We start from the raw sequence: 57,671 nt of genomic DNA, 5'->3' as shown, positions 1-57,671 counted from the left end.
CGACGACGCCGTTGCCCGCATCCGCGAGCAGGTGGGTGACGATGAGGTGATCCTCGGCCTCTCAGGTGGTGTCGACTCCTCCGTGGTCGCCATGCTGGTGCACCGCGCCATCGGCGATCGCCTCACCTGTGTGTTCGTCGACAACGGTCTGCTGCGTCTGAACGAAGGTGAGCAGGTGATGGAGATGTTCGGTGATCACTTCGGTCTCAACATCATCAAGGTTGCCGCTGAAGAGCGCTTCCTCTCTGCCCTGGCTGGTGAAGCCGAGCCGGAAGCCAAGCGTAAGATCATCGGTCGCGTGTTCGTGGAAGTGTTCGACGACGAAGCCAAGAAGCTGAAAAATGCCCGCTGGTTGGCACAAGGCACCATCTACCCGGATGTGATCGAATCTGCCGCCAGCGCCACTGGCAAGGCTCACGTCATCAAGTCTCACCACAACGTCGGCGGCCTGCCGGCAGAGATGAAGATGGGTCTGGTCGAGCCGTTGCGCGAGCTGTTCAAAGATGAAGTACGCCGCGTTGGTCTGGAGCTGGGCCTGCCCTACGACATGCTCTACCGTCATCCGTTCCCGGGCCCGGGTCTGGGTGTTCGCGTGCTGGGTGAAGTGAAGAAAGAGTACTGCGATATCCTGCGCCGTGCCGATGCCGTCTTCATCGAAGAGCTGCGCAAAGCCGACCTGTACAATCAGGTCAGCCAGGCGTTCGCCGTGTTCCTGCCAGTGCGCTCCGTTGGCGTGATGGGCGATGGCCGCAAATATGACTGGGTGATTGCCCTGCGCGCCGTTGAGACCATCGACTTTATGACCGCTCACTGGGCCCATCTGCCCTATGACTTCCTCGGTCATGTGTCAAACCGCATCATCAACGAGATCAGCGGTATCTCTCGCGTGGTGTACGACATCTCCGGCAAGCCGCCCGCAACCATCGAATGGGAATAAGCCTCTTACTCTGATGCAGGTCAGTTAAGAACATGTGAGCCCCCCAAGCGGGATCAGGGCTCAACAGTGAGGGAGGCATTATGCCTCCCTCTTTTTATTGATAACCCGTTTACTTTTTATGGGCGCAAGCAGGATGCTACCGCCATAATGAGCCGCCACAAGCGTGATCCCTCGCTGGCTGTTCACGTCATACTCACACTTTTTCCAACATCGGAGTTCTCATGCGTCGATTCAATTTCATGCTCAATGGCAGCCGGTTGATGATGTTCCCCTTCTACGTCTGCATTCTGGTATGCGTGGCCCTGCTGATGGTGAAGTTTGCCATGCAACTCTATCTGCTCTGCATCAACATCATCGAGATCCACTATATGGACCTCATCACCGGCGTGCTGACTCTGGTGGACTTCGTGCTGGTGGCCCAGATGCTGATCCTGGTGGCGGTCTGCGGCTATGTGCAATTTATCCAGACCCAGGAGCAGCGCGAGGCCATCGGCGACAACTGGCTCAGCAAGATCAACTTTGCCTCCCTCAAGCTCATCGTCATCAACTCGCTGGTCACCATCGCAGGGGTCGAGGTGCTCAAGGCATTTCTCGAGGATGGCATCACCAATGAGGTGGAGATGAAGTGGTCCGTGGTGGTGTTTCTCGCCTTCTCGCTGGCCGCCCTCATCTATGCGGTGACCGAGCGGATGGCGGATCATAAATAGTCGGGCCTGATCACTGTGCTTGTTCAGCCTTGATTCACCAGCAATACAATTGATAACACTTTTCATTACTCTTACTGCGTTATAAACTTGCTCCCCCCGGGCTGCCCTGCCCGGGTGCTGGAGCCTTTATGACAAGCCTTTCCCTCTCACCCCGACAATTCTGGCAGTGGCTGGCCTACCACCATCAGGCCGCCGAGGGCACCCTCTATCTGATGTTCTTCTCCGGTCTGCTGCTGTGGGAGCCGCTGACCCCGATCTGGTCGCTGGCGCGCTGGAATCTGTTTCTGCACGTGATGCTCTCGCTCACCCAGTTTCCGCTGCTGTTTGGCGCTTTCTGGCTCTCTCATCGCAACCTGTTAAGCCGCAGCAACAAGCCCTTTTTGCGCACCACGGGGCGGATTATCGAAGCCCTGCTGCTGGTCTGTCTGGCCAGCGGCCTGCTGCTGGTGCTGCACGGCACTCCGGGCGACGCCATGGGCAGCCTCGCCAGCTGGGCCCACTGGCTGAGCGCGTTGGCGTTAACTCCTCTGGTGCTGCGCCACGCCTGGCGCTGGACCATCTTGAAATGGCGCTCCTGATCCCATGTTGAAGTCATCTCTTTGTGCACTTTTGTCACCCCTGCTGGCTCTCGTCCTGCTGCTGACCAGCCCCTTCGCGTTTGCCCAGCAGATGGGCGCTGGGATGCTCGCCTATGAAGCGGGGAACGCCCCGCGCCTCGTTACCGCCAACCTGAGCGCAGGCTCGGTCACCCTGCTTGAGCGCGATAGCGGCAAGCGGCTCAAAGAGGTGCAGCTGGGGGGCGATCTGCGCCAGCTTGCCCGCGCCGATGACGGCACCCTGCTGGTCACCGATTACAGCGGCGATCGCCTGCTGCTGCTGGATGATGATCTCGATCTGGCAAAGGCAATCGCCACCGGCCATAGACCCTACGGGGTCATCTTCGATGCCAAGCGGCAGTGGTTCTGGGTCACGCTGTTCGAATCAGCTCGCCTGCAGGCCTACGACACCGCGGGCAACCTCCAGCTGGATGCAGAAACCGCCGAGACTCCGCGCGGGCTGGCATTGACCAACGATGATCGCCTGCTACTCACCCACGCCATGACCGGCCAGCTCGCCATCTATGATCTCGCCAAGCTTGGCCACGGCACCAAGGGCGCTTCGCTTCCCAAGCCCAAGCTCATTACCCTGGCCGAGACCCACAGCGACACGCCGAGCGACTCGCAGGGATTGCCGCGCCTGCTCGATGGCATCGCCCTCTCCCCAGATGGCAGCGAGGCCTGGCTGCCCCATGTGCTGTGGAGCTTCGATCACCCCTTCCAGTTTCAGAGCACCGTCTTTCCGGCCGTCTCCATCATCGATCTCGATGAGGAGAAAGAGCGGGTCGATGAAAGAAAGCAGCTCTTTTTGCAGATCAATCTGCCAAGCGTCGGCAACCGCAGCCAGATCGTCTCCAACCCGTTCGCCGCCCGCTTCGCCGCCGACGGCAAGCGGGTCTATCTGACCCTGGCGGGCTCGGAAGATCTGCTGGTGTTTGACCTCTCCCGCAGCGGCAAATCCAATAACAACCGCCACCGCCGCAAAAAGTTTCAGGGGGGCGCCAAGGCGACCCAGCTGTTGCGCCACCTGCCGGGCCAGAATCCGCGGGATCTGCTGATCGACGGCGACCACATTCTGGTGCACAACGCCATGGGACAGGATCTTACCCGTCTCAATAGCGGCGGCAGCGGCCCTTTCGCTCGCGTGACGGTGGATACGCCCCACTTCGCCAAGCTGGTAGAGACGGATCCGCGCCCCGAACCACTTCAGCGCGGCGAGCGGCTGTTCAACCTTGGTAACACAGCGTCCAACTCACGCTTCCCCATGGCGGGGGACAACTGGATGAGCTGCAACTCCTGCCATCTGGACGGGTTCAACTTCACCAACCGCTATCTGATGGCGGCCCATCGCCAGAAGAGCGGCGACAACGCCATCAACGGCCATGCCAACCTCACCAACATGGTGGCGGGGGATTTTGTCGGCGAATACCTGCGCATGACCCAGCAGACCCAGGGCGGCATGGGCCATGACACCCGCGATGGCGCCGAGGCGGTTGACCCCGCCAAGCCGCAACCGGAAGTGAAAGCGATGATGGAAGATCTGCACGCCTTCGTCACCGCCGATGGCAACCTCCCCTATCTCACCAACTGGCTGCGGCTCGATGCCCCGCGCACGGATCCCGCCAAGGCGCCGACCACCCACCCGAAAGAGTGGCTCAACTCTGCCTCCTGCCAGAACTGCCACCAACAGGCGTTCAAGGACTGGAGCGAGAGCAACCACCGGCTGATGGGCAACTCCCACCCCTACTACAAGGTGGTGCAGGCGCTGGCCCGCGAAACCGAAGGGGAAGCGTTCGGCCAGTGGTGTCAGGGCTGCCACATGCCCCAGCAGGTGATGACCGGCCAACTCGATCTGCCCAAGGGCTCCCACATGTTCGAGCAGGGCGGCGCCTCGCTGATTGCCGCCCACAAGGCGGGCGAACCTGTGGTTGAGGAAGGGACCGGCTGCGTGCTCTGCCATCGCATCACCAAAGTGGAAGACGCGGGCGGCAACAGCGCCTTTACGGTCAATTTGAAAGGCCGCGAGAGCTATGTGTTCGAGGATGCACCGGGCGGCAGCCTCCAGCATTGGCTGGCCGAGCGGCAGATCAACGCCCGTCCGGCGGCTCACAAAGCCTCCTATCAGAAGGATTTCTACCGCGACGCGGCCCTGTGCAAGTCATGCCACAACGAGTTTGCCCCGGGCACCGGCGCCAATATCGTCAACACCTGGGACGAGTGGGAAAAATCCAGCTTTGCGAACGCGGAGGATCCCGCCAAACGGCGCACCTGCATCGATTGCCACATGAACCCGGAGCCGGGCAATGGCGGCGCGCCGGTGGCGGGCCAGTCCACCGAAAACGGCACCATGAAAGCGCTGCTCTATCGCCACAACTTTACCGGCGCCCAGCATCAGCTGGTGGGGCTGCGCAATCCCGACCTTGAGCAGGAGAGTCTGGCGCTGCTGCGCTCCAGCGCCACCCTTTCGGCCCGTATCGAGCAAGCAGCCGATAGCCAACAGCTGGTAGTGCGGGTCGCCAATACCGGCGCGGGCCATGCCCTGCCCACCGGGGTAGCCGATTTCCGTGAACTCTGGCTGGAGCTGACCGTCACCGACGCCACCGGCAAGGTGGTGCTTGCAAGCGGCCAGCCGGTGGATGGCACCGTCCCTGAAGATGCGCGGCTGTTTCGCAAAGTATTCGGCGATGCCAAGGGCAAGCCGGTGGGGCTCAAGTTCTGGCGTTACGCCAAGCTCTTGGAAGATACCCGCATTCCAGCCGATGGTTGGCGCGATGAAGCCTGGCCACTGCCAGCGGATGCCCAAGGGCCCTTCAAGGCCGATATCAAACTCAATTTCCGCACCTACCCCAAGTGGGTCAATGATGCGGTGCGCGCCGCCGAGCCCAGCTTGCCGGAGTCACCCATAGTGCAGCTAAATCGGTTGCAACTTACCCTGCAGCCTCTTCCCGTCACGCCCGCTACGGAGCCTCAATCCTGATGTTTGCAAGTTTTCTCATTACCCTGCGCGAGGGGCTGGAAGCCTTCCTGCTGGTTGGCATCTGCCTCTCCTACCTCGCCAAGCTGGGGGCGAGCCGCTACAACAAATTCATCTATCTGGGGGTAGGGCTTGGCCTTATCGCCTCCCTTGTCGTCGCCTTCCTGTTCCAGGTGGTGGTGAGCCAGTTCGAGAGCGAGCGTTACAACCACCTGTTGATGGCGGGGATCCTGATCTTCGCCACTCTGGTGCTCACCTATATGGCGATCTGGATGCAAAAGCAGGCCAAATCCCAGGTAGGGGCCATGACGGCGCGCATCGATGCGGCCATCGATGGCGGCAACCTGTTTGGTCTGGTGCTGCTCGCCTTCCTTGCTGTGATGCGCGAAGGGTTTGAAACCGTGCTCTTCTTCTCCGCCCTGCTCTACTCGGGGCAAGGGGTGGATCTGCAATCCGGCCTGATGGGTGCGCTGGCGGGGCTGCTGGTCTCCATCGCACTGGTGTGGGGGCTGCTGCGCTCCACCCGCAAGGTGGCGCTGGCCCCCTTCTTCCGCTGGACCGGCCTGCTCATCATCATCATAGCCGCTGGCCTGTTGTCGTCAGCCGTCAACATGTTGCAAGCGGCAGACAGCATCACCTTCTGGACCACGCCGGTGTTCGATATCAGCCACATTCTCGACGATCAGGGGGTATTTGGTACCTTCCTGCGCGCTCTGTTTGGCTACAATGCCTCACCCGCTGGCTTGCAGCTGCTGACCTGGGCCCTCTATCTGGCTATTTTCGTTACCCTCTGGCAGCGCAGCTATCGCCCGCAGGTGAGCACCACATCCAGCAAGGGCTGAGCCCGCACGCCTGTGGCATCAAGGCCATGGGGTAACAACACCATTCGGGAGCCGCGAATTGATGCGGTTCCCTTATCTATCAAGCAGTTTCGGAAAACGTCATGAGCGATAACAACAAGAAGCACATTGCGGTGCTGGGTGCTGGCCCCGCCGGTTTGATGGCCGCCTGGCGCCTGCGCCGCGCCGGTTTTGCGGTCACCCTGTTCGAGCAGGAGCCGGTGGTCGGCGGCATGTGCGCCACCCAGACCTTCAAGGGGCGCGATGGCGAGTATCGCTTCGACTACGGCGGCCACCGCTTTATCACCAAGAACCCCGAGCTGCTCGCCTTTATCGACGAGCTGATGGGTGACGACCTGCTCCACGCCGAGCGCAAGAGCGTGATCCGCTTTGGCGGGCGCACCTATGACTACCCCTTGAACCTCACCAATTTGATCAAGACAGCCCCGCTGCCGCTGATGGCCGGTGCGGTGAAAGACTTGCTGCTGTTGCCCTTTAGCAAGAAGCCGGACGATTTTGCCAAGGCGAGCTTTGCCGAGTGGATCCAGAGTCACTTTGGCCGCACCCTCTATCGCCAATTCTTCGAGGGCTACACCGGCAAACTGTGGGGCATCAACCCGGACAAGCTCTCCGCCGACTGGGCCGGTCAGCGCATCAGCCTGATCGATCTGAAAGACGTGGCGCGCCGCCTGCTGCCAAGACGCAACGGCAACCTCTCGGTGCGCACCTATGCCCGCAAGTACCGTTATCCAAAGTATGGCTTTGGCCAGATCTTCACCACTCTGGGCGAGCGGCTGGTGGCCGAGGGGGCCCTGCTGAAAACCGGCGCCACGATCACCCGCCTTGAGCAGGCTAATGGCCGTATCGAACGGGTGTATTGGTCGCAAGAGAATGTTGAACAGAGCGCCGTCTTCGATCAGGTGATCTCCACCCTGCCGCTGCCACTCACCTGCCAGCATCTGGGCTTGCCGTGCGATCTGCATTACCGGTCGCTGCGCTTCGTCAATATGCCGCTTAAACAGGAGAACCTGTCGGACAACACCTGGCAGTACCTCTCCGACCCCCATATTCTGGCGACCCGCCTGCAGGAGCCGCGCCGCCGCAGCCCCTTTATGGCGCCCCAGGGCCAGACCTCGGTGATGCTGGAGATCCCCTGCAATCCGGGGGATGCCACCTGGCAGGCGCCGCTGGCAGACTTGCGCGGTCGGGTCACCGCTGATCTGGCAAGCCTCGGCGTCGATACCCAGAAGCTTGGCGATGAGACCTTCGAGGCGCGCAGCGAGTACGCCTATCCGCTAATGGATCTTGGCTATCAGGCGCGCCGCAACGAAGCCATCAAGGCGCTGATGCCGATCAATAACCTCATCATGACCGGCCGTCAGGGGACATTCCGCTATATCTTCACCGACACCGCCATGGAGATGGGGATGATGGCTGCCGACATGGTGATCGACGGTGTGGACAGACGTCATGCCATCTTTAACCATCGCAATGAAAATACCGTCATTGAAACCCAGAGCGTGGCCTGAGTGCCGCGCCATTGGCATAACCTCTTGGCATAAGAAAGGAGAACAGGATGACCATCCGCCCGGGTTTACTCGCCCTCACCCTGATGCTGACCCTGAGCGGGCAGGCGCAGGCTTACTCCTACGCCGCCGCCGGCAAGGAGCCGCTGATCGACGCCCGCGAAGCGCTGCTTGGCGCCGCCACTGATGGCAAGGATGCCAGCGCCACCTTAAGCGAGATTGCCGACGAACTGACCTATCTGGAACAGCACCATAAGGTGGAACTGCAAGCGCCGCTGGCCGCCGCCATCAAGGGGAAAGATGCCGCTGCCACCGCCGCCCTGCTCAACCGCGCCTACAAGGCGGAGATCGAGCGCCGCCTCGAAGGGGCCAGCCAGAATCTTGGCGACTACCAGAGCGCCAAGGTGCTGGTGGTCAAGAGCAAGCGCTTCCTCGATCTGATCCTCCCCTCCTTCAGCGAAGGGGATCGCAAGGCGGCCGAACAGGCGCTGGCCAAGGTGCTGGATGCCATCGGCAACCCGGGGGTATTCGGGGTGGGCGCCAAGCCCGCCGATGCCGCCGCATTTGCCGAAGCGGAAAAAGCGCTGATGGCCGTGCTGGCGCCGCTTTGATGGCTACCTGCCAAGCATTGCGCCATCTCGCTGTGACAAACGGTGGGTTTCGCTTCGCGCTACCCACCCTACGCACAGCCTGCCGATAGATGCACCCGGACACCGGTTTGCCCCCTTCTCCCCTTGCGGGAGAAGGGTTGGGGATGAGGGGGAAGGTAACGTATCGGCGTTGGGCTTCCCCCTGCTCAACCACCATTTGGCTACTCATTCTGCTGCAACTGGCCTGGCTCGGCTTGCTGCTGGCCTTCCCGGTGGCGCTCGATTCCGACGATGCCCTCAATTTCGCCCACGGGGTAACGCGCTTTAGCGTGCTGGAGTTCTCCCCCCACTTTCCGGGCTACCCCGCCTTTATCTGGCTAGCGCGGCTGATCAATCTGGCGGTGGACGATCCAGCCCGCGCGGTGCAGTGGGCAAGCCTGCTCGGTAGCAGTTTGCTGGCGCCGCTCGCCGCCTTGCTGGCGGTCAGGTTATGGCAACGGCCAAGCCTGCTCGCCCCCGTCTGGCTACTGGTGTTGGCCCTGCCGCTTACCCCGACCTTGGCGCTCTCCGGACTTTCGGACGGGCCCGCTCTCGCTGCCTGGCTTGGGGCTCTCTTGGCTTTGCAGCAGCGCAGAATTGCGCTGGCGGGTCTGTTACTGGGCTTGCTGCTGGCGCTGCGCCCCTCCTACTTCGTGCTGGCGCTGCTGCCCTTTTGGCTCGGGATGACGCAGCAGGGAACACGCGTAAGGTTTGTGCTCCCCATCGCCTTGGTAGGACTGATAAGCCTGCTGTTTGTCTGGCAGGCCGATGGCTGGGCCTATTTTAGCGAGGGGCGGCGCTTTACCGATGGCCACTTTACCCTGTGGGGCAACACGGCGGCAGCCCACGGCGACCGGCTGTTAAGCTGGGCGCGCACCTTCCATGATCAGCTCACTCCGATCTGGCCTCTGCTGATGGTGGCCTTGTTGGTGCTGCCACTCTGGCCAAGATCAAAAGACCACCCTGCTGCCCTCTCCGTACTCTGGAGACTCTACTGGCTCGCCCTGTTGTTTTGGACCCTGTTTGGCCAGAATCCCGACAATCCCCGCCATCTGGCCCCCATCACCCTGCTCGGTATTGTGCTGCTGGCAGGTTGGCTGCCACGCCGTGGCGAGTGGCTGGTCGCGGTGGCCGGATTGCTGCTGCTCGGCGTGACCTTTACCCTGCCCCGTCCACCCGCCATGGTGCAGGCAGCAAGGCTCGCAGAGAAAAGCTGCCCGGCGCTGGTGACCCAGTGGGGAGTGAGACTGCTGCGGGAAACCACGGCACTGCCGGTGACCGATGGCTGGTACAAGGGGGATGCGGCGCTGGCGCTCTCTCAGGGAGCCTGCCGCCTCAGTCGCAGCTCCATCGCCGCGAACGAAATGCCCACCGCGGTGCGCCAGTACTGGTTTGCCCCGCGCTTTGCCGCCGAGCCCGGCCTCTGGCTTGCCATCCCCTCACCGGTGACCGTGGAATCACCAATGACAAACAACATAAAAAGAGCGCAAAACTCACCCAAATGACTCAAAAAGAGGGTTGCGACTCGGTTACACTCACTGCGCATCCATAACAACTGGGTCTCCTTATGCGTATGACCAGAGAGTGGCTATGGGTTCCATTGGCACTGATGACAGCGACCGCCCTGCTATTGCTGCCGTTTTGGCTACGTGGGGGCAGTCAGGGTCACGATCTGTTTCACCATCTGCTATCTGGCCACTTTTTTGCGGTGCAACTGTGGCAAGGGGAGATCTATCCCCGCTGGCTGATGGAGATGAACGGCGCCTTCGGCAGCCCGGCATTCTTCTTCTATCCCCCACTCCCCTACTATGTGAGTGCCCTGTTCGCTGGCCCCGAGCCCCTCGCCCATCACGCCATGATCCCCCTGCTCTGGAGCAACACTCTGGCGCTCGGTTTATCCGGGCTGTTTGCTTATCTCTGGCTGCGCCCCTTTGCCACGTCAGGTCGCGCGCTCGCCGCCAGCCTGCTCTACATGGCACTGCCCTATCATCTGGCGATCGACATCTATGCACGCTTTGCACTGGCCGAGAGCTGGGCCTTTGTCTGGGCACCGCTGGCGCTGCTGGCTCAGGATCGCCTCTGCCGCCGAGCCCCCTTTGCCCTGTTACTGCTCGCACTGGCTGTCGCCTTGCTGACCCTCTCCCATCTGCCGAGCACCCTGCTCATTTTGGGGTTGCTCACCGTGCGCAGCCTGCTGTTGGCCTGGCGCAGCAAGATAACCCTGCACCTCTGGCCCACCCTGCTGGGCCAGCTCTGGGGGCTGGCGATGGCCAGCCTATTGCTGTTGCCAGCCTTGCTGGATCAGGGGGGGATCTCCATGGATCAGATGCGCATTGGCATGTTCGAGTTTCACCGCAACTTTCTTGACCGTCTGCCCGAAACGAGTAGTGACTGGCGTTTTCGCGGCCATCTGGCCTGGCTGACCCTGCTCACCCTCGTCCTGCTACTGGTGGCATGGGCCGCGGCACGGGAGCCACGCCATCCGGAACTGCTGATCTGGGGCACCCTGGGCACCCTCAGCTTTTTAATGATGCTCCCCTTGAGCGAGCCACTCTGGCACCTGCTGCCTCCGCTACAGCTGGTGCAGTTTCCCTGGCGACTCAATCTGCTGCTGGTGATTGCCACCGTGGCGGTGGTGGCGCTGGGCGTCCCCGCCTATCGCCCCTGGCAATGGCTCTGGTGGACGGTGCTGGCCCTCACCCTGCTCTCGCAGGCGGTCTATGTGCATGAATCTCCGCTCACCCAGGCGCCGCAAAAGAGCGCGCTGGACGGGGAGTTTGACAGCAAACGCAGCGCCCGCGAATACCGGCCAAAGCAGGTGCCAAAAGGCATGTTTGCCCCGACCCTGCTGGCCTGGAAAGATGAATTTCAACCCGCGGTCACCACAGAGCAGCAAGGGATCTCGTGGCAGATCCTCAACTGGCAGCCACGGCAGATCGTCCTGACCGTCGATGCGCCAGCCCCTGCCAAACTGATCCTGCACCAATTTGACTACCCGGGCTGGCAAGCCAGGCTGGATGACACCTTGCCACTGACCATCAGCAGCACCCGCAATGGGCTGATACAGGTGTGGGTGCCTGCTGGTCGCCATCAGGTTACCTTCACCCTGACCGCCCGCTGGCCGGAGCGGCTCGGTTACGGCCTATCACTCATCGCCTGGTTGATCTGGAGCCTGCTGCTGGCCAGTCAGATCCGCACCCTGCGGCGCCAGCGCCAAGGCTAACACCTGCCCTCTCCGGTGAGGGGGCAGTAACGCCATGCTCGGCGACGCTAAAGCTGATAGAATTCCCGCTCTTCTTCTGCCGCCATAGTTCACGACCGGATAACTTATGCCCCACAGACATCCCCTCCCTCTCTCACCCCGCTTTCTATTTATTCTGCTTGGCGCGTTGGCAGGCCTGACTCCGCTGGCGGTGGACATGTACCTGCCCGCCATTCCGGCCATTGCCCGGGACTTGGCCACCAGCATTGATGGGGCCCAGCTCACCATCAGCGCCTTTTTAGGCGGCTTTGCCATCGGCCAACTCTTCTACGGCCCGCTGGCTGACAGCTATGGCCGCAAGCCGGTGATCCTGATCGGGCTCACCATGTTTGCCATCGCATCGGTGGGTTGCGCCATGGCAGACTCACTGCCGGAACTGCTGGCTTATCGGATGTTGCAGGCGGCTGGCGGCGCAGCGGGCTCTGTGGTGGTGAATGCGCTGCTGCGCGACCTTTTCGAGAAGGATGCGTTTTCCCGCGCCATGTCATTCGTCATTCTGGTGATGACGCTGGCACCGCTGGTGGCCCCTGTGATTGGTGGCTATATCAGTGCCCATACCAGCTGGCGGGTGATCTTCTGGCTGCTGGTGGGGATCAGCCTGCTGGTGTCCTTGGTGATGCAGTGGAAAATTCAGGAGACCCTCAAGCCCGAACACCGCCAACCCCTTAATCTGGGCCAGATCCTCAAGAACTACTGGGGGGTGCTCTCCCATCGCGGCGCCATGGGCTATGTACTGTGCGGTGCCCTCTCCAGCTCCGGCATGTTCGCCTTTCTCAGCGCCTCACCCTACGTTTATATCGAATACTTCAAGGTGCCGACCGAGCACTACGGCTGGCTGTTTGGCCTCAATATCCTGCTGATGATGGTGGTCACCTTCGTCAATAGCCGACTGGTGAAAGGGGTGGGTTCTGAGCGGATGCTGCAATACGGCCTGCTGGTGCTGCCCTGTGCGGGCGCCCTGCTGATCTACAACGCCTGGAGCCAGACCGGCGGCCTGTGGGGCATAGTGATTCCGGTGGTGCTCTTTATCGGCCATATCAGTCTGGTGGGCGCCAATGCCATGACCGGCCTGATGGGGCAGTTCCCCCAGTCAGCGGGCACAGCTTCCGCGCTGGCGGGCACCTTGCGCTTTGGCATCGGCGCCCTGGTCGGCATTCTGGTTAACCTCAATCCGCCCCAATCGCCACTGCCCATGGCCATCGCCATCGCCTGCTGTGGCGTGGGATCGGCCCTGAGCTACTGGGTATTGAAAACGCCCAGTGAGTAACGCGGCTGGCCCGGAACATCACCGGGCCAACCTCCCTATCGCTTAGCCCCCCTGATTGATCCACACATGGGCACCGATACTGTTCAGGTGACCCAGCGTGATGGCAGGCATCCATGTCAGCTTCCCCACAAAGGTATAGATGCCGTGCGCTTGCCCCACACCATCAAAGGAGGGTTGCCGAGCTGTCGAACTCCTGCCCTCGTTTGGGGGTGAAAGCATCGTTAATGTGATTGGTATCATCCCCCCTTCTTGCCCTGTGGAGTGATCCTGCGGGTTGGCTACGGCTCCCCGCTGCGACTCACACGGCATGCCCTTGTCTAACAGACAGCATGGCCACGCAATTCCGAATTCAATCCCGAATTCAATTTCGAATTTTGTATATAACTAAGAATAATTTGTTGTTTCCGTCTTTCTAAACCGCACAGTAGCATCCCCCTCATCCAAATGGCGCAATCACCCGGGCTCACTATGCCACGCTGTCGCGCCACCCCGTTTGCCGCTTATCAGGCCTGCCAACAAGTGGCGGCAGGGCAAGAGATAACGAAAGAGTGAGGAGGTGCACATGGAACATTCACCACTGCCGATCATCGATCTGGCTGCCCTCAACGGGGCACCCGACCTGCGTCGCCCTATGCAGGCCAGGCTGGCCGCGGCCGCCCGCGATGTGGGCTTTTTCTATCTGGTCGGCCACGGCTTGAGCAAGGTTGAGATGCTAGAAACCCTGGCGCTGGCAGAGCGCTTCTTTGCTCTGCCGGAGCAGGAGAAGTTGGCGGTGCAGATGGTCAACAGCCCCCACTTTCGCGGCTACAACCGGGTCGGTGCCGAGCTGACCCGCCAGCGGCCGGATCTGCGAGAGCAGTTCGATATCATGAATGAGGCGCAGGCCCTGCCTGCGGCCCTGATCCGTGAACCCTGGCAGCGGCTGATCGGCCCCAACCAGTGGCCGACTACCCTTCCCGAGATGAAAGGCCATCTGCTGGCGTGGCAGGAGCGGCTGAGCGATATCACCCTCACCCTGCTGGCTGCCTTCGCCGAGGTGCTGAAGCAACCGGCCAACGTGTTTGACGACAGCATTCGCGGCGCCCCCTATCAGCATATGAAGCTGATTCACTACCCGGGGCAAGAGGCGGGTGGCAGCAGTCAAGGGGTCGGCGCCCACAAGGATCCCGGCTACCTGACGCTGGTGATGCAGGACAATCACTCGGGGCTTGAGGTCGAGACGGCCGACGGCTGGATCTCCGCGCCGCCCCTGCCGGGAGCGCTGGTGGTCAATATCGGCGAGCTGCTGGAGCTGGCCTCCAACGGCTATCTCAAGGCGACCCTGCATCGGGTGGTGAGCCCGCCGCCCGGCGTCTCGCGCCTCTCCTGTGCCTTCTTTATTGCGGCGCGGCTCGATGCCACCGTACCCCTGCTCACCCTCTCCCCCGCGCTGGCAGAGCAGGCGCAAGGGCCGGAGAGTGACCCGACCAACCCGCTCTTTAATCAGGTGGGGGAGAACGTGCTGAAAGGGCGGCTGCGCTCCCATCCGGATGTGGCGGCGCGTCACTATGCTGCACCCTATGCCAGCAACTACGCCGTGCCATCGCAGCCGAGGGAGCTGTCGAAGGAGCAGCGGGAGCCCGCCTGAACCAGCGGAATGCTGGACATCGCCCGAACGAATATGTCACCGGAAGGGACGCCAGTTGCGCCCCTTCATATCGATTTTAAACGCGGAACATCAGGGCCAGCAGCTGGCCAGAACGGAGTAATACGATGAAATTCAAGACCATGAGCGTACACAGTGGCCAGCGGATCGATCCCCAGACCGGCGCCCTCACCACCCCGCTCTACCAGAGCAGCACCTTCAGCTACTTCAACGCCCAGGCGGGCAAGGATCGCTTTGCCGGTCAGGCCCCCGGTTTTATCTACAGCCGCTTTGGCAACCCCACCACCGCCGAGCTGGAGCAGAAACTGGCTGCGCTGGAGGGTGCCGATGAAGCGCTGGTGGTAGCGAGCGGCATGGCGGCGGTGAGCGCCATCATGTATGCACTGGCCGACAGCGGTGATGAAGTGGCCTATATCGGCCCGCTCTATGGCGGCACCGATGCCTTCCTCAAGCAGACTTTCAGCCGAGCTGGTATCAAGGTCACCGCCTACGAGAGCGATCAGGATCTGCTGGCCAATATCCGCCCCTCCACCAAGGTGGTACTGTTCGAAACCCTGACCAACCCGACCCTCAAGGTGGTGGATCCGCGGATCGTGGTCGAGGCGGCCCGCAAGGTGGGCGCCATTACGGTGTGTGACAACACCTTCCTTACCCCCTACCTGCTGCGCCCACTGGAGCTGGGTATCGACGTGGTGATGCACAGCGGCACCAAGTATCTGGGGGGCCACGGCGACATCATCGCCGGGGTGGTGGCGGGCTCTCACGCGCTGATGAAATCTATCCGCACCGTGGCCCTCAAGCATATCGGCTCCCCCATAGGCCCGCAGGAGGCCTACCTGCTGCAACGGGGGGTCAAGACCCTGCCGCTGCGGATGGATGCTCACCTGCACAATGCACAAAAGGTGGCCGAGTTTCTGGCGGCCCATCCGGCGGTGAAAAAGGTGATCTACCCAGGCCTTGCCAACCACCCGGGTCACGATGCCCTCGGCGCCTTCGCCAGCGGCTTTGGTGGCATGGTGAGCATCGAGCTGGAAGGCGGCTTTGCCCGCTGCGCCACCCTGCTCGACAACCTGCAGCTGTTCGTGCAGGCGGTGAGCTTGGGCGATCTGGAGAGTCTGGCCTGCCATCCGGCCAGTACCACCCACGCGGCCATGGACGAGGTGAGCCGTCTCGCCGCCGGGGTCAATGACGATCTGATCCGCTTCAGCATCGGGGTGGAAGATGCCGACGATCTGATCGCCGATCTGGCCGCCGCGCTAGCGCTGATCTAGCCAAGGGGCACTTGTCACACGCCCGCAAAACAGGGGTGAGTGACAATCCCCAACAACAACCGCGGCCCATCATGGGCCGCGGTTGTTTGATGCTGTTATCGGCAGTAAAGGGAGCCTTACTCCTCCCAGACCACCGAGTGGGAGGATGACCAGTCATCCCCCAGTCGAGCATATTTATGCTCCAGCAGGTGACGCTTGATCTTCATGGTCGGGGTCAACACGCCGTTCTCGATATTCCAGGGGGTCTTCACCACCAGAATGCCGCGAATTTTGGCATGGGATTCCAGCTGATCATTGACCCGCACCCGCGCCGCCTCCAACTTGGCATTAACCTCTTCCCGATTGCCCTTCATGGCACTCTCGGCCAGCTGTACCAGTGCGATGGGCTGGGGCATGCCATAACCAATCACGCAAAGTTGCTCTATGATGGGCTCTTGCCCCAGCAGCCCTTCGATGGGCACCGGTGCGACATATTTGCCCTTGGCGGTCTTGAACACGTCCTTCATCCGACCAGTGATGGTGAGGTAACCCTCCCGGTCCAGCTTGCCCATATCGCCGGTGTGCAGCCACCCCTCGGCATCGATGGCCTCAGCGCTGTGCTCGGGATCCTTGTAGTAACCCAGCATCATCCCTTCACAGCGACAGAGGATCTCCCCCTCGTCGGAGATCTTGATGTTCACCCCGAGCCCCGCCTTGCCGACGGTGCCGATCTTGTCGGCGCGGAACGGGTAGTTGATGGTGGAGTAAGCGTGGTTCTCGGTCATGCCCCAGGCTTCGGTCACCTTGAGGCCAATGCTCAGATACCACTGCAGCAGCGCAGGGGAGACCGGCGCGGAGCCACAGCCGAGCACCCGGGCCTGATCCAGCCCCAGCCCCTTTTGCAGCTTGCGTTTGATAAGGCCAGAGATGAACGGGATCTTGAGCAGCAACTCCAGTTTCTGCTGAGGCAGCTTCTCGTGGATCTTGATGCGAAACATCGCCCACAACCGCGGCACCGAGATAAACACGGTGGGACGGCAGCGTTTGACATCCTCGATAAAGGTATCGAGGGATTCGGGGAAGGCGACTTCGGCGCAGCCATACAAGCTGCCACCGTAGACATAGACCCGCTCGGTAATATGGGCCAGCGGCAGGTAGGAGAAGCCGCGATCGCTGGCGCACAATCCCACCGTTTCCACCAGCTTCTCACAAGACCAGGCGTAGCGCTCGACGCTCAGCATGGCCCCTTTCGGCTTGCCGGTACTGCCGGAGGTGTAGACCAGACTCAGCAGAGAGTCAGGGGCCTGCACCGGGCTGTCAGAAATTGGTTCGTGGGCTTCCAGCAGGTCATCCCACTGATGGCTGGCTGGCATGGTGTCGTAGGGGAAGGCAATACGCAGCAGATCGGCAGGGACGCCTACCTCCTGACTCTTCCAGTCATCCAGCTTGCCAATGAAAATAGCTTTGGCCTCGCTGTGGCGCAGCACGTACTCGATAGTGTCGACGTTGGCGGTCGGATAGATGGGCACGCTCACATACTGCCCCATCTGCATCGCCAGATCGGCGATAAACCACTGGGCGCAGTTCTTGGAGAGCAGCGCCACCTTGTCACCAGCCACCAGACCGAGGTGACGCAAGGCTGTCACCATTCGCCGCGCTTCATCGGCCACTTCACCCCAAGTGAAGTCGACATATTCGCGGTTGATGGTTTGACGCAGGTAGGTTCGATCAGGACACTGCCGCTCCCAGTGATAGAGCATCTCGAGCGGCAGTTTATTGGCAATACGTGAAGAGGAGGCCATAGTTTAATCCCTGAAACAAAAGGCGAAACTTATTATTAACGTTTCACTAACTTCAGGGAAGGATAAACTCAAACTTCTGTTTGAAATGTGTATCCGATCAAGCTTCTGCGTCTTGTTGCAAACGAATCCACATCGCCTGCACCAATTTCTCATCCTCTTCGGATAGCTCCCCTTGCAAGATCGCCTCGTTGAGGCTGCGCAATACATAACTTTTGATATCTCGTACCAGCGTCTTGCCTTCCAGTTCAGCCCGGGCAACTGCCAACGAGATATGACCTCGCAAGTAACCACCGGCAAACAGCTCATCTTCGGTTGCGGTGGCAACCATGCTGTCGATCAGTCCCAACAACTTGTGCTCAAAATCGTGAATTGTCATGTAACGCAGCCTCATTTCCAGAGTGGCTGGCAAAAAAATTGCCGGGAAAATAATTCGGGGTGTGGAACCGCAATTCGGGTGACTGCGGCTCTCTGGCGCCAGGCCAGCAGCGTCCTTGGCGTCCTATTCCGGGTTGGCCACCGGGTAGATGACCTGATCCTTGTATCCCGTGGTTATTTGCAGATAACCACGCAACGCCCGGTTCAATTGCGGATCATCGGTGTCCACCAGCAGCGGCCTGCCCGCGAGGGCAGCCAGCTTGGCTTTGGTTGCCAGCACCTGGATATTGTCCAGCCCGACACACCGAATCACCTCAGGACTCAATTGCTGATTTCCGCGCCCGAACAGATGCCCCTGTCCGCCGATCAGGGTAATGATCAGTCGGCAGCGACGGCCACGGATCCGGGTCAGGATCTCGACGGCGCTGAGATCCTGCCCGATAAGTCGGCCATTTTCCACCAGATCCACACCGAGCAAGCTATTTTCCAGACCCAGCTCAGCCATGCAGGCCGCCACCGTGCTGCCGGAGCCCATCAGATAGAGGGTATCTGGCTCCATCTGCTCCACCACACCGGCGGCCAAGTCGGCCAGCACCAGCTCTTCAGACTCCCTGCCCCCCTGTTTGACCGCCTGCACATAACGCAGATCGCCGGGCACCTTCAGCTGGCCGTAGTGGCGGGCACGCACCTTGCCGGCACGAAACGCCTCCTCGTCGATGTCACGCACCTCGGCATCGATCAGGCTGAGCAATTCCCCTGCGATCATCCGTGCCACCACCCGCCCGCTGGCAGCAGGGGTCACCCCGTAGACCCCGGAGTGGATCTTGCAGCCAGCCGGAATGCCGAGCACATGGCAGGACTCCCCCACCGCGGCGCAGATATCCCGCGCCGTACCATCACCACCGGCAAACAGCAGCAGATCGACCCCGGCTTCGCGCATCAGCTCGGCGGCATGGCGGGTATCGTCGGCAGAGGTCATCTCTGTGGTCGGACGATAGATGACCCGACAGGGCAAGTCGAGGGAACGGGCCACCGTCTCCCCCATCTCTCCTGCCACCGTCAGCAGTTCGAACGGGGTGGCCAACTCACACAGCGGCAATAACGCTTGCCGCGCCCGATCCTGCGCACGAGGGATAGCGCCACGGGCCAGCGCCTCGGCAACCATGCCATCACTGCCCTTGAGGCCCACTGCGCCGCCGATCCCGGCGACCGGATTAATGATGAACCCTAATCGAAACATGCCTGCCTCCCTTGCGATAGCGCCCATTTTTATCTTTTCCCCACGCGGGGACAAGCACTGGTTCCTCCTGCTAAAATGCCCCGTTTCATTTTCTTCAACCAAGGTTCAATCATGCTGGAATGGGTTCTTGATCCCTCTGCCTGGGTCGCTCTCGCCACCCTTACCCTGCTCGAGATCGTGCTGGGTATCGACAACATCATCTTTATTTCCATCCTGGTAGGTCGCCTGCCGGAGGCCCAGCGCCAAAAAGCGCGGGTTCTGGGTCTGGGGCTCGCAATGGGTACCCGGATCCTGCTGCTGCTCTCGCTCGCCTGGGTGATGCGCCTCACCGCTCCGCTCTTCACCGTGCTGGGTGAAGCCATCTCCGGCCGCGACCTGATCCTGCTGCTGGGTGGCCTGTTCCTCATCGGCAAGAGCGCCCACGAAATCCACGTCACCCTGGAAGGGGCAGCCGAGCCGGAGAGTGTCAGCAAAGCGGCCTCAGGCTTTATCAGCACCCTGATCCAGATCGCCATTCTGGATATCGTATTCAGCCTCGACTCGGTGATCACCGCGGTCGGCATGGCCGATCACGTGCCAGTAATGGTGCTGGCCATCATGATCGCCGTCTTCATCATGATGTTTGCCGCCAAGTCCATCGGCGATTTTGTGGATACCCACCCCACCATCAAGATGCTGGCCCTCTCATTCCTGACGCTGGTGGGCTTTGCCCTGATGGCTGAGGGGATGGATCTGCATATTCCGAAGGGCTACATCTACTTCGCCATGGCCTTCTCACTGCTGGTCGAGATGATCAACATCCGTCTGCGCAGCCATCACGACAATAACGGTCAACCGCGTTCACAATAATTCCAAGCCGGATGAATGTGCGATAGCGATTATCACGATCCAAAAGAGCGCCTATTCAGGCGCTCTTTTGTCATGGTTGACTGCATAGAATTGTGTTTATTGATCGCTGATCACGATAGCGACCCGACGATTGGTGGCGCGGCCGTCTCTGGTGTGGTTATCGGCGATCGGCATGGTCGCCCCGCGGCCATGGATCTCCAGATTGGCGGGCTTCATGCCCACAGAGATCAGCACGTCCGCCACAGACTGGGCCCGCGTCAGCGAGAGCTGCTGGTTGTAGCTGCTCTCGCCGGTGTTGTCGGTGTGGCCATCCACCCGCGCCTTGTCCAGCCCTACGCCCAGCAGGGTGTTGCCCAACTTTTCGACCACCTGACGAGTCTGAGGGGTCAGCTCACCCACGTTGTTGGCAAACAGCACCCGATTAGCAAGATCCAGTGTCCAGCCCTCATCGCTCAGATAAAAACCCTGCTCCTTGAGCACGGCGATCTGCTCCGGGGTCAACCCCTTGGGCGCGCTCTGGCAACCAGCCAGCAGCGACAACATCAACCCCAGCAGGGTGACTTTCAACAGGTGGGTGATCTTCATGGTTTGCTCCTTGTTTATGTTGTTATTCTTGCCAGTCAGGCGATGGTTTGCTGTTCGCTGCGGCGCGCCCGTTTCGCCAGATACATGGCGGCATCGGCCTGATCACACAGCACGCTGGCACTCATGCCAACCTGATAGACGGCAAAGCCGATACTCACCCCGGCCACCAGCTGACGACCGTCACGCAGCGCCACCGGTTCGCTCATCGCCTGCTGGATGCGGCCAATCACCTCTTCCACCTCATGCTGCCGCTGGAGCGGGCCAACCAGCACCGCAAACTCGTCGCCACCGAGGCGAAACACCAGATCATCCGGACGCAGCTGATGTTGCACCCGTCTTGAGAGGGCGATCAGCACATCGTCGCCACCATTGTGGCCGAAGGTATCGTTGATCTGCTTGAAGCGATCGCAGTCGAGATAGAGCAGCGCAAATCCCCCCTGCTCGCCCGCAGATATCGCCTGCCCGAGCCGCGCTTCAAACAGGGCGCGATTGGGCAGTCCGGTCAGGGCATCGTGGGTCGCCTGATGGAGCAGGCTGGCATTTTCGCGGGCCTGATGGGCCTGCCAATCCTGCAGCTCATCCAGCAGGGCATTGAAGTCATCCCCCAGCTCGTTGAGTTCGACGATATCGGCCGGCGGCACACGCATCCCCAGGGTGCGTTGACGGCGCACCGAGTGGGCCACCAGCGCCAGTTGGCGCAGGGGTGACGTGATGGTGACCTGCATCCGCCCGGCCACATGGAGTGCCAACATGGCACTCAGGGCAAGACAGAGCGCCATCACCAGCACCACCGAGAGCAAGAACAGCAACAGATACTCGCCATGACCGCGCAGCTCGATGGTGGCGATCTGCTCACCCCCTCGCAACATGGGGATCTTCACCGGCCCCGGCATCAGCAGTTGGGCCAGATAGTCCTCCAGTGTCACCAGCGGGTTGCTTCTGGGACGCACCCAGTTGGCAAACTGCTGACCATTGTTCAGAAAGATGGTGGCCTCAGCCACTTCTTCATGGGCAACAATGCCGATCAGCGCCTCGCTCGCCGCCTCCTCATCGTGGAACACTACCGCCGCTTCGGCGCTGTAGCTGATGGCGCGAGCCACCAGTTCCAGATTGTGGTCGGCGTACAACCGCACCACCAGCAAGGTGACAAGAGTCAAAAACAGTCCCGCTACGCTGACGGCGGTGATGGCCGCCACCAGATGGGTTCGCCCCAGGCTCTGACGCAGGGTCAGACGGCGGGAAGCCACGATCGGCGGTCGACTCATGGGGCCTCCTGGCCGGCATGGGCCAACTTGAGCACAGCGGGGTGCACCTTCACACCACTTAACGCCAACGCATCAAGATTAACTTTAAAACGTATCCGCTCTTGGTCTTGAGAGGTCTGCAGGCAGAACACCGAACTGCTGGTGCAGTCGTGGTTGTATTCGCTGATGCTGAGCACGGGGTGTCCCTGCAGGCGGGCAAACAGCGCAATCCGGGTCGGCTCGTCGAGTACCCCCAGATAGAGCACATCGCAGTTACTGCTGATAGCCGGATCGTTCGCCTCGTAGCGATTGACCTGTACCCGGCGGCCATTAGCTTGACGGTTGATGGTAAAAAGGTGGCCGGCATATTCGGTCGGCGCCGCCACGCACATGCGCAGCACCGCAGGCTCGGCGGGCCAGCGGGTGTAGCTCAGTAGATCGAGCACTAATTCCCTGACCGCCGTTGCCCGGCTCTCCGCTGCGGTTTCCGACTGCACTGTTGCCGGCCGTACTGTTTCCGCCAACCCGCCACGGGGCAGCAGCAGCCCGAGTGCTACCAGCACGGGCACCAGACAAGCAATGATACGGGGGAAATAGCGTAACAACATGATCAGAAACTGGCCGCCTTAACAACACCGCTGCAACTGCACTGCGGTTCGGATATATAGACGCTGATAGTAAGTTGGCGAGTGATGGCCTGACAAGGCTCCCTCTGTTGTCATTGCTCACCGCCGTATAAATAAACGAAAGAGCCCGTCTGGCGACGGGCTCTTTGGTGGCGTGCATCAAGGCGCAGATCACTTCTTGCTGATACCGTATTCTCGCAGTTTATTGGCGATAGCGGTGTGCGACACACCCAGGCGCTTGGCCAGCTGACGGGTTGACGGAAAGGAGGGGTAGAGTCTTGCCAGCAACTGGCTTTCGAAGCGCTTGACCGCATCGTCCAGGTCCCCTTCGAACCACTCGTCAATCAGCGGCACTGTGTCGGCGGTGACCGGCAGGTCAATCTGCTCCGGCCCCAGCTCATCCCCTTCCAGCAACGTCATGGCACGATAGAGGCAGTTGCGCAGCTGGCGCACGTTGCCCGGCCAGCGGTAGGCGGTCAGGTAGTCGGCCATGTTGCGGGTAAAGCGCGGGCGAGGCCGCTGTAATTCGCTGGCAAAGCGGGAGACAAACTGCTGGGCAAGCACCATGATGTCCGCCTTGCGCTCGCGCAGGGGGGGCAACGCCAGACTCAGCACGTTGAGGCGGTAGTAGAGATCTTCGCGGAAGGTCCCCTCGTGCACCAGATCCAGCAACTGCTTCTGGGTGGTACAGATGAAACGCACGTTGACCTTCACCTCCTGCTCGTCACCGACCCGGCGGAATACCCCATCCTGCAGCACCCGCAGAAACTTGGTCTGCAGATGAGGGGACATGTCGCCGATCTCGTCCAGCATCAGGGTGCCGCCACTGGCCAGCTCCAGCACACCGCGCTTGCCCTCGGTGTTATTGCCAAAAGCGCCGGGGGCATAACCAAACAGCTCGCTCTCGGCCACGTTATCCGGCATGGCGGCGCAGTTAAGCGCCATAAAGGGGTGGCTGGAACGCAGGCTGGCAGCATGGCAGGCGCGGGCCAGCAGCTCCTTGCCGGTGCCGGTCTCGCCGACGATGAGCAAAGGTGCATCCTGCATCGCCAGTTTGCGGGCCTGACCTAGCACCTCTTTCATTTTGGGACTCTCGGCCTGCAGATGCTCGAAGCCCTCCACTTCCACCGCATGAAGCGCGCTGAAGTGCATGCCAACCCGGCGGGCCGACTTGAGTACCACCACGGCACCAGCCAGAGCCTGTTTGCCGCGCGCTTCCGCCACGAACAGCGGCATCAGATCTGCCAGATACTCTTCGCCATTGAAGCTGAGCTTGCAGGTCTGCGGCTTGATCTCGCTCGCTTCCAGCCAGCGGGTGAAAGAGAAGCCCTTGACCAGCGAACCGAGCGCCACACCGCGCACCTCCTCCACCGGCAAGCCGAGGGTGGTGAGGGCCGACTGGTTGGCCTGGGTCACCTTGCCCTTGCTGTCGAGGGAGAAGACCAGATCCGGCAGCGCCTTGAGCAACGCCTCAATCTCGTGGTGCTCACGCTCGGAAGGCATGTAGGGGATAGTCTTGACGTCGTAGACACCGGGAATGCGGCGGATCTCCGGCATCAGGTGCTGAAAATCGCTGAACTCCAGCTCGGGAAAGTTGAGATAGATGATGCCTGAGGTATCGATTTCGATGCCGCGCAGATCGATATTGTGCTCCACCAGACGGTCGAGCAGTTCCCGGGTCAGGCCCAGGCGGTCTTCACAGCTGACTTCAAGACGCATTCGGGACACACTTCCTAGCTAACTCTATGAATGAGCTGATAATACAGTCTCGATCCCCCCAGTGCGAGCGCCAGCCCATAAAAATGCGGGCCTACGCTGCTTTCGCAGGCAGGCCCGGGTCAACCGATGACGCTGGTGTGTGGTGAGATTATCGGAGCAACTGATCGGTTCGCGCCGCCATGATGAAGTCGTTGCGGTGTAATCCTCCAATCTTGTGCGTCCACCAGCTGACTGTCACCTTTCCCCACTCGGTCAGAGATGCAGGAAGGGGGATACTCCGCCTCAACCTGCTCTCAACTTATCTGGACAATTGGTCGGTACGGGCAGCCATGATGAAGTCGTTGCGGTGCAAGCCGCCGATCTTGTGGGTCCACCAGCTGACGGTCACCTTTCCCCACTCGGTCAGGATGGCGGGATGATGAAACTCCGCCTCCGCCAGCTCCCCCAGGCGGTTGGTGAAGGCGAGCGCCTCCTTGAAGTTGCGAAAGAGAAATTCCCGCCGCAGTTGCAGCGCCCCCTCCTCCACCAGCGGCTGCCAGTCGGGGATAAGCTGCATCAGCTCGCGCAGCTCCTCATCGCTCACCTTGGGGGCATCGGCGCGGCACGCTTCACACTGCTGGCTGGCCAGTTCGGACATGGGTTACTCCTGCTTGAATTAATGAAAAATTAATGAAAATGAAATAGGGTTGTTTGCTTTTGGTCAGCTCGCCTGCTTGCCAGCGACAACCTCAAAGCGCGGCGGATAGAGGCCAAGCCGACTGGCCTCGGCCAGAGCAGCCATGATCTCCTCCCCGGTCAGCTGGTAGAGATGATCGAGACTCGGCAGCACAAAATAGGTGGGCTGCATGATGTCGATACGATAGGGGGTGCGCAGCACGGTCAACAGCTCGAAAGGTTGCAGCAGCGGCTTGCCGGAGAGGGCATAGGCGGTCTCACCGATGGAGGAGAGAATGCCGCCGCCATAGATGCGCAGCCCATCCGCCGTGGCCAAGAGGCCAAACTCCACGGTAAACCAGTAGAGCCGCGCCAGAAAGACCCGCTGCTCCTTGCTCGCCTGCTGGCCAAGCTGGCCGTAGAGGTGGGTGAAGTGGGCAAAGGCCGGATTGGTCAGCATGGCGCAGTGACCGAAGATCTCGTGAAAGATATCGGGCTCTTGCAGGTAGTCGAGCTCGTCCCGGCGCCGGATAAAGGTGGCCACCGGAAACTGGCGATTGGCCAGCAGGGCGAAGAAGCGATCGAACGAGATGAGCGCAGGCACCGCCGCCACCGACCAGCCGGTCGCAGGCTGCAAGACGGCGTTGATCTCGGCCAGCTGGGGGATGCGATCACGGGGCAATCCCAGCCTGTCGAGACCGGCCAGATACTCATCACACCCCTTGCCATCGAGGGCGGCGAACTGACGTTCGATCAGGATCTGCCAGGTGCCGTGCTCTTCGTTGCTGTAGTGGATCACCCCGTCAGCATCCGGCTGGTGGGCGGTGTAAAAGGTTGCCATAGCGGTTCCATCCTCTGGCGCCACATCAAGGCGCCTTGCCGTTTCATCACGGCTTCACTGTAACGAAATGGCAACAAAAAAAGCAGCCGACCCATGAGTCGGCTGCCGGAAACAGTTGTAAATAAATTGTGACGACCAGCTAAGTAACTCCCACTACAGCTTGACCATGATATGGCGCGGCACCGTGTAATCCTCCAGCGCATAGAGGGAGAGATCCTTGCCGTAACCCGACATTTTCATACCGCCGTGGGGCATCTCGGAGGTGAGCATGAAGTGGGTGTTGATCCAGGTGCAGCCATATTGCAGGTGGCTGGCCACCTTGCTGGCGAGGCTCAAATCCCGGGTCCAGACCGACGAGGCGAGACCATAGTCAGAGTCGTTGGCCCACTGCACCACCTGCTCGGCATCGTTGAAACGGGTCACCGACACCACTGGGCCGAACACCTCGCGCCGCACGATCTCATCCTCCTGACGGGCCCCGACAATCAGGGTCGGCTCGAAGAAGAAGCCGTTGCCGGGACGGATCTTGCCCCCCGCTGTCACCTCCACATGACCGCTGCTCTGGGCCCGCTCGACAAAGCTGGCGACCCGGTTGCGCTGTCTGTCCGAGATAAGCGGCCCCATCTCGACCCCCTCCTCGTACTGGCTGCCCACCTTGATGGAGGCCACCGCATCGGTCATGGCCGCGACGAACTTGTCGTAGATCTTGCCCTGGGCATAGATACGGCAGGCGGCAGTGCAATCTTGCCCGGCGTTGTAGAAACCGAAGGTGCGAATACCCGCCACCACCGCCTCCAGATCCGCATCGTCGAAGATGATGACCGGCGCCTTGCCCCCCAGTTCAAGGTGGGTGCGCTTCATGGTGCGGGCAGCGCTCTGCAGGATCTTCTGGCCGGTGGCGATGTCACCGGTGAGCGACACCATCCGCACCAGCGGGTGATCCACCAGCGGCGCCCCCACGCTTTCACCGCGTCCGCAGATGACGTTGATGACGCCGCGGGGGAAGATCTCGCTGGCCAGTTCAGCAAGGCGCAGGGCGGTGAGCGGGGTCTGCTCGGAGGGTTTGAGCACCACCGTATTGCCCGCCGCCAGCACCGGTGCCATCTTCCAGGCCGCCATCATCAGCGGGTAGTTCCAGGGGGCGATACTGCCCACCACCCCGATGGGATCGCGGCGGATCATGCTGGTGTGCCCCTCGATATACTCCCCCGCCAACGGCCCTTGCAGACAACGGGCAGCCCCGGCAAAGAAGCGGAAGCAGTCCACCACCGCAGGCAGCTCGTCGTTGAGTACCGCCAGATAGGGTTTGCCGCAGTTGAGGGATTCGAGCGCCGCGAACTCTTCGGCGTGGCGCTCGATGAGATCAGCAAGACGCAGCAGCAGGTTGCTGCGCTGGGCCGGGGTGGTGCGACTCCACTGGGCGAAGGCGCGCTGGGCACCGTTCACCGCCCGGTTCACCTGTTCGAACGAGGCTTCCGGCACGGCGGCGATCTGCTCGCCGTTGGCCGGGTTGAGAATGGGTTCGGCCTGCCCCTCGCCGGTCACAAACTGGCCATCAATCAAGAGTTGGGTAGAAAGTTTCATGGTTGCATCCTTGCGCACGCGTTGAGTCATCATTTGCCACTGCCAGCGACATCATGGGTGTCGCGAGTAAGGTAGTAGGCAAGCAAAATGGGGATAGTGGTGAAGGCCACTATGATGAGGGCCACCACGTTGGTAACCGGCCGGTCACGGGGGCGGATCAGCTCCTGATACATCCAGATGGGCAGGGTGGTCTGCTGGCCCGCAGTGAAAGTGGTGACGATCACCTCGTCAAAGCTCAGGGCAAAGGCCAGCATGCCCCCCGCCAGCAGCGCCGTGGCCAGATTGGGCAAGATCACATAGCGCAGGGTCTGGAAGCCGTCGGCCCCGAGATCCATCGACGCTTCGATCAGCGACTGGTTGGTGCGGCGAAAACGGGCCAGCGCATTGTTGTAGACCACCACCACACAGAAGGTGGCGTGGCCGATGACGATGGTCCAGAAGCTGAACGGGATCTCCATCAAGCCGTAGGCGGAGCGCAGCGCGATACCGGTGACGATGCCGGGCAGCGCGATGGGCAGCACCAGCAGCAGTGACACCACCTCCTGACCGAAGAAGCGGCTGCGAGCAATGGCCCCTGCCGCCAGAGTACCGAGGATCATAGCCGCCAGCGTCGCCAGTCCCGCTACCTCCAGCGACAGCTGGATGGCGCGCCACACATCGGGGCGATTGAGGGTCACCTCGAACCACTTGAGGGTGAGCCCGGGGGGCGGAAACTGGTAACTCTTGCTCTCGCTGGTGAAGGCGTAGAGGAAGATAAACAGAATGGGAAAGTGCAGGAACAAGAGCCCGCCAATGGCGGCGTACTTGAGCAGGCCCGAAGGGCGCTCTCCCTGACTGATCACGGAGCTAGCTGACATGACGGCCTCCTTGCTGCCGGTTCAAAGCGATAGGGTCAAAGCGCATCAAAAGCCCCCAGTCGTTTCGCAATCGCCAGATAGATGGCGATGATGAGGATTGGCACCAGCGAGAAGGCGGCGGCAAAGGGCAGATTGCCCGCCGTTCCCTGCTGCATGTAGACCACCTGACCGATATACATGGTCGAGTTGCCAATGATGCCGGGAATAATGTAATCACCTAGGGTCAGCGAAAAGGTGAAGATGGAGCCCGCCACCACACCAGGCAACGCCAGCGGCAGGATCAGGTTGCGAAAGGTCTGGGCAGGTGTCGCCCCCAGATCGCTGCTCGCCTCCAGCAGGCATCGCGGAATACGCTCCACCGCCGCCTGAATGGGCAGGATCATGAAGGGCAGCCAGACATAGACGAACACGATAAAGGTGCCGAGCCGCGAGAAGGAGAGCGACGGGCCACCTATCACCGGCAAGGAGAGGATGGCATCGAGCAGCCACTCCAGCCCCATGCTGTCGGCCAGCCAGCTCACCACCCCCTCCTTGGCCAAAATCAGCTTCCAGGCATAGACCCGCACCAGATAGCTGGACCAGAGCGGCAGCATGATCCCCACATAGAACAGCGCCCGGGTCTTGCCACTGGTGTAGCGCGCCATGTAGTAGGCAACCGGAAAACCGAGCAGGGCACAGGCCAGGGTCACCAGCAGCGACATGCCGACGGTGCGGCCGATCACATCCAGATTCTCCGGCCGCAACAGGGCAACGAAGTTTTGCAGCCCCAGTTCGTGGCGCACCTGACCGCTGAACTCGTCCAGCCCGAACAGGGAGTTGGAGAGCAGCATCAGCAAGGAGCCGACATAGATGATGCCGAGCCACAGCAGCGGCGGCCCCAGCAGGATCGCCAGCAGCAAGCCGGGTCTGCCATAGAGCAGGGTGGAGAGACGGCGCAGCGGCCTGAAACGGGCAGGGTCGGGCTGATGGTTCATGGCAAGACTCGCACTGTGAGGGGCACTCATGGCTGCGCCCCTTGATGGGCGGCGCTCAGGCGATGGATGGCCTGCTCCGGCCAGCTGAGGCTGACCTGGGTACCACGGCTCAGGCGAGCCTGCCCCTCATTGGGGTGGTTGACGATGATCTCGATCTGCTCCCCGAGGCTGACCCGATAACGGACAAAGGGACCCAGATACTCCACCTCGCGGATCTCCCCCGACCAGCCCGGCGTACCCGCTTCACTGAGCCGGATCCGCTCCGGACGTACCATCATCTGGCTGCCGTCTCCGCACAGCCGTCTGGCCTGCTCCCCTTCGAACAGATTGACGGTGCCGACGAAGCGGGCTACAAACGGCGTCGCCGGAGCATCGTAGATGGTATCGGGGGCGGCGATCTGCTCGATCTTGCCCTGACTGAAGATGCAGATCCGGTCGCTCATGGAGAGCGCCTCCTGCTGATCGTGGGTGACGAAGATAAAGGTGATGCCAAGCTGGCGTTGCAACGCCTTGAGCTCAAGCTGCATCTGCTCGCGCAGCTTGAGATCGAGGGCCCCCAGCGGCTCATCCAGCAGCAGGATGCGCGGCTGATTGATGAGGGCCCGGGCGATGGCGATACGCTGGCGCTGGCCGCCGGAGAGCTGGCTTGGGCGGCGCTTGCCGACGTCGGGCAGTCGCACCAGCTCCAGCATCTCGTCCACCTTGCGGTAGCGCTGTGCCTTGGCGACGCCCTTGAGCATCAGGCCATAACCGATGTTGTCGCGCACATCCATGTTGGGAAACAGGGCATAGTCCTGAAACACGGTGTTGAGGTTGCGATCATAGGGCGGCACCTTGGAGCAAGGTTCGCCAAACAAGCGGATCTCCCCCTCGCTCGGGTATTCAAAGCCCGCGATCATCCGCAGGCAGGTGGTCTTGCCGGAACCGCTCGGCCCCAGCAGGGTAAAGAATTCCCCGGAGGGGATCTGGAAAGAGATGTCGTCGACCGCCTTCACCTCGCCATAGTGGCGACTGACCCGGTCAAATTGTACGGCGTTCATGGGGCGTCCTTGTCTGTACTGGGATGGGCCGGACTCCTGTCCGGCCCGCTTGATTATCCGGTCTCGGCGGTCACGCAGAGGAGGCGCCGCTCCCCTGCTGTTGGCAAGGTAGCCGCTGTGGCGACCACCTTGATCACCCCGCCTTAGCGACCACCCAGAATGGCGATATAGTCGGAAACCCAGCGGTAATAGGGCACACAGGTTCCCTGGCTCTTGCACTGGGAGACAGGAGTGCGCCAGAAGCGAACCCGATCGAAGTTGTCGATACCGTTGGTTTTGCACCCTTTCGGGCCAAGCAGGGCATTACCCTCACAGGCGGCAGGTACCACAGGCACCGAGCCAAACCAGGAGGCGAGATCCCCCTGCAGCTTGTTGTTCAGGGAGTGCTCCAGCCACTTGTAAGCACAGGTTAGGTTCTTGGCATCGCTGTGCACCATGCTGGTATCGGCCCAACCGGTGACCCCCTCCTTGGGCACAGTGGTGGCGATGGGCTGCTTGTCGGCGATCAGGGTGTTGGCCTGGAACGGCCAGGAGCCGGAGGCAACCACCCCTTCATTCTTGAAGTCATCGATTTGAACGAAGGCATCATGCCAGTAGCGTCCCACCAGCTGGCGCTGCTTGCGCAGCAGATCGAGGGAGGCCTTGTACTGATCCTCGTTCAGCTCGTAAGGGTCTTTGATGCCTAGCGCGGGCTGATGGGTCATCAGATAGAGGGCTGCATCTGCGATGTGGATCGGGCCATCAAAGGCCTGCACCCGCCCCTTGTTGGACTTGCCATCCGCCAGGGTCTGCTCCTCGAACACCACGTTCCAGGAGTCCGGCGCCTTGGGGAACACCTTGGTGTTGTACATCAGGATATTGCCACCCCACTGGTAGGGCACGCCGTAGTGCTTGCCATCCACCGTGTGCCAGGGGGCATTCTGCAGCCGGGGATCAATCTTGCGGTAGCTCGGAATGAGCGCCAGATTGAGCGGCTGCACCTTACCACCGGCAATCAGACGGAGGCTGGCATCGCCGGAGGCGGTCACCAGATCGAAGCCCCCCTCGTTCATCAGCGCCACCATCTCGTCCGAGGTGGCCGCCGTCTTGACGCTCACCTTGCAGCCGGTCTCCTTTTCGAATCCGGTCACCCAGTCGTAGTTCTTGTCGGTCTCGCCACGTTCGACGTAACCAGCCCAGGCCACGATATTGAGCTGGCCTTCACCCTTGCCGAGCTCGGTCGGGGCAGCCTGGGTCTGGCCTGCCAGCAGCGCCGGGACAAGAGCCAGCATCAGAGGGGTCAATTTCATCATGCACTCCTTGCATTGTGTTGACTTGCATCAGGTGAAGGAACGCCGCCATGGGCGTTAACATCCTGTTAACCAGCAATGAGCTTAGGGGAGTGGCAATACGATGAATATTTCAATTTTTGGTGGCTCAGGTATCAGCTAAATCGATATCGAGTGCAGATGAATCTGAATTTTGGTGGCAACCCCGCAAGAGATGGCTAGCGAGGGAGCGCCTGACGGGCCCGTAACCGGCTCTGATCCCGCGCGATATCGATAAATTCCCGCGCCGTCCAATCCAGCCGAGAACCACGGCGCCACACCAGCCCGATATCGATGGCGGGAATGGGCTCCTTGATGGGGCGAGCCTCGACCCGCTCCTGCTCCAGCGACCAGGGGCGATAGGCAAAATCGGGCAGCAGGGCGACCCCGAGCTGGCTGGCGACCAGACTGCGCACCGCCTCCACCGACGCGGTGCGCAGCACGATACGGGGGGAGATGCCGTAACGACGCAGGCCGCCACCGATGATCTGATCGAGCTGATCGGCGGTCAGCGAGATCATCGGCTCCTCCCCCAGTGCCGTCAGGGAGAGGGTCGACTCGGCACAGAGCGGGTGGTTGGCGGCCAGCCAGAGCCGCAGCGGCGAGCGGGTCAGCAACTCGGTATCAAACGCCTCTTGCCGGATGGTGCGGTTGGTCATCAGGATCCCCACATCCACCTCGCCGTTGACGATCTGATGCTCCAGAAAAGGCTGTTCATCCTCCTTCACCTCGATCTGTACCGCCGGAAAGGCGCGGCGAAAGCGGCCGAGCGCCTCAGACAGGTAGTAACCCGCCACCAATGTGGTCACACCGATGGTGAGCCGCCCCTGATCCTGCTGGGCCACCGCTTTGAGGGAGTGGCTCGCCTCGGTCATGGCGCCGAGAATACGGCGGGCATGGAGCAAAAACTGGTGACCCTGAGTGGTGAGGGTGACGCCGCGCGGATTGCGCTCGAATAGCGGGGCGCCCAGCTCGGTCTCCAGCTCGCGAATGGCGCTGGTGACCGCCGACTGGGAGATATGCAGCTCGGCGGCGGCGCGGCTCACTGAGAAGCTGTCGGCCACGGCCACGAAATAACGGATCTGGCGAAAGGTAAAGTTCATCGGGCATCCTTGCCGATTAGTACGATTGGTGTGATTGATACGATTGACTGCCAGCTTAACCGTAAACGGGCGCCTCGCAAAAGTCGGGCACTGCTGCCAACTCAATGATCTGCCGATTAAAACCATGCCCCTGCGGCTTGGCGAGCACGACAGGGGCATGGGTCATCGCAGCAAGGTGCAGATAGGGCTATCAGGATTTGTTGAGATACCCCGCCAGCTGGCCGATCAGCCGCTTGCGCAGCTCTCCCAGTTTGGGTTTCTCGTCCGCACACCAGGGCAGCGGGCGGCACGCCTCTATGGTGCGCAGGCCAAGGCGAGCGGTGAGCAGCCCGGCCCCCACCCCTTGTGCGGCACGGGCGGAGAGCTTGGCGGCAAACTCGGCGCCCAGCAAGTCCATCCCCACCTCTGTTATCAGCTCGGTGGCGCCGGCGTAGAGCATGTTGCGAAACACCTGACGGATCAGACGTATGCGGCTCCAGTAGCCAAGCTCGATGGCATAGACATCGGCGATATCCTCGATCATCCGCAAGTTGCGCCACAGCATCAGTATCATGTCGACGGTGGCGAGCGGGCTCAGCGCCACCAGCACGGCGGCCTCCCCCGACCATTTGGCGACCCGCGCCTGCGCCAGTTTGTCACGCTCGCTCAGTACCAGCTGACTGTAAAGAGTCAGCACCTCCCGATCGCTGTGGCTCTCGTCGAGCTGAGCCAGCCAGGTTTGATACCCTTCGCGCCCCTTGTCGCCACTTTTGACCGCCAACCCTTCGCAAAAGGCCTGCCCCTGCCCGACCCCCTGATGGGCCAGCAGATCTTCTGCCCGCGAGCGCACATCCTGACGCCGCTTGAGGGTGCGCAGTCGCAGCCACTCGCGCCCCACCACACTGGCAGTCCCCGCCGCCACCAGCGCCGATGCCGCCAGCCAGGCGCTACCCCAGAGCGGGGTGGTGAGAAACTGCTCGTAAAGGAAGGCGCCATATTGCCCCAAGGAGAGCAGACCGACCGCCCCCAGCCCCCACGCCAACAGCCGATGGCGGCGGCGCGGTTTGATGACCAGGGCACTCTCCACCTCGGTGAAATCGTCCAACTCGTCGAGGCGCTCGAAACTCGCCTCCTCCAGCTGCTGGGCCGGTGCGGGCGGTCGCTCGTCACTGGCCACCGTCAAGGCAGGCTCAAGGATCACCTTGCCCTGCAGCGGTGGCCGCTCTTTTATCTGATCGTTCATCGCATTGTTCTCCTGAATGCGGAACCGAGAACAATCCCGGGCCGCACACCGTTATTCGAGGTGATCCCCGAGCAGAAACTCCAGCGCCGCATCGAGCCGGATATGGGGCAGCGCCTGATGGGCGCTCATGGGCATGGGGCGAAACGCCTGAAAATCAAAGCCCTGACTGTTCCACCACTGCGCGGGCGGAATATGGGGCGGCACTTCACCCGGGAACAGCAGCAGCGATTCGCCGCTCAGACTGGTGCCGCGAATGGCGGGGAACTCGCGGCCATTGGCCACCCCCTTGCCCACTTCGGTCGCCTTGATGGCAGCGAGCGCCAGACATTCGGTGGTGATCCCCTCGAAACGGGCCTGCCCGCGGCCGCTGCGCACCAGATGCTGGAGCAGGGATACCATGGGCGCATGCTGTTCGGGGGTGACGTGATCGGCCTTGCTCGCCACAAACAGCAGTTTGTCGATACGGGGCGAGAAGAGCCGCCGCCACCAGTTGCTCTTGCCGTAGGCAAAGCTCTCCATGATGCGGGCAATGGCCTGCTGCATGTCGCCAAAGCTGGCAGCCCCTGCATTGAGGGGCTGCAGGCAGTCCACCAGCACGATCTGGCGATCGAAACCGGCAAAGTGCTGCTCATAAAAACCCTGCACCAGATGCTGTTTGTACTGTTCGAAGCGCTGCCTGAGGGTGGCGTAGAGGGTGCCATCGGCGGGTTCGCCGACAGGCATCTCCCACACCCAGGGGACAAATTGCAGCATAGGGGCTCCGGCATACTCCCCCGGCAAGACGAAGCGGCCGGGCTGGATAAGGTGCAGCCCCAGCTCTTGTTTGCAGGCGTGCAGATAGGCGGTGTAGCGCTCGGCCAGCTCAGCCACCGGTCGTTCTGCAAAAGGTTGCGTTGCCTGCCACTCGGGGGTCAGCCAGCTGGCGGCGAGTGCTTGCAGCTCGGGGCGGCGCAGCTGCTCGCGCACCTGTTCGCTCCACTGCTCGTAACTCATCTCAAGCAGCGGCAAGTCGAGCAGCCACTCCCCGGGGTAGTCCACCAGATCCACGTAGAGGGTGGAGATCTCCCCCAGATGTTTGCGCAGGGGGTGACGGGTGCGATAGCGGATTTCGAGGCGCACCTCGGCCACGCCACGGGTGGGCTCGGGCCAGGCCGGTGGATCGCCAAACAGGGAGTCGAGGCCACGCTCGTAGGCAAAGGTGGGAATGTGGGCATTGAGCTGCGGCACCCGGCGCGCACCGAGGATGCGCCCCTGACGCAGGGCATCCCACAACGGCAAACGGCCATCGATGGCCGCGTGTTCCAGCTGGTTGACCAGCGCCGTGATAAAGGCGGTCTTGCCGCTGCGAGAGAGGCCGGTCACCGCCAGCCGGATATGGCGATCCCGCACCCGGTTCACCACGTCGTTCGCCTTGTGTTGCAGGCGAGTCAACTTCTGTTCCAGTTTATTGAGTATCAAGGCTTGATCCGTTCTCCCTTGGTGGTTGCATCTGGCGTGATCGGCCGTGCGACAAGGCAAACTGGCTATCCGCATCTGGATGGTCAATCTGCCTGAGTGGCGTCAATGATGGAGCATCACAGGAGGCTCCACCATCGACGATGAATACTGACGATGGCTACTACAGCTTGCTGAATTCCCGCTGCAGGGTGAACTCCTTGGAGGTCACCAGCTTCTCGATCCGCTGTACTCTGGGCTCCAGCGCGTCAAGTTCCTGCGCGATACGGCCCAGCGCCTGATGAGGAGTGACCCCCGCCTGCCAGCTGCGCGCTTTCATCCGCACCTCGGCAAAGTCGGCATCCTCTTGCGAATAGAGGGTGACCGGCTTTTTGTCGAGCAAGAACCAGGCGGCGATATAGGCGGTGAAGGTGATGAAACCGGCGAAGATAAGGCCACTGATGGCCAACAGCCGCACGATCCAGGTCTCCACCCCGAAGTACTCTGCCAAACCGGCACAGACCCCAGCTATCTTGCCGCGCTGGGGATCGCGATACAGGTTACGTCCGTCACGACTCACATTGCTCATACCTTGTTCCTCCAACCGGGTACTTCCGCATCCAGAATCGACTCCAGCGCGCCTACTCGCTCCTGCATCTTCTCGGCACGGCCGAGCAACCCTTGCAGTTGCTCCCGCTCGCTATCGGCGAGACCGGCACCAATCCGCCCCTTGGCCCGGTAGTGCAGCACCAGCCAGATGGGGGCCACCACCACCATGAAGACCACCATGGGAACCATCAATACACCCAGCAGATCTTCCATCTGTTACTCCCCCTGTTTGCCTTCGCTTTTGTGCTCACTCTGACCCAGCTTCTGGCGCATCGCTTCCAGCTCGCGGCTGATCTGATCATCCACTTCCAGCTCGGCAAACTGCTGCGCCAGTGCCTTGTCGGACTGACCCAGATCGGCGCGGGCTTCCATTTCGTCGATGCGACGCTCCATCCGCTCGAACTTGCTCACCACCGCCTGGCTCTCGCCACGGGCTACCTGGCTCTGCACGTTGAGACGGCTGCTGGCCGCTTCGGTGCGGATAGCCATCGCCTTTTGACGGGCGCGGGCATCTTCCAGCTTGGCTTCGAGCTGGCGGATCTCCTCACCCAGCTTTTCGATGCCGCTGTCGACCGCTTGCTGCTCGCGGTAGAGGGTCTCTGACAACTCGGTCTGTTTCTTCTTCTCGATAAGGGCGGCGCGGGCCAAATCTTCACGCCCCTTGGTCAGAGCCAGCTCGGCCTTGGCTTGCCACTCGTCAACCCGCTCCTGATGACGGGTGACCTGACGGCCAATCTCTTTCTGGCTGGCGAGGAAACGGGCCAGATTGGAACGCTCCTTGACCAGCTCATCTTCCATCTCCTGGATGATCAGGCGCACCATCTTCTGGGGATCTTCGGCCTTGTCGAGCAGGGACGTCAGGTTGGAATTGATGATGTCGGCCAGACGGGAAAAAATACTCATGGTTGCACTCCTGTTGTTGGCATGGCGTTGTTTCTCCATTGACAATGGCAACTTGTGTGCCAATCTGGAATGAAATTTAACTTGTTGATTTATATGGGGCTGAAAGACCGAATTACAAGATGCCTGGTGCAAGTGATGATAAGATTCACCAACTTTTGGTAAGATTGACCAGCTTTAACAACCGACAGGGATCACTATGACCACGGCCACGGAAAGCCTGCTGGGGGAATCCAACGCATTTCTCGAGATCATTGAGCAGACCTCACGGCTCGCCCCGCTGCGCAAACCCGTGCTGATCATCGGTGAGCGGGGGACGGGCAAGGAGCTGATCGCCCACCGCCTACATTATCTCTCGGCGCGCTGGGATCAAAGCTTTGTCACCATCAACTGCGCCACCCTGAGCGAGAGCCTGCTGGAGACCGAGCTGTTCGGTCACGAAGCGGGCTCCTTTACCGGCGCGGCCAAGCGCCATCAGGGCCGCTTCGAGCGGGCCGATGGCGGCACCCTGTTCCTTGACGAGCTGGCCACCACCAGCGCCCGGGTGCAGGAGAAGCTGCTGCGGGTCATCGAGTATGGCGAGTTCGAACGGGTGGGTGGGGCCAAGCCCCTCAAGGTGGATGTGCGGCTGGTCTGCGCCACCAACGAAGATCTCCCTGCGCTGGCAGACAGGGGGCAGTTTCGCCACGATCTGCTCGACCGGCTCGCGTTTGATGTGATCACCCTTCCCCCGTTGCGGGAGCGGCGAGAAGATATCCTGATGCTGGCGGAGCACTTCGCCCACAGCATGACCCGGGAGCTGGGCTATCCGCTGTTTGCCGGGTTCTCGCGCAAGGCAACCCTGCTGCTGCAGGATTACCACTGGCCGGGCAACGTGCGGGAGCTGAAAAACGTGGTGGAGCGCAGTATCTACCGTCAGGGCAATCCCCAGCTGCCGCTCTCGACCCTGGTGATCAATCCGTTTGATTCCCCCTGGCGCCCCGGTGCCAAGAGTAACCAGCAGTTGCCAGAGGGGTCGGGTGAGGCGCCAATCGCCACGGCGATGAGCTTGCCGCTTGAGCTGAAACAGGCGGTGGCGGAGTTCGAGATTAATTTACTCAAGCAAGCGATGCAGCAATCCCAGTATAATCAGCGCAAAGCCGCTCAACTGCTGGCCCTAAGCTATCACCAGTTCCGCGGCATGCTACGCAAGTATCAGCTGCTCAATGATGATAACGAGGCAGAACAAGAGCAAAAGGAGTCCGATTTATGACGACTCCCGCAACACGTCAGCCTTTGCGCTGGCACATTTGTATCAAAACGTGCGTACCCACATCGTATAAGAACATGGTTCAACAATGAGAATGCTCACCCCCTTGCTACTCGGCCTGCTGGTGCTGCTCACCGGCTGCCAGAAGCAACCCGAGGCCTCCAAAACCGGACTCATCTATTGTGCTGAGGGATCCCCCCTCTCCTTCAATCCCCATGTTTCCAACTCCGGGGTGACGCTGGATGCCACAGCCCGTCCGCTCTACGACCGCCTGCTGGAGGTGAATCCCAACACCCTGGCGCTGGAGCCGGCCCTGGCCACCGATTGGCGTATCAGCGAGGATGGGCTCACCTATACCCTGACCCTGCGCAAGGGGGTGACCTTTCACCATACCCCCTGGTTCAAGCCCACCCGCACCTTCAATGCCGATGACGTGGTCTTCACCTATGCCCGCCAGCTTGACGAACAGCACCCCTATCACAACGTCTCTGGCGGCGATTACCCCTACTTCTACAGCCTGGGGCAAGATTTGCTGATCAAGCGGGTGAGCAAGAAGGGGCCACAGACTGTGGTGTTCGAGCTGAACCAACCAAACGCCTCCTTCCTCGCCACCCTGGCCAGCGACTATGCGGTGATCCTCTCCGCCGAATACGCCGAACAGATGCTCAAGGCGGGCACGCCAGCCCTGCTGGACACCCGCCCCATCGGCACCGGCCCGTTCAGTTTCAAGGAGTATCGCCACAACGAGCTCATTCGCTATCTGCGCCATCCGGGTTACTGGGGCGGCGATGCCAAGATTGAACAGCTGGTCTACGACATAGCCCCAAAATCCTCCAAGCGGTTGGCCAAGCTGTTGACCGGCGAGTGTGACGTGATGAGCACCCCGTCTGCCAGCCAGCTCTCGGTGATCAAGCAGCATCCGGCTCTCAACCTCTCGGTCCAGTCGGGGATGAACGTCGCCTTTTTGGCCCTCAATACCCGCAAACCGCCGTTCAACAACATCAAGGTGCGCCAGGCCATTGCCAGCGCCATCAATACCGACAACCTGTTGCAGGCGGTCTATTTCGATACCGGTCTACCCGCCAACAGCCTGCTGCCACCCCTATCCTGGGGGTACAACCCCAGCCTGCCCGAGCGCAAGCCTGATCTGAAACGGGCGCGCCAGCTGCTCAAGGAGGCGGGACTGGAGAATGGGTTCGAGATGCAGGTGCTGGTGCAACCGGACGCCCGCCCCTACAACCCGGATGCGGTCAAAACCGCCCAGCTGATCCGCAGTGATCTGGCCAAAGTCGGGATCAAACTCAAAATTGTGCAACGGGAGTGGCAGGTGATCGAAGGTCGCCTCACTCAGGGGCAGTACGACAGCCTGCTCTCCGGCTGGATTGCCGACAACGCCGATCCTGATAACTTCTTCCGCCAGCTGCTGAGCTGCTCCGCCGTAGAGCGCGGCAACAACTACAGCCGCTGGTGCAGCCCGGCCTTTGATCAACTGCTGGATGATGCAGTCACCACGCCCCAGCTCGCCTTCCGGCTGCGCAACTACTATTACGCCCAGACCCTGCTCAACGAACAGCTGCCCCTTATTCCGCTGGCCCACGCCTTGCGCACTCAGGTCAGCCGCAGCGACATCGAGGGGCTGATGCTGATGCCCTTCGGTGGTACCTCCTTCAACCAGGCTCACAGGGAGTAAGCATGCTTTTATACACCTTGCGCCGTCTCAACCTGCTGCTCATCACCCTGCTGGCACTGACCTTCGTCGCCTATCTGCTGGACTATCGGCTGATCGGCAATCAGCTCAGCTTCTGGAGCGGTTATCCCGACTTCCTGCGCCGCATTTTCGCCGGTGATCTGGGGCTATCCAGCGTCTCCGGGCTACCGGTGCTGGACGAGATCCGCCACTATTTCCCGGCGACCCTGATCCTCTGTCTGGCCGCTTTTGCCATCTCGCTGCTGGTGGGTATTCCGCTAGGCACCCTGGCCGCGCTGTCGCAAGGCAAGACGCTGGATATCTCCATCATGACGGCAGGCCTCATCGGCTATGCGGTGCCGGTGTTCTGGCTGGCGCTACTGGCGGTGATGCTCTTCTCCCTCGATCTCGGCTGGTTGCCGTCTTCGGGGCAACTCAGCCTGCTCTACGATGTCCCGTCGATCACCGGTATCGCGGTGATTGATGTGCTACTGAGCAACGAACCCTGGCGGCAAGCGGCGCTGCACGATGCCCTGCGCCACCTGATCCTCCCGTCACTGGTGCTGGCGGTGGTGCCGACCACCGAGGTGATCCGCCATGTGCGCAGTTCCCTCATCGATGTGATGAAGCAAAACTACATCAAGGCGGCAGCGAGCCGCGGCCTCTCCAAATGGCAGATCGTCTGGCGCCACGGCCTGAAAAATGCCCTGCCACCGGTGCTGCCGCTGCTGGGTCTGCAACTGGGCAGCGTGCTCACCTCCGCCATGATCACCGAGGTGGTGTTCGAGTGGCACGGGATCGGCCGCTGGCTCATCAGCAGCATCGCCCTGCAGGATTATGCCGCCATTCGCGGTGCAACCCTGGTGGTCGCCAGTTTTGTGATCCTGATCAGCGTCAGCACCGAGTTGCTGACCACCCTTATCTATCCGGCACGGCGCAAAGAGTTGTATGCCAAACAAGATTGAACGCGCTCATGGCGTGACCAGGAGCCAGGTATCCTATGCAAGATAAATCGAACATCTATCCCGAGCTCAAGATCCTCTCGCCCCTTGAGCAGACGTGGGCTTCCTACAGCCGCAACCCGCTCGCCATGGCAGGGCTCTGGTGCTTTTTACTGCTGCTGCTTATCACCCTGGTAGGGCCGCTGGTGGTGCCTCACGGTATCGATGAACAGCATGCAGCGCACTTGTTGCTTGCCCCTTCCTGGGCGGCGACCGGCAACATCGACTACTTTCTCGGCACCGATGACCTGGGGCGCGACATGCTCTCCCGGCTGGTGGTAGGGGCTCGCCTCACCTTTGGCTATGCACTGGTGGTGGTGGTGATTGCCATGGTGGTGGGCTCTGCTATCGGCATCCTCGGCGGCATGAGCAAGGGGCTCAAATCGAGCGTACTACACCACCTGCTCGATACCCTGCTCTCCATCCCCTCCCTGCTGATGGCCATCATCATGGTCGCGATCCTGGGACCGGGCCTTGGCAATACTCTGATTGCCATTACCCTGGCGTTGATCCCGCCCTTTATTCGCGCCACCTATAATGCGGTGCACACCGAAATGCAAAAGGAGTACATCACCGCCAGCCGCCTTGATGGATCACCTCCCTTCCGGATCATGCGCCTGGCTATTTTGCCCAACATCGTCGAGACCCTGGTGGCCCAAACCACCCGCACCCTGTCGGCGGCCATCCTCGATATCTCGGCGGTAGGTTTTCTTGGCCTCGGCGCTCAGTCACCCCAGCCGGAATGGGGCGCCATGCTGGCCGATTCGAGCGATCTTATCTACCTCGCCCCCTGGACAGTGACTCTGCCGGGCATCGCCATCCTGTTTAGTGTGTTGGTCACCAACGTTGTAGGTGAAGGGATCCGTGAAGCACTCAAAGAGGGCAATGATTGATGATGCCCTTGTTCGAAACCCGCTCTATCGGCATCCCGCTGATACAACCCCCTGTGCCACACCGCAATGAGGAGCGCCGCTGATGCCCTTGCTCGATATTCGTAATCTCACCATCGAGATAGATACCCCGCAAGGCAAGGTCAAGGCGGTAGACAAGGTGAGCCTGACCCTGACCGAGGGGGAGATCCGTGGGCTGGTCGGTGAATCAGGCTCAGGCAAAAGTCTGATCGCCAAGGTGATCGTCGGCATCGAGAAGGACAACTGGACGGTGCGCGCCGACCGAATGCGCTTCAACGACATGGATCTGCTGACCATGGCCCCCAAAGAGCGGCGCCGTATCATGGGCCGCGAAATCGCCATGATCTTTCAAGACCCCATCAGTTGCCTCGACCCTTCCGAAGAGATTGGCACCCAGCTGGAAGAGGCAATCCCGACCGATTCGTACGAAGGGAAGTTCTGGCAGCGCTTCCAGTGGCGCAAGAAAAAGGCCATCGCCCTGCTGCACCGGGTCGGGGTCAAGGATCATCGCAAAGTGATGCGCGCCTATCCCCACGAACTCTCTGACGGTATGTGCCAAAAGGTGATGATCGCCATGGCCATTGCCAATAAACCGCGCTTGCTGGTGGCCGACGAGCCCACCAGCGCCATGGAATCGACCACTCACTCCCAGATCCTGCGACTGCTGGACAAGATGAACAAGCTGGGTAACACCACCATCCTGATCATCAGTAACGACATCGCCGCCATCGCCAACCTGACCGATACCATCAACATCATGTATTGCGGTCAAATGGTCGAGGTGGGCACCCGGGAGCAGATCCTGGAAAGCCCGCGCCACCCCTATACCGACGCCCTGCTCAAGTCGATCCCTGACTTTGACAAGCTGGTGCGTCACAAGTCACGACTCGACACCCTGCCCGGGATTATTCCCCCGTTGCAACACTTGCCCATCGGCTGCCGGCTGGGGCCACGTTGTCCCTATGCCCAGAAGCAGTGCGTGCAGACCCCGCTGATGCAAAAGATCAAAGGTCATCAGTTCAGCTGCCACTTCCCGCTGAATATGGAGGAGCCGAAAAAATGATGATCGTTAATGCCCCCATGAAGGAGCCCCGCCTGTGATCGAGCCATCCCTGTTGCAGGTCAGAGGCCTTAGCAAAACCTACCAGAACCGCACCGGTCTGTTCCGTCGTCAGGCGGTGGAGGCGATCAAGCCCCTCTCGTTCGATCTCGAAGTGGGCCAGACCCTCGCCATCGTCGGCGAGGCGGGCTCCGGCAAGAGTACCCTGGCCCGCATTCTGGCCGGGATGATCGAACCCACCAGCGGCGATATCGCCATCGACGGCCAGCTGATGGTGCATGGCGACTACCAGACCCGCTGCAAACTGCTGCGGATGATTTTTCAGGATCCAAACACCTCGCTCAACCGCAAGATCCGGGTTGGCCAGATCCTGGAGACCCCGCTGCGTCTTAATACCGGGATGAGTAATGAGGAGCGCAATGAGAAAGTGATCCAGACCCTGCGCATGGTCGGCATGCTACCGGATCACGCCCTGTTCTATCCCCAGATGCTCTCCGCGGGCCAACAACAGCGGGTGGCGCTGGCTCGCGCGCTGATCCTCAATCCGAAAATCGTGGTGGCTGACGAAGCGCTCTCTACCCTCGACATCTCGGTGCGCTCCCAGATCATCAATCTGCTGCTGGAGATGCAGGAGACCATGGGGCTGAGCTATGTGCTGGTGGCCAACGATCTGGGCATCGTCAGCCATATCAGTGACGAAGTGCTGGTAATGCATGAGGGTCGGGTGGTGGAGCGCGGCAAGACCTTGCGGGTGTTTGCCGATCCCCAGCACGATATCACCCGCCGGCTGATCCAGAACTACAACAACGAATACCGCAGATAAGCGTAACGGCTGCGTCCAAGCGAGATCGGGACGACCGCAGATCAAAAAAGGCCACTGCAGATGCAGTGGCCTTTTGCTGTTAGCACAAAGAGTTATCAGGCTTGCAGCAGCAACCGGTTAATGCGGGAGACAAAGCTCGCCGGGTCATTAAGACCACCCTGATCGGCCAGTTGAGCCTGTTCGTGCAGCAGGGTGACCCACTCGCCAAACAGCGCCTCATCCTGGATGGTGTCGAGCTTCTTCACCAGCGCGTGGTCGGGGTTGAGCTCCAGAATGTACTTTTGCTCCGGTACCGGCTGGCCAGCCGCACGCATCAGCTTGATCATCTGGGTGCTCATGCCATAAGCATCAGTGACGATGCAGGAGGGTGAGTCGGTCAGGCGGTGAGTCACACGCACCTCTTTTACCGCTTCGCCCAAACTCTGCTTGGCACGCTCCACCAGACCGGCATTGGCTTTTTCAGCCTCTTCCTGCGCCTGTTTGGACGCCTCATCTTCCAGATCACCCAGATCCAGTTCGCCACGGGTGACCGAGACCAGCTGCTTGCCGTCGAACTCGGTCAGGTGGCTCATCAGCCACTCATCGACCCGCTCGGACATCAGCAGCACTTCGACACCCTTCTTGCGGAAGATCTCGAGGTGCGGGCTGTTCTTGGCAGCAGCGAAGCTGTCGGCGGTGATGAAATAAATCTTCTGCTGGCCTTCCTTCATCCGGCCAACATAATCCTCGAGGGAGACAGTCTGGGCTTCGCCCTCGCCCGCCGTGCTGGCAAAGCGCAACAGCTTGGCAATCTCTTCGCGGTTGGCGTGATCTTCTGCCGGCCCCTCTTTGAGCACGTTACCGAACTCGTTCCAGAAGGTCGCATACTTCTCGCTGTCATCCTTGGCCAGTTTGGCCAGCATGGTCAGCACCCGCTTGGAGCATGCCTTGCGCAGGGAGACGGTCACCTTGTTGTCTTGCAAAATTTCGCGGCTGACGTTGAGCGGCAGATCGTTGGAGTCCAGCACCCCTTTGACGAAGCGCAGGTAGGTCGGCATAAACTGCTCGGCGTCGTCCATGATAAAGACGCGCTGCACGTAGAGCTTCAGACCATGCTTCTGTTCGCGGTTGTAGAGATCAAACGGCGCCCGAGCCGGGATATAGAGCAGGCTGGTATACTCCTGCGCCCCTTCTACCCGGTTGTGGCCCCACAGCATGGGATCTTCAAAATCGTGGGCGACGTGCTTGTAGAACTCCTGATACTCCTCATCCTTGATCTCTTTCGGGCTGCGGGTCCACAGTGCGGTGGCACGGTTGACCTGCTCCCACTCGCCAGGGGTACCGACTATGGTCTCACCCTCTTCTTCGCGATCCGGAGTGCCCTCTTTGTACATCTCGACCGGCACACTGATGTGGTCGGAATACTTGGCAACCACGCTGCGCAGACGCCAGTCATCGAGGAACTCGCCCTCTTCTTCACGCAGGTGCAGGATCACGTCGGTACCGCGACCGACTTTGGTCACGTCAGCCACGGTGAAGGAGCCTTCCCCTTCCGATTCCCACTGCACGCCCTGACCTTGTTCGGTACCCGCAGCGCGGGACACTACGGTCACCTTGTCAGCAACGATAAACGCGGAGTAGAAACCAACCCCGAACTGACCGATCAGCTGGGAGTCGCGGCCTTGATCACCGGAGAGGTTTTTGAAAAAGTCGGCGGTACCGGACTTGGCGATGGTGCCCAGATGCTCGATCACCTGATCCCGGCTCATACCAATGCCGTTATCAGAGATGGTCAGGGTCCGTTGTTCTTTATCAACCACCAGGCGAACGCGCAACTGGCCGTCGTTTTCAAACAAAGAGGCATCGGAAAGCGCCTTGAAGCGCAGCTTGTCTGCCGCATCGGAGGCGTTGGAGATCAGCTCGCGCAGGAACACTTCTTTGTTGGAGTAGAGGCTGTGGGCCATCAGGCTCAGCAGTTGTTTGACTTCAGTCTGAAAACCGTGGGTTTCGGCATGAACGCTTTGGGTCATCGACACTATCCTCAGGCAATTCGGGTTGAACATATTCCTGATACAAGATGGGGCCGTGACTCCTCATTTCAAGGGGGAAAAAAATCTTGGCAGTGCAGATGGCGTTTTTTGCGCCAAAAAACGCCAAAGGCCACCTATTCAGTCAAAAAAAAACCCGCCTTGGCGGGTTAAGCTGTGATGAAGAGTACCGCTCAGAGGGAACTGAGGCAGACTCAATTCAGCGGCTGTCGCCCCATCAGCGAATGAGAAAGCGTAGTACCATCCACCAGCTCCAATTCGCCGCCCACCGGTACACCATGGGCAATGCGGCTGACCTTGATACCGGCAGATCGGGCCATATCGGCGATATACCAAGCGGTTGCGTCCCCTTCGATGGTGGGGTTAGTGGCCAAAATCAGCTCACCGATCGACTCCGTTTGCAAACGTCGCTCCAGGATCTCCAGCCCCAACTCTTCCGGGCCAATGCCATCAAGGGGTGACAGGTGCCCCATCAGCACAAAATAACGACCCGAGAACTGACCGGTATGCTCGATCGCCGCCACATCTGCCGGGCTCTCAACGACGCAGAGCAGGCCACTCTCTTCACGCTTGGGATTGGCGCAGATCTCGCAAAGATCGTTCTCGGTAAAGGTGCGGCAGTGGCTACAGTGGCCAATCTCGATCAGCGCCCGACTAAGCAACTGAGCCAGTCGCAAGCCACCACTGCGCTCGCGCTCAAGCAAGGTAAACGCCATCCGTTGGGCAGACTTGGGCCCCACCCCAGGCAATACCTGCAGGGCTTTCATCATCTCATCAAGCAGGGGACTGAACTTCATAACACTCCTTACACCGGGCCGATCTGCCGCCCCCCTCAGGGACGCGACAGGTCAGCTGAACTGGATCACGCTATTGGCGCAGGACTATACCCGAGCAGGCGCGTCGCTGCCATCAGCTTTCCGGCCCGCCAACACCCATCCATCAATCGGGGTGGCTGGCTTTCAAAAAAGGGCGCCCCTTATACTTGGCCACAGATGGCCATTTGCATCATTGCCGCGCCAACCGTCAGGAGAGGAGCTAACCGATGAAAACACGCCACTTGAAGCCCTTGAACCGCCGTAACGGATTGACCCTGCTCTGCTCCGGTGTGCTCATCACCAGCCTGATGTTATTGCTGATCTGGCGACTTGCCAGCGATCCCCTGATCCCGGCTTATGCGCTACTACTGACCGGCCTGATGATGACCTTTATCGGCTGGCGGTTCATCTGCTGACCGAGCAGCGCAGTGTGCTGTTGCACGCAATGCAAAGCGAACAGCCTGGCTGCCTGAGCGGCAGTTGCAGCGATCCCCTGCTGGGAGGCGATCTATTGGAAGAGGGACGATTTCGCTCCCACGAAGGGCAACACTATGACGGGGCCATTGCCATGCTGGCGCAGCGGATGAGCCGTTTGCGCCAGTTGCTCGGCTATGACCTGCTGATCCCCATCGACAGCCTGGACCGGCAACCAGAGGCCTTTCTAACCCTGCTACGCCACTATCAACAAGAGGCAATAGTGATGATGCAGACCGAGTCACCCCCAACCTAGCCCCCATGACTGACGCATGTGGTCATTCGGCACGACAAGATCGCCACAGCCGGTTATTGGCTGATGACTGTCTACATTCAAAAACGTCGATAGCCTGATTAACGGAAAGAATTGGGGTGTTGGAATGCAGGAAGGGATATTGTTTAAATTCAGATTGTCGGCAAATAACCCGGTAAAGGGGCTCACACTCCCACATCAATAGCTCTAATGTGGTTTCCTGGTTTGCCAGAAAGCAAAAAACCGACCCTGAGGTCGGTTTTTTTAATTTGGCGGTGAGGGAGGGATTCGAACCCTCGATACGTTGCCGTATACACACTTTCCAGGCGTGCTCCTTCAGCCACTCGGACACCTCACCAAATTTTTACTTCTTTGAAGTGGCTTTCGGATCACGCTACGCGTGCTTTCTTGCCGACTTCGTCGGTGGGCAGCCACTGGAGCCGCTCACCAAATTTTGGTCTGTAGTTTTACGTGTTCAGCCAACACTGTGTTCACTGTGCTGTTGCGCTGGAACGGGGCGTAATGTAGGAGAAAGCCCCTCCTTCGTCAACGGCTTTTTTCAATTACCGGTTCGTTTGCACGCTTAATGCACAGATTCCGGTGATACCTGAATGTCTGCGAGGTTGAGGAAACCTGAGCGCTCGCACTCTGCAACCAGTTCATGGGTCGCGGCTATGGTGCTCTGGACGAACAGCAGGAACTGTTCAACCGTCAGTCCGGCATTGGTAAAGATGGTATGACCAACCACCAGTCGCGGCAGGTTGTCATCGATAATATCGAGGAACACCTTGAGCGAGGGGTACTGCATATTGAGTCGACCCAGATCAGCCACCAGCGGCAGCATAGCGGAAGGGCGTACTTCCAGCTCGGAGGAGAACAGCAGTCCCTCCTCTTCGACAAAAATTCGACTCTCCTGAATACCATCTACCGATTGCAAAGAGACAATGTGGATACCATGACACTGGTCGCAGACATAGTGTTCGATACGAGCCTGTTGCAACCAACGCATTACCATTTCGGAGCTGGGGATATTCATCATTTCCACGACAAGATTTGGATCAAGGGGCGCAGTCTAAACCAATTCTCTATCAACCAAAAGCACACCAGCCCGATAACCCTGCCGCCCGCTTCTTTTTGGCAAGCACTATGCATATACTCAGCCCAATCCACGGCTACGCTTGCCCCACAGGGGGCCCCATGACCATCCAAGAAAAGTACCGCCTGCATCTGAAGTCTCTCTCGGATGAGCTGCTTGCCCTGCAAAAACCGATCCGCATTCTGGATGCCATCAAGTGGCCACGCCACCTGCAGGCTGATTTTCTGGCCAAAGGGGGGCGAGAACTACCTGCTATTGATCACCATTTCTACGATACCCTCTCCCTTGGTTTCGACCCGCGCAACAAGTATCTGGAGCTAAAGGAACTTCGCGACAGGATCCGCAGAAAGCTGGGACCACAGGATGATTTGGGTCGCATTTTGCAAGAAACCGTCGACCAGTACATGGTGGTGAGCGAGATGCTGCGCCAGCGCGGGCAACCGGATTTTTTGCGCTATAGCCAGCTACTGTATGGCTCTGCCAGCGATCACCTGCGCGGGGATCGCAAAACCCTCAAGGAGTTGGGCTCCCGCCTGTGCGATATCTTCTCCCTGCCTGGCGCCCGTCATCTGGTGCGCCCCTACCCCAAGGCATTTTCAGGGGAAGCGGCCGTTGCCAAGTTGCAAAACAAGTTATCGACCTATTTCAGTGATGGCACCGTGCAGGTGAAGCTGAGCGACGGGATTGTCTCAGATGCGGCTGCCGGTGGTGATTACATCAAGCTCAACTCCCACGCCTGCTTCTCCGAGCTGGATCTGCAGGTACTGGAGGTACACGAAGGGTGGGTACATGTCGGCACCACCCTCAATGGCCGTCAGCAGCCCTATGCCACCTGGCTGAGCGCTGGCTCGCCGCGCATCACCGCCTGTCAGGAAGGGCTAGCGGTATTGATTGAGACGCTCACCTTCAGCTCCTTTCCGGACCGGGCCAAGCGCATCTCTGATCGGGTGATGGCCATCGACATGGCCGAGCGCGGCGCCAACTTTATCGAAGTATTTCAGCACTTCGTACAGCAGGGGGCCAGCGAGCACGATGCCTACAAGATCACCCAGCGGGTGTTTCGGGGTGGCATGGTGGGCGGCGGGGCCTGCTTTACCAAGGATCTCTCCTACGTGCGTGGCTATGTGGAGACGGTCAACTTCATCCGCAGCGCGGTGCTGGAGGGGGTGCCGGAGATCCTGCCGATGCTGTTTGTCGGTAAGGTGACGCTGGATGATATTCCAGTGCTCTATCAGCACTATCTGGAAGGACTGATTGCTGCCCCCCGCTACCTGCCGCCGATGTTTCGTGATCTCACCGGGCTCTACGTCTGGTTCGGTTTTTCGTCCGGCATGTCGCTGATCGACATAGGGCGAGTCCAGCGCCATTTCCGTCAACTGTTTCACCACCTGCCGGTCGCCAATCCCATCATAGCGCCAGTGGATATCGAGATAGACTGAGCCGCAGATAAAGAAGGGGCACCCTATCAGTGCCCCTGCAGATAACGAAAGCCCCCTGGTGCAACGAGGGGGCTTTTTTGGCAACGCATTAGCTCAGACCAACCATCACGGATTGTAAGCGACCACTGAACCGCTCAGTCCGGTCATCTGGGAAACCCGCCCCTGTATGCCTTGCAGCTTGTCCTTGGAGACATCAGGACCGATAAAGACCCGGTTGATCTGCCCCTGCACCGGCGTGCGTGGCGAGGTGTGGGCCGAATAACCGGCTGCCCGCAGCTTGCCCACCAGCGCATTGACGCTGTCAACGTTCTTGAACGCACCGAGCTGCAGGATCCAGCTGCCCTGAGCTGGCGCGGCAGCAGCTGGCGCAGGCTTGGTCGGCTGCGTCATTTTGCTCTCGATCAGATCGTCGAGGGATTTGATCTGACCCGCCTGCGGCTTGGCTGGCGCAGGTGCAGGCGCTTTGGCGACCTCAACCGGTTTGGCTGGCACAGGCTTAGGGGCAAGCTTCGGTTGCTCAACCGGTTTCTTGGCCACCACCTCCGGTTTGGGCTGGGATTTGACCGATGGGGTAACCGGCTGCGCAGCAGAATTGCCCTGCCCCTGACCCGCCAGAGTCATGGGATCGGCCACCTCTTCCACTTGCCACTGTTGGGCCGCCGAGGCCTGTTGCTGACTAGCCAGATGCTCGGCGGGCAAGCTGGTCGCCGCCGACACCTGCAACGCAGGCTTGGCAGGCTCCAGGTCAGGGCGCAGCGGGATCTTGGCAAAGGCCTCCTCCTTTTGCGCCAGCTTGTGACCATCCAGCAAGTCCGGCAGGAAAATAACAACCAGGGCCACCAGGATGACGGTGCCCACCAGACGGTTTTGAAACTTCGAGGCCAAGTTGAATCCTACCTTTACTTAACTCAATACGCGGTTTAACTCTCCTGCAGTAAGCAGGAAAGCGGCAGTGTGGCCTAGGAGGCGACACCTGCCAGAATGTCGGCGACAGTGTAAAACGAACCAAACACAATGACCATATCGTCCGGACTCGAAGCGGCCAATGCGGCCTGATAAGCGCCGCTCACCTCCTCAAAACAGTGCAGAGGCCCCTTGCCTGCCCCCAGCGCTATAGCAAGCTGCTCTGCAGTGGCGGCGCGCGGGCCGGTGAGGCTGGCAAGATACCACTGGCCAATCAGGCCATCGAGTTCAGCAAGCGATCCCGCCATGTCCTTGTCTTTGAGCATGCCGACCACGGCGCGGCGCACACCTGCGCAGGGTATTTGGCGCAATTGGGCCGCCAAATAGGCCGCCGAATGGGGATTGTGGGCCACATCGACGATGACCAGCGGCGAGCTTTGCAGCCGCTGCATCCGGCCAGCCAGTCGGGCATTGGCCAGCCCGTCACGAATGGCAGACTCCGGCAGCGGCAAGCCCAGCGACTCCAGCGCCGCCAGCACAGTCACCGCATTCATCAGCGGCAAGGCGGGTTTTGGCAGATCCCGCCACTGGTTGAGGCCGTGGTAATCCCAGCTGCTCTCATGCTCTTTGCCAGAGAAGTCGATCCCTACCTGACGCAAGGAGGCACCGAGGCGCAGCGCCTCGCTGGCAATGGTCGCTGGCGGGTTTGGCTCACCACTGATGGCGGGTTTACCAGCGCGATACACGCCGGCTTTCTCCACCGCTACCGCCTCGCGGGTATCACCCAGCCAGTCGCAGTGATCGAGGGCAATGGAGGTGATCATCGCCACATCGGACTCCACCACATTGGTGGCGTCGAGCCGACCGCCCAGTCCCACTTCCAGCAGCAGCACATCCGGCGCGGCGCGGCAGAAGAGCCACAACCCCGCCAGGGTGGCGAACTCGAAGAAGGTGAGCGCAATCTCACCGCGGGCCGTTTCCACTTCGGCAAACGCCGCGCAGTGCTCGCTATCGGCCAGCTCTTGCCCATTGACCCGCACCCGCTCGGTAAAACGCAGCAGATGGGGAGAGGAGTAGACCCCGACCTGGTAACCAGCCGCCATCAGAATGCTGGCCGCCATGGCACAGCTGGAGCCCTTACCGTTAGTACCGGCCACCGTGATCACCTTGAACGGCAGCTGGGTGAGACCCATACGCCGGGCAACGGCACCGACCCGATCCAGCCCCATGTCGATATTGACCGGGTGGATCTGCTCCAAATAAGAAAGCCAGTCGACAAGCGACCGGCTTTGGGATTGTTGCATGTTTGAACTCATCTTCACTCTTCGATGATGTGAGTATTCAGCATTTTGGCGAGCAAGCTGGCCAGACGATTACGCATCTCGCGGCGATCGATAATCAGATCGATAGCGCCTTTCTCCAGCAGGAACTCGGAGCGCTGGAAGCCTTCCGGCAGTTTTTCGCGCACGGTCTGCTCGATGACGCGCGGGCCGGCAAAGCCTATCAGCGCCTTGGGCTCACCCACGTTGATGTCACCCAACATCGCCAGGCTGGCGGAAACACCACCCATGGTGGGGTCGGTCAGCACCGAGATATAGGGCAGACCCGCCTTGGTAAGTCTGTCCAGCGCTGCGCTGGTCTTGGCCATCTGCATCAGGGAGAACAGGGCTTCCTGCATGCGAGCACCACCGGAGGTGGAGAAGCAGACCAGACCGCGGCCATCCTTGATGCACTCCTCGACGGCGCGCACGAAACGGGCACCGACCACGGAGGCCATGGAGCCGCCCATGAAGGAGAATTCGAACGAACAGGCGACGACTGGCACCCCTTTGAGGGTCCCTTTCATCACCACCAGCGCATCTTTTTCAGCCGTCTCTTTCTGAGCGGCAGACAAACGATCCTTGTAGCGCTTGGAATCCTTGAATTTCAATACATCCTGCGGCTCTAGCTCGGCACCGATCTCGGTACGACCCTGCTCATCGAGGAAACTCTCGAGACGGGCACGGGCGCTGATGCGCATATGATGATCACACTTGGGGCACACTTCGAGGTTGCGCTCCAACTCTGCCCGGTAGAGCACCTGTTCACAAGCACTGCACTTGGTCCACACTCCTTCCGGAATGTTGTGACGACGGGGCGCAGTGATCTTGCTCTTGGGAAGAATCTTCTCAAGCCAGCTCATGGAATTCCTTAATGCTTTTGTGCCTGACAACACGCATCGAGACTAGATTGTTCAATGACTTACTAGCTCGATGGCAACAAATGACGGGTCATTAAACCACAATTTTTTGGGCGCAGTTACTAAAAACTGGTCGTACCCGGTGCCGAGTCCGGCAGCCACAGCGGGCCAAGCGGCAACTGGGGCAGGGCAAACTCGGCCGGGTAATCGACATCCACCAGATAGAGGCCACCGGCCTTGGCAGTCGGCCCGGCCAGGTTGCGATCCTTGGCCGCCAGCACCTCGGCAATCCACTCCACCGGTTTGAGCCCCTGCCCCACCAGTAGCAGCGAGCCGGTGATGTTGCGCACCATATGGTGCAAAAAGGCGTTGGCACAGATATCCAGCACGATATAGGGCCCCTGACGACTGACGCAGAGGTGAGTCACATTGCGCCACGGGGTGTTGGACTGACAGGCAATGGCCCTGAATGTGGTGAAGTCATGCTCCCCAATCAGGCTCTGGCCCGCCTGATGCATCAATTCAGCATCGATGGTCTCATGGTAGTGGCTAACCCCACTGCCGAGGATCGCCGGACGGTAGTTATGGTTGTAGATGACATAACGGTAGCGACGGGCGGTGGCGCTGAAACGGGCGTGGAACGACTCATCCACCTCCTTGACCCAGCGCACCGCGATATCCGGTGGCAGGTTGGAGTTCAGCCCCAGGGTCCAGGCCCCTTCGCCGCGGTTTGCGTCGGTATCAAAGTGGATCACCTGACCGGTTGCATGGACCCCGGCATCGGTGCGTCCGGCGCACTGGATGGAGACAGGGTGGTTGGCAATCCGGCTCAGGGCCTTTTCCAGTTCAGCCTGTACGCTGATCACTTCTCGTTGACGCTGCCAACCGAAATACCGGCTGCCGTCATATTCAATGCCAAGGGCAATTCGCATGGATAAACGTATCTTGTAGTGAAAGTAAGCGATGAAAGAAACGGGGCGGATTATACGCGCTCAGCCCGAAAAGTCCCACCACGTGCGCAATTGACCAGAATGGCCAACCTGTGAGGCACCTGCCCCCCACATAGCCACTCGCCAAAAGAAGAGGGCAGCCTGCTGGCTGCCCTTCTTGTGTTAATCGGTTACTGGACCATGACTCACGCCAACCGCTTGAGCAACTTCTCGGCTTCGGCGCGCTGGTGATCACTGCCCTGCTCTGCCGCCTCCTGCAGCAGCTCGCGGGCGCTATCCTTGTCATCGATTTCCAGATAAGCACGGGCCAGATCAAGCTTGGCCCCCACGCCACCGTCATCGGCATCGACGTCAAAGCCGGTGGATTCGGGCAGCACCTCAGGGAAGCCATCCAGCCCCACATCCAGCGAGAAGCCCTGATAAGGCTCCGGCTCCGACGCAGTCGCATCCGCTTCAGCCAGCAGCTTGTCGATCTCGACATAACCGCCTTCGTTAGCCTGTTCACGTGGCTTCACATCCCCCTGATGGGACTCAACCTCGGCAAAGGCATCCTCAAAATCAGAGAGCGCCAACTCGTTAGGATCCCACTCCAGATCCAGCTCGGCCTCCTTGACCTTGGTGGGCTCGAGACCCAGCTCGGCCAGCATCGCATCCGCGCTCTCGTCCGCACCGTCTGCGGCACTGAGATCAATGGCGTGAGCATCGCCTTTTTTGCCAGCCGTTGGCTCATCGAGGGCATTTTCGAAATCGCTGAGATCGAAGCTGGCCAGATCGTCGTCAGCAGCGCCAATCTCGTCAATGGAGCTCAAATCGGGGTCGAGATCGGCAGAGAGATCAGCATCAAGCTCGGCAAACAGGGCAGCCTGTAGCTCCTCTTCGCTCATTACCTCGTTGCTCGCCTTGGGCTTGTACTCGCTGGCCAAGTCCATGGCCGGTTGCTTGAGCTGCGCCTTCGGTTCGTCATGGATAAGATCCAGATCAGGCACCAAATCCGGATCCCGGCTGGCGGACTGGGCGGGCATCCGCTCGGGCTCGAAACCCTCCAGCGCCACCTCACCATCATCGCTGAACACCAGATCCACATCCGGCTTGCTCGGTTCAACCGGCATAAAGCCATCAGGGGTATTGAGATCCGCTACCGGACGCACAGGCTCGTTATCGGTCACATCGATGCTGAGCAGATCATCAAACTCGCTCTGCTCCTGATCCATCATCATGGCGGTGGATTCGGAGAGACTCTTCTCTTGCTCTTCCAGCTCGCGACGGGCACGGGCACGCAACCACAGGGTCACCAGCGCCAATACCAGCAGCACTGGCAGCAAGATGATCATGGCGAGGTTGAGCGGTGAGGCGAGCAGATCCATCAACCAGTTTTTTTCTGGTTCAGGGGCGGCTGCCACCGGCGCGACGGGCTGTGTTTTGAGCTCGGCAATCTCTTTTTGTAGCGAGGTTTGGTCCTGCAGTTGGGCCTTGAGTGTTTCCACCTCTTCGGTCAGGGATTGCAGACGCAGCTTGAGCCTGTGGTTCATCTCGGTGACCTGACCGAGCTGGGCATTGGCATCTTCCAGCGCCAGCGCCATCTCGGTGGCCGGTTTGCCAATCGGCTTATCCAGGTCAGATGGCAGCGGTGCTGGCGTGGTGCTCTGTGCTGCACTTGGCACAGCAGCGGGAGCCACCGCCTCTTTTGGCGCCGGTTCGCTGACCTTGGCCACTTCTTTGGTTTCGGCAGCCGGTTGCGGTGCCACCACAGGGGCTGGAATGGGTGCAGCTTTCGCCACTGGCAGCGGTGCCGGGGCGGCTTTCACCGGCTCGGATTTGGCCGCCTCAACCTTCGCGGGTTTGGCTGCTACCGGTTTGGCCGTGTGGGCCTGCTTGTCAGCCAGATATTTGGGGCTCAGCCCCTTCCAGCTGGCGTTGTCACTGTTGAAACGCTGACGGGCCTGAGCATCGGTTATCACACTCGCTTCTGCTGCACTGGGCAGCAAAATCCGAGATCCCACCAGAATGTGGTTGATATTGCCATCGGCAAAACTGCGGGGATTTTTCTCGTAAATTGCCACCATGGTCTGGTAGACGCTGACACTGCTGGCGGGGCGATATTTGCTCGCCAGACTCCAGAGGGTGTCGGTAGGACGAACAGGGCCATAGCTACCGGCATTGGCAGTGGCCTGACGCACCACCGGCTGGGCGGTTGCGCGTACCGGTTGCGCCACGGGTCTTGCTTGTGGCTGGACCAGTGGCTGACGATTAACGGCAGGCGGTGCCGGCTCGTCAGGGCCTTTTAGCTCGACAAAAAAAGGCTCCCGCGCCGAGTCTTCAGCCTGGACGGTGCCCAGCAGACCCAATGCGAGTAGTGTTGCCAATGTTATGCGGGAATGTCCCATATTCGTTCCTTCGTATGACGGCCCTATCACATTGAAAAATCTGGATAGTTACCCCAAAACAGTCGGTTCAATATAAATCAGGCTCGCCTGGCAAGCCAGCTGTCCGACACATTTAGCACCCGATGTGTCACTGAATGTGCCACTGAGTGTAGGAAAAAACTTAATCAGTTGATATCCCAACAGAATCTGGATGCAGTAGAGTGCGGCTCAGGTCACAGACGCCCCGCTGTTACTGTGAAAGCGCAGCACTCCTTGCTGCGCCTTTGCCAAGGCTATCTGGCCTTACAGATAGTCGCGAACCAGCAACTCGGCAATCTGCACGCTGTTGGTTGCCGCGCCCTTACGAACGTTATCGGCCACGATCCACATATTGATACCACTCGGGTGAGAAATATCCTGACGCACCCGTCCCACCAGCACCTCATCCTTGCCAGTCCCATCGCGTACCGGGGTCGGATAATCCCCTTCGTCATCAAACAGGGTCACACCTGGCGCATTGCGCAGCAGATCTTTGGCCTGTTCGGCATCGAGCGGCTGGTGCAGTTCGACATGTACCGCCTCGGCGTGACCATAGAAGACCGGTACCCGTACACAGGTAGGGTTCACGGCAATGCTGGCATCACCCAGAATCTTCTGGGTTTCCCACACCATCTTCATCTCTTCACGGGTGTAACCGTTGTCGGTAAAGCTGTCGATCTGCGGGATCAGGTTGAAGGCAATCTGATGCGGATAGATGGTCGGCTCTACCGGACGGCCGTTGAGCAGATGGGCGGTCTGGCCTGCCAGCTCGCTGACCCCCTCTTTACCGGAGCCTGACACGGACTGATAAGTCGCCACGTTGATGCGGGCAATCCCCACTTCGTCGTGCAGCGGCTTCAGGGCCACCAGCATCTGGATGGTAGAGCAGTTAGGGTTGGCGATGATGTTGCGATTGCGAAAATCGGCCAGGGCGCCCGGGTTCACTTCCGGGATCACCAGCGGGATATCTTCGTCGTAACGGAAGCAGGAGGTGTTGTCGATGACGATGCAGCCGTGCTCGGCAGCAATCGGAGCCCACTTGGCAGAGACTTCGGCACCGGCGGAGAACAGCGCGATCTGCACCTGGCTCCAGTCAAACTCCTCGACATCGAGGATCTCGAGGTTCTTGCCGCCAAAACGCACGGTATCACCGGCGCTGCGGCTGGAAGCCAGCGGATAGAGGGTCGCTACCGGAAATTCACGCTCTTCCAGGATCTCGATCATCGCCTGACCCACGGCGCCGCTGGCACCCAATACCGCTACGTTAAACTGCTGGCTCATTCTGTTCTCCTCTGATAATGCTGCAATGGCACCGGCTGGCGCCATGGTCGGCAGGGCCTCCTGGATCGAGACGCCCTCGCCTGAGATGGCTGTTCCGGCGCAGAAGACGCTGCGCCGGAACAGTAAAAATGGCGGCGATGTGGCACGAACAGCTCACACCTGCCAGTTATCTTTCAAATCATAAAAGCCCCGACTCAGGGGCGTGATAGCGCAAATCCCAGCTCGCCCAGCCCTTGGTTGGCAAACGCCCCCTCAACCTGCAGGGAGGATAGTTCACGGCGCTCTGGATAGTGTTTGCGCTGCTCGTCAAAGCTGCCAGGCAGGCCGAGTCGGGCCCGGAAACGGGCATCATCACGGCGCACGTCATAGACCAGATGCACCAGCTGCTTGATCAGCGCCTGATCCGGCGCGCGGCCCGGCACCACCGCCTGCACATCGGGGGCAGGCAACAACTGACTCAAATCCTGACGCGGCTGGCGCCCCAGCTGCTGGCAGAGCGCCTGATAGAGCATCCAGGTGCCGCG

The 57,671-nt window shown here is 60.3% G+C and carries 51 protein-coding genes, 1 tRNA gene and 1 pseudogene (2 of these 53 running past the window's edge); 22 read left to right on the top strand and 31 right to left on the bottom strand.

The window, feature by feature from the left end; all coding sequences use genetic code 11:
• From guaA to BN1135_RS14980, 12 genes are all read left to right on the top strand, one after another.
• Positions 1-937 carry the 3' portion of a glutamine-hydrolyzing GMP synthase gene (gene guaA, locus BN1135_RS15035; RefSeq protein WP_042022473.1) on the top strand. Its footprint begins 653 nt before the window's first position, so the window shows 937 of its 1,590 coding nt (coding positions 654-1,590); the start codon falls outside the window, past its left edge; the stop codon is at positions 935-937.
• A gap of 221 nt (positions 938-1,158) precedes the next feature.
• Positions 1,159-1,644, top strand: coding sequence for a YqhA family protein (locus tag BN1135_RS15030; RefSeq protein WP_042022471.1), 486 nt, complete (start codon positions 1,159-1,161; stop codon positions 1,642-1,644).
• Positions 1,645-1,772: 128 nt separating this feature from the next.
• Positions 1,773-2,222: a hypothetical protein gene (locus tag BN1135_RS15025; protein WP_042022469.1), complete on the top strand. Its 450-nt coding sequence runs from the start codon at positions 1,773-1,775 to the stop codon at positions 2,220-2,222.
• A gap of 4 nt (positions 2,223-2,226) precedes the next feature.
• A complete protein-coding gene (locus BN1135_RS15020) occupies positions 2,227-5,217 on the top strand; it encodes a YncE family protein (protein WP_042022467.1) in 2,991 nt (996 codons plus the stop codon).
• Positions 5,217-6,056 (top strand): FTR1 family iron permease, encoded by an 840-nt coding sequence (locus BN1135_RS15015; protein ID WP_042022465.1) that lies wholly within the window; start codon positions 5,217-5,219, stop codon positions 6,054-6,056. Before BN1135_RS15020 ends, BN1135_RS15015 begins: the two co-directional genes overlap by 1 nt.
• Positions 6,057-6,157: 101 nt before the next feature.
• The gene (locus BN1135_RS15010) at positions 6,158-7,582 is read left to right on the top strand and encodes an NAD(P)/FAD-dependent oxidoreductase (RefSeq protein WP_042022462.1); all 1,425 of its coding nucleotides are present in this window, start codon (positions 6,158-6,160) and stop codon (positions 7,580-7,582) included.
• A 47-nt stretch (positions 7,583-7,629) separates the two neighbouring features.
• The gene (locus tag BN1135_RS15005; protein WP_042022461.1) at positions 7,630-8,190 is read left to right on the top strand and encodes a hypothetical protein; all 561 of its coding nucleotides are present in this window, start codon (positions 7,630-7,632) and stop codon (positions 8,188-8,190) included.
• Positions 8,191-8,333: 143 nt separating this feature from the next.
• Positions 8,334-9,713, top strand: a complete 1,380-nt coding sequence (locus BN1135_RS15000; protein WP_042022459.1) for a hypothetical protein — start codon at positions 8,334-8,336, stop codon at positions 9,711-9,713.
• 62 nt (positions 9,714-9,775) lie between these two features.
• Positions 9,776-11,431: a hypothetical protein gene (locus tag BN1135_RS14995; RefSeq protein ID WP_042022457.1), complete on the top strand. Its 1,656-nt coding sequence runs from the start codon at positions 9,776-9,778 to the stop codon at positions 11,429-11,431.
• Positions 11,432-11,537: 106 nt separating this feature from the next.
• A complete protein-coding gene (locus BN1135_RS14990) occupies positions 11,538-12,737 on the top strand; it encodes a Bcr/CflA family multidrug efflux MFS transporter (RefSeq protein ID WP_042022455.1) in 1,200 nt (399 codons plus the stop codon).
• 562 nt (positions 12,738-13,299) lie between these two features.
• A complete protein-coding gene (locus BN1135_RS14985) occupies positions 13,300-14,364 on the top strand; it encodes an isopenicillin N synthase family dioxygenase (RefSeq protein WP_042022453.1) in 1,065 nt (354 codons plus the stop codon).
• A 125-nt stretch (positions 14,365-14,489) separates the two neighbouring features.
• Positions 14,490-15,653: a trans-sulfuration enzyme family protein gene (locus tag BN1135_RS14980; protein ID WP_042022450.1), complete on the top strand. Its 1,164-nt coding sequence runs from the start codon at positions 14,490-14,492 to the stop codon at positions 15,651-15,653.
• A gap of 116 nt (positions 15,654-15,769) precedes the next feature.
• Here the strand turns inward: BN1135_RS14980 and BN1135_RS14975 are convergent, their stop codons facing one another.
• The 3 genes from BN1135_RS14975 to BN1135_RS14965 form a co-directional block, all read right to left on the bottom strand.
• Positions 15,770-17,434 (bottom strand): AMP-binding protein, encoded by a 1,665-nt coding sequence (locus BN1135_RS14975; protein ID WP_042022447.1) that lies wholly within the window; start codon positions 17,432-17,434, stop codon positions 15,770-15,772.
• Between the two features lie 97 nt (positions 17,435-17,531).
• A complete protein-coding gene (locus BN1135_RS14970) occupies positions 17,532-17,810 on the bottom strand; it encodes a YfcL family protein (RefSeq protein WP_042022445.1) in 279 nt (92 codons plus the stop codon).
• 123 nt (positions 17,811-17,933) lie between these two features.
• Positions 17,934-19,049 (bottom strand): ATP-NAD kinase family protein, encoded by a 1,116-nt coding sequence (locus tag BN1135_RS14965; RefSeq protein WP_042022444.1) that lies wholly within the window; start codon positions 19,047-19,049, stop codon positions 17,934-17,936.
• Positions 19,050-19,160: 111 nt separating this feature from the next.
• Here BN1135_RS14965 and BN1135_RS14960 point away from each other — a divergent pair, with 111 nt between their 5' ends.
• The gene (locus BN1135_RS14960) at positions 19,161-19,898 is read left to right on the top strand and encodes a TerC family protein (protein ID WP_042022442.1); all 738 of its coding nucleotides are present in this window, start codon (positions 19,161-19,163) and stop codon (positions 19,896-19,898) included.
• Between the two features lie 96 nt (positions 19,899-19,994).
• On the opposite strand, the gene BN1135_RS14955 is transcribed toward BN1135_RS14960, so the two are convergent.
• The 17 genes and pseudogenes from BN1135_RS14955 to pspA all read right to left on the bottom strand — a co-directional run bounded on the left by BN1135_RS14955 (position 19,995) and on the right by pspA (position 36,600).
• Entirely contained in the window at positions 19,995-20,483 is a 489-nt protein-coding gene (locus BN1135_RS14955) for an outer membrane lipoprotein YfiB (protein ID WP_042022440.1), read from the bottom strand.
• 35 nt (positions 20,484-20,518) lie between these two features.
• Positions 20,519-21,748 (bottom strand): diguanylate cyclase DgcN/YfiN, encoded by a 1,230-nt coding sequence (locus BN1135_RS14950; protein ID WP_042022439.1) that lies wholly within the window; start codon positions 21,746-21,748, stop codon positions 20,519-20,521.
• Positions 21,745-22,335: a regulatory sequestration protein YfiR gene (locus tag BN1135_RS14945; RefSeq protein WP_042022436.1), complete on the bottom strand. Its 591-nt coding sequence runs from the start codon at positions 22,333-22,335 to the stop codon at positions 21,745-21,747. The genes BN1135_RS14950 and BN1135_RS14945 overlap by 4 nt, the downstream gene beginning before the upstream one ends.
• Before the next feature lie 189 nt (positions 22,336-22,524).
• A complete protein-coding gene (gene tyrR, locus BN1135_RS14940) occupies positions 22,525-24,072 on the bottom strand; it encodes a transcriptional regulator TyrR (protein WP_042022434.1) in 1,548 nt (515 codons plus the stop codon).
• A 148-nt stretch (positions 24,073-24,220) separates the two neighbouring features.
• Positions 24,221-24,709: pseudogene (locus tag BN1135_RS14935) on the bottom strand (4a-hydroxytetrahydrobiopterin dehydratase).
• A 63-nt stretch (positions 24,710-24,772) separates the two neighbouring features.
• Entirely contained in the window at positions 24,773-25,567 is a 795-nt protein-coding gene (phhA, locus tag BN1135_RS14930) for a phenylalanine 4-monooxygenase (RefSeq protein WP_042022431.1), read from the bottom strand.
• Between the two features lie 153 nt (positions 25,568-25,720).
• Complete coding sequence (locus BN1135_RS14925) at positions 25,721-27,151, bottom strand: gamma-aminobutyraldehyde dehydrogenase (RefSeq protein WP_042022428.1); 1,431 nt, start codon at positions 27,149-27,151, stop codon at positions 25,721-25,723.
• A 29-nt stretch (positions 27,152-27,180) separates the two neighbouring features.
• Complete coding sequence (locus BN1135_RS14920) at positions 27,181-28,008, bottom strand: ABC transporter permease (RefSeq protein WP_042022426.1); 828 nt, start codon at positions 28,006-28,008, stop codon at positions 27,181-27,183.
• A 35-nt stretch (positions 28,009-28,043) separates the two neighbouring features.
• The gene (locus tag BN1135_RS14915) at positions 28,044-29,012 is read right to left on the bottom strand and encodes an ABC transporter permease (RefSeq protein WP_042022424.1); all 969 of its coding nucleotides are present in this window, start codon (positions 29,010-29,012) and stop codon (positions 28,044-28,046) included.
• A complete protein-coding gene (locus BN1135_RS14910) occupies positions 29,009-30,022 on the bottom strand; it encodes an ABC transporter ATP-binding protein (protein WP_042022423.1) in 1,014 nt (337 codons plus the stop codon). The genes BN1135_RS14915 and BN1135_RS14910 overlap by 4 nt, the downstream gene beginning before the upstream one ends.
• A gap of 143 nt (positions 30,023-30,165) precedes the next feature.
• Positions 30,166-31,311 (bottom strand): ABC transporter substrate-binding protein, encoded by a 1,146-nt coding sequence (locus BN1135_RS14905; protein ID WP_042022421.1) that lies wholly within the window; start codon positions 31,309-31,311, stop codon positions 30,166-30,168.
• Between the two features lie 197 nt (positions 31,312-31,508).
• Positions 31,509-32,432, bottom strand: a complete 924-nt coding sequence (locus tag BN1135_RS14900; protein ID WP_005346246.1) for a LysR family transcriptional regulator — start codon at positions 32,430-32,432, stop codon at positions 31,509-31,511.
• 190 nt (positions 32,433-32,622) lie between these two features.
• Positions 32,623-33,654, bottom strand: coding sequence for a YcjF family protein (locus tag BN1135_RS14895; RefSeq protein WP_042022418.1), 1,032 nt, complete (start codon positions 33,652-33,654; stop codon positions 32,623-32,625).
• 51 nt (positions 33,655-33,705) lie between these two features.
• The gene (locus tag BN1135_RS14890; RefSeq protein ID WP_042022416.1) at positions 33,706-35,112 is read right to left on the bottom strand and encodes a YcjX family GTP-binding protein; all 1,407 of its coding nucleotides are present in this window, start codon (positions 35,110-35,112) and stop codon (positions 33,706-33,708) included.
• Positions 35,113-35,272: 160 nt separating this feature from the next.
• Complete coding sequence (gene pspC / locus BN1135_RS14885; protein ID WP_042022414.1) at positions 35,273-35,677, bottom strand: envelope stress response membrane protein PspC; 405 nt, start codon at positions 35,675-35,677, stop codon at positions 35,273-35,275.
• Positions 35,674-35,910, bottom strand: coding sequence for an envelope stress response membrane protein PspB (gene pspB, locus BN1135_RS14880; RefSeq protein WP_042022412.1), 237 nt, complete (start codon positions 35,908-35,910; stop codon positions 35,674-35,676). The genes pspC and pspB overlap by 4 nt, the downstream gene beginning before the upstream one ends.
• 3 nt (positions 35,911-35,913) lie before the next feature.
• On the bottom strand, positions 35,914-36,600 hold the full coding sequence (gene pspA, locus BN1135_RS14875; RefSeq protein ID WP_042022411.1) for a phage shock protein PspA: 687 nt from the start codon (positions 36,598-36,600) through the stop codon (positions 35,914-35,916).
• A gap of 196 nt (positions 36,601-36,796) precedes the next feature.
• Between pspA and pspF the strand changes: the two genes are divergently transcribed.
• The 6 genes from pspF to BN1135_RS14845 all read left to right on the top strand — a co-directional run bounded on the left by pspF (position 36,797) and on the right by BN1135_RS14845 (position 43,328).
• Positions 36,797-37,849: a phage shock protein operon transcriptional activator gene (gene pspF, locus BN1135_RS14870; protein WP_042022409.1), complete on the top strand. Its 1,053-nt coding sequence runs from the start codon at positions 36,797-36,799 to the stop codon at positions 37,847-37,849.
• 91 nt (positions 37,850-37,940) lie between these two features.
• Positions 37,941-39,536: an ABC transporter substrate-binding protein SapA gene (sapA, locus tag BN1135_RS14865; protein WP_042022408.1), complete on the top strand. Its 1,596-nt coding sequence runs from the start codon at positions 37,941-37,943 to the stop codon at positions 39,534-39,536.
• A gap of 2 nt (positions 39,537-39,538) precedes the next feature.
• Entirely contained in the window at positions 39,539-40,498 is a 960-nt protein-coding gene (locus BN1135_RS14860) for an ABC transporter permease (protein WP_042022406.1), read from the top strand.
• A 35-nt stretch (positions 40,499-40,533) separates the two neighbouring features.
• Entirely contained in the window at positions 40,534-41,427 is an 894-nt protein-coding gene (locus BN1135_RS14855) for an ABC transporter permease subunit (protein WP_042022403.1), read from the top strand.
• Between the two features lie 82 nt (positions 41,428-41,509).
• Positions 41,510-42,508 (top strand): peptide ABC transporter ATP-binding protein, encoded by a 999-nt coding sequence (locus tag BN1135_RS14850; protein ID WP_042022400.1) that lies wholly within the window; start codon positions 41,510-41,512, stop codon positions 42,506-42,508.
• A gap of 34 nt (positions 42,509-42,542) precedes the next feature.
• Complete coding sequence (locus BN1135_RS14845; protein ID WP_042022398.1) at positions 42,543-43,328, top strand: peptide ABC transporter ATP-binding protein; 786 nt, start codon at positions 42,543-42,545, stop codon at positions 43,326-43,328.
• A 95-nt stretch (positions 43,329-43,423) separates the two neighbouring features.
• On the opposite strand, the gene htpG is transcribed toward BN1135_RS14845, so the two are convergent.
• Positions 43,424-45,337, bottom strand: coding sequence for a molecular chaperone HtpG (gene htpG, locus BN1135_RS14840; protein ID WP_042022397.1), 1,914 nt, complete (start codon positions 45,335-45,337; stop codon positions 43,424-43,426).
• A gap of 212 nt (positions 45,338-45,549) precedes the next feature.
• Positions 45,550-46,152: a recombination mediator RecR gene (gene recR / locus BN1135_RS14835; RefSeq protein WP_042022394.1), complete on the bottom strand. Its 603-nt coding sequence runs from the start codon at positions 46,150-46,152 to the stop codon at positions 45,550-45,552.
• Between the two features lie 245 nt (positions 46,153-46,397).
• On the opposite strand from recR, the gene BN1135_RS22465 reads away from it, so the two are divergent.
• Positions 46,398-46,586: a hypothetical protein gene (locus BN1135_RS22465; protein WP_042022392.1), complete on the top strand. Its 189-nt coding sequence runs from the start codon at positions 46,398-46,400 to the stop codon at positions 46,584-46,586.
• A 14-nt stretch (positions 46,587-46,600) separates the two neighbouring features.
• Positions 46,601-46,900 (top strand): DUF2982 domain-containing protein, encoded by a 300-nt coding sequence (locus tag BN1135_RS21715; protein ID WP_254783785.1) that lies wholly within the window; start codon positions 46,601-46,603, stop codon positions 46,898-46,900.
• A gap of 267 nt (positions 46,901-47,167) precedes the next feature.
• Here the strand turns inward: BN1135_RS21715 and BN1135_RS14820 are convergent.
• Positions 47,168-47,255: transfer RNA gene (locus BN1135_RS14820), tRNA-Ser, on the bottom strand.
• 225 nt (positions 47,256-47,480) lie between these two features.
• The gene (locus tag BN1135_RS14815) at positions 47,481-47,936 is read right to left on the bottom strand and encodes a type III secretion system chaperone family protein (protein WP_082186808.1); all 456 of its coding nucleotides are present in this window, start codon (positions 47,934-47,936) and stop codon (positions 47,481-47,483) included.
• Between the two features lie 158 nt (positions 47,937-48,094).
• Here BN1135_RS14815 and BN1135_RS14810 point away from each other — a divergent pair, with 158 nt between their 5' ends.
• Positions 48,095-49,432, top strand: coding sequence for a flavohemoglobin expression-modulating QEGLA motif protein (locus tag BN1135_RS14810; protein ID WP_042022387.1), 1,338 nt, complete (start codon positions 48,095-48,097; stop codon positions 49,430-49,432).
• A gap of 105 nt (positions 49,433-49,537) precedes the next feature.
• Here BN1135_RS14810 and dedD read toward each other — a convergent pair whose 3' ends face one another.
• The 7 genes from dedD to BN1135_RS14775 all read right to left on the bottom strand — a co-directional run.
• Positions 49,538-50,317 (bottom strand): cell division protein DedD, encoded by a 780-nt coding sequence (dedD, locus tag BN1135_RS14805; RefSeq protein WP_042022384.1) that lies wholly within the window; start codon positions 50,315-50,317, stop codon positions 49,538-49,540.
• Between the two features lie 74 nt (positions 50,318-50,391).
• Entirely contained in the window at positions 50,392-51,651 is a 1,260-nt protein-coding gene (gene folC / locus BN1135_RS14800; RefSeq protein WP_042022383.1) for a bifunctional tetrahydrofolate synthase/dihydrofolate synthase, read from the bottom strand.
• A gap of 2 nt (positions 51,652-51,653) precedes the next feature.
• On the bottom strand, positions 51,654-52,517 hold the full coding sequence (gene accD / locus BN1135_RS14795; RefSeq protein ID WP_042022381.1) for an acetyl-CoA carboxylase, carboxyltransferase subunit beta: 864 nt from the start codon (positions 52,515-52,517) through the stop codon (positions 51,654-51,656).
• A gap of 119 nt (positions 52,518-52,636) precedes the next feature.
• Positions 52,637-53,446, bottom strand: a complete 810-nt coding sequence (truA, locus tag BN1135_RS14790; protein ID WP_042022379.1) for a tRNA pseudouridine(38-40) synthase TruA — start codon at positions 53,444-53,446, stop codon at positions 52,637-52,639.
• A 203-nt stretch (positions 53,447-53,649) separates the two neighbouring features.
• On the bottom strand, positions 53,650-55,848 hold the full coding sequence (locus BN1135_RS14785; RefSeq protein ID WP_042022377.1) for a FimV/HubP family polar landmark protein: 2,199 nt from the start codon (positions 55,846-55,848) through the stop codon (positions 53,650-53,652).
• A 282-nt stretch (positions 55,849-56,130) separates the two neighbouring features.
• A complete protein-coding gene (locus tag BN1135_RS14780) occupies positions 56,131-57,147 on the bottom strand; it encodes an aspartate-semialdehyde dehydrogenase (RefSeq protein WP_042022376.1) in 1,017 nt (338 codons plus the stop codon).
• A gap of 194 nt (positions 57,148-57,341) precedes the next feature.
• On the bottom strand, positions 57,342-57,671 hold the final stretch of the coding sequence (locus BN1135_RS14775; protein ID WP_042022375.1) for a 4-phosphoerythronate dehydrogenase. Its footprint extends 792 nt past the window's final position; 330 of the gene's 1,122 nt are visible here — the last part of the coding sequence; the start codon falls outside the window, past its right edge — the gene reads right to left on this strand; it ends in the stop codon at positions 57,342-57,344.

The organism is Aeromonas sobria (genome assembly GCF_000820145.1).
GTDB classification, from domain to species: Bacteria; Pseudomonadota; Gammaproteobacteria; order Enterobacterales; family Aeromonadaceae; genus Aeromonas; species Aeromonas sobria.
The sequence above is the reverse complement of the archived record's forward strand: the minus strand, read 5'-3'. Positions and strand labels throughout refer to the sequence as shown.

Coding starts and splice junctions, on each gene's coding strand:
- BN1135_RS15030 (WP_042022471.1), top strand. CDS start 1,159: ATGCGTCGATTCAATTTCATGCTCAATGGCAGCCGGTTGATGATGTTC.
- BN1135_RS15025 (WP_042022469.1), top strand. CDS start 1,773: ATGACAAGCCTTTCCCTCTCACCCCGACAATTCTGGCAGTGGCTGGCC.
- BN1135_RS15020 (WP_042022467.1), top strand. CDS start 2,227: ATGTTGAAGTCATCTCTTTGTGCACTTTTGTCACCCCTGCTGGCTCTC.
- BN1135_RS15015 (WP_042022465.1), top strand. CDS start 5,217: ATGTTTGCAAGTTTTCTCATTACCCTGCGCGAGGGGCTGGAAGCCTTC.
- BN1135_RS15010 (WP_042022462.1), top strand. CDS start 6,158: ATGAGCGATAACAACAAGAAGCACATTGCGGTGCTGGGTGCTGGCCCC.
- BN1135_RS15005 (WP_042022461.1), top strand. CDS start 7,630: ATGACCATCCGCCCGGGTTTACTCGCCCTCACCCTGATGCTGACCCTG.
- BN1135_RS15000 (WP_042022459.1), top strand. CDS start 8,334: ATGAGGGGGAAGGTAACGTATCGGCGTTGGGCTTCCCCCTGCTCAACC.
- BN1135_RS14995 (WP_042022457.1), top strand. CDS start 9,776: ATGCGTATGACCAGAGAGTGGCTATGGGTTCCATTGGCACTGATGACA.
- BN1135_RS14990 (WP_042022455.1), top strand. CDS start 11,538: ATGCCCCACAGACATCCCCTCCCTCTCTCACCCCGCTTTCTATTTATT.
- BN1135_RS14985 (WP_042022453.1), top strand. CDS start 13,300: ATGGAACATTCACCACTGCCGATCATCGATCTGGCTGCCCTCAACGGG.
- BN1135_RS14980 (WP_042022450.1), top strand. CDS start 14,490: ATGAAATTCAAGACCATGAGCGTACACAGTGGCCAGCGGATCGATCCC.
- BN1135_RS14975 (WP_042022447.1), bottom strand. CDS start 17,434: ATGGCCTCCTCTTCACGTATTGCCAATAAACTGCCGCTCGAGATGCTC.
- BN1135_RS14970 (WP_042022445.1), bottom strand. CDS start 17,810: ATGACAATTCACGATTTTGAGCACAAGTTGTTGGGACTGATCGACAGC.
- BN1135_RS14965 (WP_042022444.1), bottom strand. CDS start 19,049: ATGTTTCGATTAGGGTTCATCATTAATCCGGTCGCCGGGATCGGCGGC.
- BN1135_RS14960 (WP_042022442.1), top strand. CDS start 19,161: ATGCTGGAATGGGTTCTTGATCCCTCTGCCTGGGTCGCTCTCGCCACC.
- BN1135_RS14955 (WP_042022440.1), bottom strand. CDS start 20,483: ATGAAGATCACCCACCTGTTGAAAGTCACCCTGCTGGGGTTGATGTTG.
- BN1135_RS14950 (WP_042022439.1), bottom strand. CDS start 21,748: ATGAGTCGACCGCCGATCGTGGCTTCCCGCCGTCTGACCCTGCGTCAG.
- BN1135_RS14945 (WP_042022436.1), bottom strand. CDS start 22,335: ATGTTGTTACGCTATTTCCCCCGTATCATTGCTTGTCTGGTGCCCGTG.
- tyrR (WP_042022434.1), bottom strand. CDS start 24,072: ATGCGTCTTGAAGTCAGCTGTGAAGACCGCCTGGGCCTGACCCGGGAA.
- phhA (WP_042022431.1), bottom strand. CDS start 25,567: ATGGCAACCTTTTACACCGCCCACCAGCCGGATGCTGACGGGGTGATC.
- BN1135_RS14925 (WP_042022428.1), bottom strand. CDS start 27,151: ATGAAACTTTCTACCCAACTCTTGATTGATGGCCAGTTTGTGACCGGC.
- BN1135_RS14920 (WP_042022426.1), bottom strand. CDS start 28,008: ATGTCAGCTAGCTCCGTGATCAGTCAGGGAGAGCGCCCTTCGGGCCTG.
- BN1135_RS14915 (WP_042022424.1), bottom strand. CDS start 29,012: ATGAGTGCCCCTCACAGTGCGAGTCTTGCCATGAACCATCAGCCCGAC.
- BN1135_RS14910 (WP_042022423.1), bottom strand. CDS start 30,022: ATGAACGCCGTACAATTTGACCGGGTCAGTCGCCACTATGGCGAGGTG.
- BN1135_RS14905 (WP_042022421.1), bottom strand. CDS start 31,311: ATGAAATTGACCCCTCTGATGCTGGCTCTTGTCCCGGCGCTGCTGGCA.
- BN1135_RS14900 (WP_005346246.1), bottom strand. CDS start 32,432: ATGAACTTTACCTTTCGCCAGATCCGTTATTTCGTGGCCGTGGCCGAC.
- BN1135_RS14895 (WP_042022418.1), bottom strand. CDS start 33,654: ATGAACGATCAGATAAAAGAGCGGCCACCGCTGCAGGGCAAGGTGATC.
- pspC (WP_042022414.1), bottom strand. CDS start 35,677: ATGAGCAATGTGAGTCGTGACGGACGTAACCTGTATCGCGATCCCCAG.
- pspB (WP_042022412.1), bottom strand. CDS start 35,910: ATGGAAGATCTGCTGGGTGTATTGATGGTTCCCATGGTGGTCTTCATG.
- pspA (WP_042022411.1), bottom strand. CDS start 36,600: ATGAGTATTTTTTCCCGTCTGGCCGACATCATCAATTCCAACCTGACG.
- pspF (WP_042022409.1), top strand. CDS start 36,797: ATGACCACGGCCACGGAAAGCCTGCTGGGGGAATCCAACGCATTTCTC.
- sapA (WP_042022408.1), top strand. CDS start 37,941: ATGCTCACCCCCTTGCTACTCGGCCTGCTGGTGCTGCTCACCGGCTGC.
- BN1135_RS14860 (WP_042022406.1), top strand. CDS start 39,539: ATGCTTTTATACACCTTGCGCCGTCTCAACCTGCTGCTCATCACCCTG.
- BN1135_RS14855 (WP_042022403.1), top strand. CDS start 40,534: ATGCAAGATAAATCGAACATCTATCCCGAGCTCAAGATCCTCTCGCCC.
- BN1135_RS14850 (WP_042022400.1), top strand. CDS start 41,510: ATGCCCTTGCTCGATATTCGTAATCTCACCATCGAGATAGATACCCCG.
- htpG (WP_042022397.1), bottom strand. CDS start 45,337: ATGACCCAAAGCGTTCATGCCGAAACCCACGGTTTTCAGACTGAAGTC.
- recR (WP_042022394.1), bottom strand. CDS start 46,152: ATGAAGTTCAGTCCCCTGCTTGATGAGATGATGAAAGCCCTGCAGGTA.
- BN1135_RS22465 (WP_042022392.1), top strand. CDS start 46,398: ATGAAAACACGCCACTTGAAGCCCTTGAACCGCCGTAACGGATTGACC.
- BN1135_RS14815 (WP_082186808.1), bottom strand. CDS start 47,936: ATGATGAATATCCCCAGCTCCGAAATGGTAATGCGTTGGTTGCAACAG.
- BN1135_RS14810 (WP_042022387.1), top strand. CDS start 48,095: ATGACCATCCAAGAAAAGTACCGCCTGCATCTGAAGTCTCTCTCGGAT.
- folC (WP_042022383.1), bottom strand. CDS start 51,651: ATGAGTTCAAACATGCAACAATCCCAAAGCCGGTCGCTTGTCGACTGG.
- accD (WP_042022381.1), bottom strand. CDS start 52,517: ATGAGCTGGCTTGAGAAGATTCTTCCCAAGAGCAAGATCACTGCGCCC.
- truA (WP_042022379.1), bottom strand. CDS start 53,446: ATGCGAATTGCCCTTGGCATTGAATATGACGGCAGCCGGTATTTCGGT.
- BN1135_RS14785 (WP_042022377.1), bottom strand. CDS start 55,848: ATGGGACATTCCCGCATAACATTGGCAACACTACTCGCATTGGGTCTG.
- BN1135_RS14780 (WP_042022376.1), bottom strand. CDS start 57,147: ATGAGCCAGCAGTTTAACGTAGCGGTATTGGGTGCCAGCGGCGCCGTG.